Here is a 57,671-nt window from a genome sequence, read left to right on the forward strand (position 1 = left end):
CGCTTGTTTTTTCCATCAAAACGTGCAGTCACGTTATCTGAAAGTGCGGCAATTTCTGTCACAAGTTCTTTGATCTTTTCTGATTTATCTGAATCATTTAAGCTTGCAACCAATTCAATTGGACTTTCAAGGCGCTCAAGAAGCGTTTTTAATTGTGCTGAAGTATTTTGATCTAACATGACGAACGTCTCCAAAGGAGTAAATCTTTATTTGATGGAAGAATCATAGAATAAACCAATAGATAGGTAAAACAAGTTATTCTCATTTAAATGATCGGTTTATTGAATCAATATTAAAATAACGTTATAAACCTATGCAAGTCTGATAAAATTAATGGAGATAAAACTTAATTTTTCAAGAGATTAGTAGAGATTGCTAATAAATGAGTGGAATTTTTATAATCGATTTAGGTTTGAAATTTAATATAATTAGGTGGATAAAAGATGATGCTTAAAAAAGGTATATATCAACATTATAAAGGAAAGTTATATCAAGTTTTTTCTATTGCAACACATAGTGAAACACAAGAAAAGTTAGTTGTTTATCAGTGCTTGTATGGGGATTATTCGATGTGGGTAAGGCCTTTAGATATGTTTTGTGAAGCAGTGATTGTAGATGGCCAAACATTAGAGCGTTTTAAGTTAATTCAAGAATTAGGATAGGTTTGATCAATGAGTGGTTTGAATTTTTTATCTAAAATAGAAACTTTATATCAGCAATTTAAAACACATGATGCTACACAATCTGATCGTTTAAATCGGTATAGAAATATTGAGCCAGAATCAGCTGAGTTTTTAAATATTTTTATTCGAGCACAGCAGTCGCGTCATATTTTAGAAATTGGAACATCGACTGGATATTCAACTTTATGGTTGGCATATGCAGCTCAAGCAACACAAGGAAAAATTACAACCATTGAAATAGACGTTGCTAGATCTGCAATGGCACAAAAAAATGCAATTGAATTTCTACTTGATGATCATATTGATTTTATTGTGTCAGATGCACAGGAATATTTACGTCATTCTTCAGAAAAATTTGATTTAATCTTATTAGATGCAGAGCGTGATGCATATTGTGAATATTGGCGATATTTACCTCATCTTTTAAATGAAAAAGGGGGAATATTAATTGTGGATAATATAATTTCTCATCAGACTGAAGTTCAAGCATTTTTGGATTTAGTGCAATCCGATACAACATTTACAACGACAACATTACCTATAGGGGCAGGCTTATTTTTAGTTACATCTCTTTAACTAGATTATATCAAAGATAAAAGTCATCAAGTTTAATATGATGACTTTGCAATTTTTATTGAATTGACATTCGTTTGAAGTGTAAATTGTATTCTAGATATTTATGGACAAATACTGCTTTATTGCTACATCGAACTAAATTATTGTAGATGAATTCTGGAACTGGATGAAATAAATCTACAGTTCCATTGTTATAAAAAATTTTTAAATATTTAGATGTTGAATTGTATTTAAAAGATGTCACAGCAACAGTTATTTCCATAAGCAACCTCTTGGTGGTTAAAGGTTAAATCATAATTTGAGCCTAAATGGTTAGATTGGTGTTTATTATTTATGTATAGCATAACCACCTTGAGATACAAGATTTAAAAGAATGAAAATAACAATTTTTGTAGATATTGAATGATTAAAAATAGATATAAAAAAACCACGCTAAATTGCGTGGTTTTTTATATTTAAAAATCTAATCGAAATTAGATTTTACCGACTAAATCGATTGAAGGAGCAAGAGTTGCTTCGCCTTCTTTCCATTTCGCTGGACATACTTCACCTGGGTGAGCATGAACATATTGAGCAGCTTTAACTTTACGAAGAAGTTCTTGAGCATCACGACCAATACCACCAGCATTGATTTCGATGATTTGAATTTTACCTTCTGGATCAATCACGAATGTACCACGATCAGCAAGACCAGCAGCTTCGATTAATACGTCAAAGTTTTTAGAAAGAGTCCAAGTTGGATCACCAACCATTACATATTCAATTTTTTTGATTTCTTCAGAAGAATCATGCCAAGCTTTGTGTGTGAAATGTGTATCAGTAGAAACTGAATAGATTTCAACGCCTAATTTTTTGAATTCTGCATAGTTATCTGCAAGATCACCAAGCTCAGTTGGGCAAACAAAAGTAAAGTCAGCTGGATAGAAAAATACAACAGACCATTTGCCTTTAAGATCAGCTTCAGTAACTTCAATGAATTGACCGTTTTGGAATGCTTGTGCTTTGAATGGTTTAACTTCAGTATTAATTAAGCTCATCATTGTCTCCATGATTGAGGTTAGTATTTAATTTCCTTAAGAAGAGTAGCGAATTCTTCTCGATTGCTGAAACAGTATTTTTACATTACTAAAATCGGAAAAACCGAATAATAAATATCAGCAATAATTGACTTTGATTTTCTGAGTAGATCAATCAATATTTAATAAAGCCAAAAGCAGATTTATTGGTATAGCATGCCTATACATGATGACGAAGGTGTGTAAATTCAAGTGTTAAAATTAAAAAAGTTGAAAATTATCGAAAAAGGGAAGCTTTCTCTTCTGTAGAGAACAGCGTAAAATACGCTTTTGTTGTTTTGAAGAGATTTTAATCTGTGCTGAGTCATTTAAATGTAGATCAACTCGTAATGGTGCGTGACCGTCATCGTTTAAATCGACTAGCTAAAGGTAAAGATGCGAATCTACAGCAGTTCGATGAGCTTTTTAAAAAGTCAAATGACAAAGTGAAAGCTCGAGTTGAACAAATTCCAAATATTAAATTAAATCAAGATTTACCCGTTACTCAATATGCAGATCAATTAATTGCAGCCATTGAAAAGCATCAGGTGATTATTGTTGCTGGTGAAACAGGTTCAGGTAAAACAACACAATTACCACAAATTGCAATGCTTGCAGGTCGAGGATTAACGGGTTTAATTGGACATACCCAGCCTCGCAGATTGGCTGCACGAAGTGTATCCCAACGTATTGCCGAAGAAGTTGGTGAAAAGTTAGGAGATTCGATTAGTTTTAAAGTACGATTTAATGAACAAGGTTCAGAAAATTCGATTGTTCGTGTGATGACAGACGGTATTTTACTGGCTGAACTAGTAAATGACCGTTATTTAAATAAATACGATACGATTATTATTGATGAAGCACATGAACGTTCATTGAATATTGACTTTATTATGGGGTATTTGAAGCAATTACTCCCTAAACGACAAGATTTAAAAGTCATCATTACGTCCGCAACACTTGATGTAAACCGTTTTAGTCAATATTTCAATCATGCGCCTATTTTCGAAGTTGAGGGGCGTAGTTACCCAGTAGATGTGCTTTATCGACCTATTTCTGAACTTAATATCGGTGGTAGTGATGATGATGAATTTGATGATTTTGAGGAAAATTTACCTCGAGCAGTTGTTTTAGCAGTTGCAGAGTGCTTGCAAGATGCACAATCGAAAGGGCATCCAGAGCATGCAGATATTTTAATTTTTGCAAGTACCGAGCAAGAAATTCGAGAATTACAAGAAACATTAATTAAACATGGGCCAAAACATACAGAAGTACTTACGTTATATGCACGTTTAGCTTTAGCTGAACAGCAGAAAATTTTTAATCCATCGGGTGGTGGGCGACGTATTATTATTGCAACAAACGTTGCTGAAACTGCACTTACGGTGCCGAATATTCGCTACGTCATTGATAGTGGCTTTGCGCGTATTTCACGTTATAACTATCGCTCTAGGGTGCAACGTCTTCCGATTGAAGCAGTGTCTCAGGCAGCAGCCAATCAACGAAAAGGGCGTTGTGGACGTATTGCACCTGGCGTATGTATCCGATTATATAGTGAAGAGGATTTTTTAAGTCGTCCAGAATTTACTGAACCTGAAATTAAACGAACTAACTTAGCATCTGTCATTTTGCAAATGCAAAGTTTGGGCTTGGGTACACTGGAAGAGTTTGATTTTATTGAGCCACCTGATCATCGTTTAGTGAATGATGGGAGAAAGCTTTTAATTGAACTCGGTGCTATGGTTGAAAAATCTGTCATCGCTAAAGATCAATTGCGTAAAAATGTACCTAAAGAGGCATTAACTAAAATTGGTCAGCAAATGGCAAGAATGCCGATTGATCCGCGGCTTGCACGAATGATTTTGGGTGGTGCGCATTTTGGTGTTTTAAATGAAATTTTGATTATTGTTGCTGCACTTGCTGTACAAGATCCGCGAGAGCGCCCAGCGGATAAGCAAATGCAAGCAGATCAAAAACATGCCTTATTCCGTGAAGCAGACTCAGACTTCTTATTTTATTTAAAACTTTGGGATGCTATAAATAATTCTCATGAAAGTATGAGTGAGAATAGGCGTCGTACTTTTGCTCGACAACATTTTTTGAGTTGGTTGCGTTTGCGAGAATGGAAAAAAACACACGAGCAATTGGTTGATTTAGCACGTGGGTTAAAACTCTCGTTTAATGCCCAAAAGGCTAGCTATGAAAATTTGCATAGAGCTTTATTAACAGGGCTTTTATCTTTTATTGCCAATAAAACAGATGAGCGTAATGTTTTTATGGCAGTTCGGCAGCAAAAAGCACGCGTATTCCCAGCATCCACCTTGCATAAAACCAATACCTCTTGGGTGATGGCATTCGAGATGGTGGAAACATCACAAGTATATTTGAGAACTTTAGCAAAAATTGAACCAGAATGGATTTTACTGGCCGCAGGTAATTTATTAAAGCATCATTATTTTGAGCCACATTGGTCTAAAAAAACCGGTGTTGTTAATGCTTATGATCAAATTTCATTATTTGGTTTAATTATTGAGCCTAAGCAAGCAATTAATTATGAAAAAGTCGATCAGCCAGCGGCACATGAAATCTTTCTGCGAGATGCATTAACGACAGGAAATTTAGGTATTTCTCCACCATTTCTCAAGCATAACTTATTAAAACTTGAAGAAGTGGAGCGTGTGGAGGATAAACTGCGTCGTCGTGATTTGGTTGTCGATGAAGAAACGATTTATCAGTTTTATGCATCAAAAATACCACCTGAAATAGCAAGTCGACGAAGTTTTGAAGATTGGCGTGCAACAATTGAACCGAAAGATCCGCGTTATTTATTTGTGGAAGATGATGCATTGTGGTTGGATGATCGCCCAACGACACAATTATTTCCAGATTTTTTACGCAATGGTGAGCTACGTTTAGCAACAACTTATAAATTTGATCCAAGTCATGATGAAGATGGCGCGACAGTTAAAATTCCAATTCAAGCCTTGGCACAGGTCGATGAGAATATTTGGTCGTGGGGAGTGCCAGGTTGGCGTCAGGAGTTGATTGAGGCGTTATTAAAATCTTTGCCTAAAGATAAGCGTCGCAATTTGGTTCCAGTTCCAGATACGGCTAAAAAATTGCTGAAAGCTATTGATGCACAGCATTTACAAGCGCATATATTTCATTACTTGGCTTATCAGCTTCGTGGCGAGCAAATTGTAGAAAAAGATTTCTCTTTTGAGCGCGTTGAAGCCTATTTGATTCCATTAATCAAAGTACGTGATGAAAATGGGCGAGTGATTGAACAAGGACGGGATTTAGCCGAATTAAAAGCTCGTTGTCGCACAGAAACACATAGCCCAGTAAAACAATTAAAGGGAGAGTTTAAAAGCTTTCCAGCTAATTTTGTTTTTGAAGCTTCACAGAAGGTTACGGGCGTAATTGTGAAGCAGTATCAAGCTTTAGTGCCAACCCGAAAATTCTCTGACTTAGAGCAAAAAGATGAGTCAGGTGTTGTTATTCAAACATTTAATGATCAATTTGAAGCGGTAAAGCAGCACCGAAGTGGTGTAATACGTTTAGTACATATGCAATTGGGGGATTTGATACGTCAGCTTAAAAAACAGATCTCTAAGCCATTGGCATTGGCATATTCACCACTAGGCGATAAAGCAAAATTAGAACAAATGTTAATTTATGCAACATTACAAATGGCTATTTCAGAGCTTCCTGTTAATGTTCATGAGTATGATGCTTTGCTTGAACATGTTAAAAAAACGTTTTTAACGCATGGACAAAAGATTCTTCAAGAATTAAGTGATATTTTTATTCAGTGGCAGGATATTCGTCGAAAATTACTGCTTCTAGATGCATCTGTATTCAGTGTGAATATAAATGATATTGAAGATCAACTTGATTTAATGGATTTATCCGACTTTGTTTATAATAAACCGATAGATGTTTGGCTTGAGTTTTCACGTTATTTAAAAGCATTGATTCTACGTCTTGATCGATTGCCTAATAATTTACAACGTGACAATGCCGCGATAGATCAAATTGACCCTTGGATGGAAAAATTATTTAAATATAAACATGATGTACGTTTGAAAGAATTATATTTTATGGTTGAAGAGTTACGTATTTCTTTATTCTCTCAACCAATGAAGACAAAGATGCCAATTTCAACCACACGTTTGCAAAAACTATGGGAACAGCTTGGAATCAGTTAATATATAGATAAAATTAATAGGAGTTTTACATGGGCATTCGCATTACTGGTACTGGCTTGTATCACCCAAAAGATGTCATTACCAATGAAGAATTAGTTGAAAGTTTAAATGCTTATGTGGAACATTATAACCAAGAAAATGCTGAAAAAATTGCGACTGGGGCGTTAGAAGAACTCCGTGGCTCAAGTGCAGAGTTTATTGAAAAAGCATCAGGCGTGAAGCAACGCTATGTAATCGAAAAAACAGGAATATTAGATATTCATCGTTTACGTCCAAAATTACATGAACGGACAAATGATGAGCTCTCAATTCAAGCAGAATGGGGCGTAATTGCAGCAAAGCAAGCGATGGAAAATGCTGGGGTAACACCTGAAGATATCGATGTTGTAATTTTATCATGTTCTAATTTACAGCGTGCTTATCCTGCTGTGGCAATTGAAATTCAAAGTGCTTTAGGTATTCAAGGTTATGCCTATGACATGAATGTTGCTTGTTCTGCAGCAACATTTGGAATTAAGCAAGCGTATGATGCAATTAAAGCAGGAGCACGTCGTGTATTGTTAGTCAATGTTGAAATTACTTCTGCACATACAGATTTCCGTTCACGCGATTGTCATTTTATTTTTGGAGATGTTGCAACGGCATCGATTATTGAAGATACCGAAATAAAATCTGGATTTGAAGTATTGGATATCCATTTATTTACGCAATTTTCAAACAATATTCGTAATAATTTTGGATTTTTAAATTTAAGTGAAATAGAGGCAGATATCGATAATAATCGTTTCCGTCAAGATGGACGTAAGGTTTTTAAGGAAGTTTGTCCGCTTGTAGCTAAAATGATTACAGAGCAGTTGAATAAAAATGCGATTGCGCCTGAAAATATTAAACGCTATTGGTTGCATCAAGCTAATGCGAGTATGAATGAACTGATTTTAAAGTTGGTTGTTGGAAAAGAACATGCACAGCCAGAGTTGGTTCCTATTATTTTGGATGAATTTGCAAATACATCATCTGCAGGGGTAATTATTGCACTACACCGTACTGCGCATGAAGTTGAGCATGATGAATATGGTGTATTGTGTTCTTTTGGTGCTGGATATTCTGTAGGTTCAATTCTTGTTCAAAAAAAATAATAACGTTGAATGTAATATTTAAAGATATTCAATTTAAGTAAATGCAAATGATTTAAAAAGAGGTTAGATTAAATTTAACCTCTTTTTTTATGATGATTGAGATTATAATGAAAAACGTGTACAGATAATCGATTATCAATTCGATAAAGTTGCAATTTTTTTATAATTAAATAAGAAAAACATTGCTCAAATCTTTATGAATAATAAGGCTTAGGTTAAGATGGACGATCTTTTATAAAACTATTATTGAAGTATTATGCAGCCATTTGTTCTTTATAACTCAGAGCAACGTAAAAAAGTTGAATTTGTTCCACGTAAAGAAGGACATATCGACATGTATGTATGTGGTATGACTGTTTATGATTATTGTCATATTGGTCATGCGCGTGTCATGGTTGCATTTGATTATATTATTCGATTTTTACGTAGCCAAGGTTGGCAAGTGAAATATGTACGTAATATTACAGACATTGATGACAAAATTATAAAACGTGCGAATGAGAATGGTGAAAGTATTACAACACTCACCGATCGTTTTATTCAAGCAATGAATGATGATGCTGAAAATTTAGGTTGCTTAGCACCAGATGAAGCACCACGTGCCACTGAGTATATCGACCAAATGCAAAATATGATTGGTGACTTGGTGAATAAAGGTACTGCATATCCTTCAGCGAATGGCGATGTATATTTTGAAGTTGAAAAGTTTGAAAAATATGGTCGTCTTTCTGGGCGTAAACTTGATGACATGCAAGCCGGTGCCTCTGAGCGTGTAGATGTTGAAGTTGAAAAGAAACATCCATTTGATTTTGTTCTTTGGAAACATGCAAAAGAAAATGAACCTTCATGGGCATCCCCATGGGGAAATGGTCGTCCAGGTTGGCATATTGAATGTTCAGCAATGTCAACATGCTGCTTAGGAAATCACTTTGATATTCATGGTGGTGGTTCAGATTTGCTCTTTCCACATCATGAAAATGAAATTGCACAGTCAGAAGCATCAACAGGTGAACAGTATGTAAATTATTGGATGCATGTGGGTTTTATTAATGTTGATGGCGAAAAAATGTCTAAATCATTGGGTAATTTTTTCACGATTCGTGATGTGATGGAAAAGTTCCATCCTGAAGTGATTCGTTACTTTATTGTATCTTCACATTATCGTAGTCCTGTTAATTTTTCTGATGTGGCATTAAAAGAAGCAAAAACGACATTAACGCGTTTTTATCATGCATATAAAGCCTATGAAGCAATTTATGCTAGTAAAACGGTCGATACTTTAGATGAAGCACTCGTTGAGCGTTTTAATACAGCAATGCGTGATGACTTTAATACTTCAGAGGCAATAGCCGTTTTATTTGAAATTATTAAAGAGCTCAATAGAGCAGTTAAAGAAGAGAATACTGAACAATCAGCGATTTATTATTCTACTTTGCGCTATCTTACGAATATTCTTGGATTGGTTCAATATCCTGTTGATGATTTCTTAAAATCAGATATTGGTCAAAACGCTCTCGGTTTATCTGAAGCGCAAATTGAAGATTATATTCAGCAACGCCAAGATGCGAAGAAAGATAAAAATTTTGCACGTGCAGATGAAGTTCGTCAGACGCTGCTCGATCAAGGGGTGGTTTTAGAAGATACCCGTCAAGGAACGATTTGGCGCCGTGCTGATTAATTCAGCATTTGGTTGGGAATATATTGACAGTCAATTAAAAGTCTTTATAATTCCTTTCCATATTGCGGGAATAGCTCAGTTGGTAGAGCACAACCTTGCCAAGGTTGGGGTCGCGAGTTCGAGTCTCGTTTCCCGCTCCAAAATTTTAAAAAGCCTAAATCAAATGATTTAGGCTTTTTTTATGCGTATTAAAGATTTATATACACTTTTAAGATTTAAATGATCACTTATGGGTGTCGTATCTTTACTATGATTTTGATATCGTTGATACATGAGTATTTGATATAAAATAAGGCTAGCGCGAGAATAATTAGCGCCCAGTACCAATAATGAGTGATAGAAGACCAGCAGCAATCATTGGGCCAACAGGAACGCCTTTAAGTAAAGCTACACCTGCGACAGTACCAATGAGTAAGCCTGCAACAACATTCGGTTGATTTGACATTAAGTTGACCCCTCGACCACCTAACCATGCAACAAATAATCCGATTGCGATTGCGCATAATGATTTCCAGTTGAGAAATGATTTTAGAATTTCATCTCCAGGAATTTTTCCACTAGCAATGGGTGTTAGTACGCCAATAGTTAGGATAATAACCCCTAAATTTAGCCCATGTTCTTGCAATAAAGGGAAAAATTCACTTAAGGGAGTGATTCTAAAGACAATAAGTACACCAGCAGCAATGGTCACAGCTGTGTTGTGACTAAATATTCCGCAAGCAACAAGCACCAAAAGGACAATAAGGTTAAGATCAAGTTGAGACATGCGACTGATTAAATGATAACAAAGCCAATAGTGTAGTCCTTTTTATGATGGAAAGGGAGATGATACAAGCATTTATCTAGGTATTCAGGGCAGTTTTGATTAAACTGTTGGCTATTTTAAATAATGAGCGAGCAATGATGTTTTTGGAAAAAATGTTACAGTCACAAGGTTTTGGTACAAGAAAGCATTGTCAGCAATTAATTAAAAATGGGGCAGTTCAAATACAGGGTGAGGTGAAGCAAATCCCTAAAGAAAAAGTAGATGTGAATGAATTATTATTTTGTGTTTATGGTCATGAATATCAGTATCGTGAAAAAGTTTATATTGCTTTAAATAAGCCTCAAGGTTATGAATGTTCACATCAATCGACACATCATTTTAGTGTATTTGATTTATTTGATGATGTTCTTAATCAACGAGGTATTCAATGTGTTGGGCGATTAGATCAAGATACAACGGGATTATTGTTACTCACAGATGATGGTCAGTTTTTACAAGCACTCACACATCCTAAAAAGCATGTTGCTAAAGTATATCAAATGCATACTGCTGATGTCGTGAATGATGAGCAAATGGAAAAATTAAAACAAGGCGTTGAGTTGCGCAATGAAGTTGGTATTTTTGCGGCTACCGATATAACGTGTTTAGCTGATAAGCATCTTCAAATAACGATTCATCAAGGTGTATATCATCAAGTAAAAAGAATGCTTGCGGCAGTAGGTAATAAAGTTGAGCAGCTACATCGCCATCAAATTGGTGCACTACAATTACCAACACTTGCTGAAGGTGAGTGGGTGTATTTAAGACAAGAGCAAGTTGAGCAAGCAAAATATCGTGATTTAAAAGATTGAGTTCAGTGAAAACTACTTTAAAAAACAGTGATAGGTTTGAAATTGATCGTCTTTTACAAAGCCCATCGTTTCATAGAGTTGATGAGATTTAAAATTATTTTTTTGTGTTTCTAAACTAATTCTGAGTGCATTTTTATGTGCTGCAAATAAAATGGCAGTATCAATGAGTTGTTTCGCAGCGCCTTGACGGCGAAACTGAGGCGTGACATATACATCATCTAAAATATAATAGCTTGAGCAGGCAACCGTAGAAAAACCTAGATATAACAGGACAAAGCCAGTAAATATGTCATCTTTGATATGAATAAAAATAATGCTTTGCTGATTTTCAAAGCGCTGTTTTAAAAATTGGTAGGATTCAGCAATATTGGATGAGCTACCGTAGAATTGGCGATATTCATCGAACAAAACGGTGAGTTGATCTAAATCTTCAAATTTTGCACGCCTTACAATCATTATTCACTCCATGTAAAAGTGACCTTTTACATTAAGCATAAAGAAAAATTGTGTTCTAAGATGAATAGAATTGTTTAAAAATACGACAATGTTATTTTTTGTCAGCATCATTTAATAATTCATCAAGTTCTTTAAAGAAATCACTGTGCTCATCATCCAATGAGTGATCTTGATCAATCGCTTCAGATAAGTCTGAAAGATTGATAGGCTTTTGTTCTTGTTTGAGTTTACGTAATTTAATGAGTTGCTCTAAATCTATATTCTGATTTTCAATTGAAAAGGGGATAGATTTTGTTAATACAACTTGTTTAAAAAAAAGACGCACAGCTTGTGCTGGCGTAATTCCTAATTGTTTGAAAACAGCAAAAGCCTGTTTTTTTTCTTGTGAATCTAGGCGAACTTGATAGACTTCAGTTTTTCTCATGATTTTTCATAGTCAAATATATAAAGGCTTTAATGGGTATTTTAATTGAACAAAAAGTTATTTCAATAAAATAACACGATAAATCTAAATTAATGTAATGACAAAGCTATGACAATGTCAACTCTTGTTGTGATGAAAAAGACAAATACTTTTGATGAATTGGATCTTGAAACTCAATCTTCTTGGCTAAAAGTTGTAATGGTGCAGAAAAGTCATGGTCTGAGTGGTGTACTACCTTTGGGTAGAATGAATCATTCTGAATTGCAAGCCCCAAATGATTTAAATGAACGCGAAGTTGATGTTGTTTACCTGTCAGTGGTTGTAATAAATATTTCGCCCATTGATCGTTATGTTCTAGGATTGAAATACGTGTTGTACTGTTACTTATACCCTCACTCACTTGCATGGTATAGAACGGTTCACCTTTTTCCATACGTAAAGAAAGTTGTTGTGGAAATTTTAAGGCTGGATTAAAAGGGGCAATCGCATGATACGTTTTTTGTACTTTGCGCTCAGCAAATAATTGTTGGTATTGACCACGTGTTTTCGGCCGCTTTGAAAATAAAACTACACCCGCTGTTTCACGATCTAGTCGGTGTATGGGAGTGAGATGCTCATTCTGTGTTTGCTGTTTTAAACGAACCAATAATGTTTCTTGTACATATTGACCTGTTGGCGTCATCGTTAAAAAATGTGGTTTATCGACAACAATAAGTTCATCATTTTCAAATAAAATTATATGTTGAAAAGGAACGTGAATTTCATTTGAAAGAAACCGATAATAAAAGATATGAATATTGGCAGTATATAGAGATTGAGTGGTAAGTATTTGTCCAGCATCATTGAAAATGAGTTGTTCATTAAATCGTTGTGCCCATTCATGTTGACTAATATGGGTAAACTGTAAGCATAGATATTCAAAGATTGTCGTTGTTGGTTGTAAGAATATTTCGGGTAAATAAAGTTTACTTGCACTCACTCCATTGATCATAGGAGGTAAAAATTCAGATTTAATATTCATTTGTAATATGGTCAAAAAATTAAAATTTACTGAGTGAAAAAATAACTTTTACACACTGCTACATAGGTTTTCATACAGGGCAATGTTATCATATTTACACTTTTTTAGCTTGTTGAGAGTCGTCTTGCCGTGAATATGCCATATTCATTTAATTTAACGTTAGATAATGAAAATGAGACCCAAAATTTAGCACAATTTTTGGCACAGCATTTTACGACTGGAGTTATTTATTTAATTGGAGATTTAGGTGCTGGAAAAACTACATTCACGCGCTATTTATTACAAACCTTAGGTCATCAAGGCGCAGTAAAAAGTCCGACTTATACATTGGTTGAGCCTTATCATATTTTAGGAAAAGATATCTTTCATTTTGATTTATATCGACTCAATGATCCATATGAATTAGAACTGATGGGGATTCGTGATTATTTAGAGGTAGCGAACGCCTTATTTCTTTTTGAGTGGCCTTCTAAAGGAGAACGTGAGATTCCTGAAGCTGATTTGATCATTAATATAGAAAAATCTGAAGATGAACTGACTCGAAATATCACTTTAAGTTCAAGTTCTGAGGCTTTACAACGCGCTTTAGAGAGTAATTTCAAGCATGCTGAATGATTTACATAATCGCCGTATTCATACATTACATCCTGCATTAGCCAACCAAATTGCCGCAGGTGAGGTGATTGAGCGACCTGCATCAGTGGTCAAGGAGTTACTTGAAAATTCAATTGATGCAGGCGCAACAGAGCTCATTATTCGTGTGGAGCAAGGTGGTAGTACACTTATTGAGATCATTGATAATGGTCGAGGGATTCATGCTGAAGATTTACCTTTGGCAGTAATGCGTCATGCGACCAGTAAAATTCAAACATCAGAAGATTTACATGCAATTATCAGCTTAGGGTTTCGAGGGGAAGCATTAGCATCAATTGCTGCTGTTTCTAGACTGACTTTAACCAGTAGTCAAAATAATGATGGCGTGGGTTATCAAGTTGAAGTCAATGGAACAGCATTTGACCATCAGGAAATTCAAGCTGTAGCATCTCCTCAGGGAACACATATTCGTATTCAAGATTTATTTTTTAATGTGCCTGCACGTCGAAAATTTCTTAAAAAACCAGGAACAGAGTTTGGACATATTGAAGAAATTGTTCGTCGATTAGCATTAACACATTTTGATATTCGATTTGTTTTAGAACATAATCAGTCGATTAAATTAAATTTACCCATTGCAGACAGTGGTGAGCTACGCTTTCAAAGAGTTCAGCAACTACTCGGGCGCCAGTTTGTTGAAAATGCATATTGGATTGATGCAGATAGTGTGAATATGCGTTTAAGTGGATGGTTAGGCCATCCTTCTGATGCAAGATCACAGGCGGATTTACAGTATGTTTATGTAAATGGGAGAATTGTGAAAGATAAAACAATTTCTCATGCATTAAGAATGGCTTTTGATGGCATTTTACATGGTCACCAACATGCGGCATATTTGTTGTTTTTGGAAGTTGAGCCCGAAAATATAGATGTAAATGTGCATCCGACCAAACATGAAATACGTTTTTTAAATCAACGTGAAGTACATGAGTTTGTACGTCATTATGCCAAAGATACATTATCTCAATTTCAAACGGCATCTGCTGATTTAGCTTCAGCAATGAAGGGTAATCATCAGACTGAATTGAATAGTCAACAAAATAATAATCACGTTGATTCAAAGGTTATGTATCAGCCACGTTATCAGGAACAATTTAACCTTCATAACGCATCATCATCTGTCCTAGATGAATCTAGTAATGAAAAAAATAATCTATTAAGTGATTTTAATCATAATCGACCTGAACATGTGCAGTATGCAAACGCATATTCCACAGCGAAACCGTATTCTAATAGTCTTCAATTAAATAATGCATTAAAAAATTATTTAGCACCTTTACGTGAAACAACTGTGCCATCATCTTCATTGAACGGATCGGATGGTCATGTAGAGGCGAATGATTTTATTGCAAAAAAAGTGGATGAGTATCCGCTAGGTATTGCCATTGCACAGTTACATGGGATTTATATTCTTGCACAAAATACCGAAGGTCTAATTATTGTTGATATGCATGCAGCACATGAACGTATTGTTTTACAACAAATGAAATCGGCATGGGATAAGCCTGAATTTTGGACATCACAACAGTTGTTGATTCCAAAAATTATTAGTATTACGCGTATGCAGGCGATGCGGGTGGAAGAGCTTAAAGAGCAATTGGCGCGTTTGGGGCTTGAGATAAATCAATATGGTGAAGATCAGGTTATTGTACGAGGTGTTCCAGCAATTTTGCATAAGGCAGATTTCTCTGAACTTATCCCTGAATTATTAAATGATTTAGACCCAAATGATGAAGCACAAGGCTTATTGCAAAAGCGTGATCAAATTTTAGCAGGCATGGCATGTCATAGTGCAGTGCGAGCACATAGAATGTTGAGTCTCTCTGAAATGAATGCACTACTTCGACAGATGGAACAAACTGAATTCGCAAGTCAATGTAATCATGGACGACCAACTTGGCGTGCGTTTCCATTAGCTCAATTAGATAAACTTTTTGCTCGAGGAGAGTAGTTTTACATGTCAAACGAATTGCCAGTCATTAATTTGATGGGACCTACAGCAAGCGGGAAAACAGCTTTGGCATGTGAGCTATATGAACATGGTGGATTTGAACTTATCTCTGTTGATTCTGCTTTGGTTTATCGAGATATGGATATAGGTACGGCTAAACCAAGTAAAGCAGAGCAAGAGGCATATCCACATCATTTAATTGATATTATTTCTCCATTAGAAGTATATTCTGCTGCGGAGTTTGTAGAAGATGCATGTTGTTTAATTGATGAAATTCATGCTAGAGGTAAAACACCGATTTTAGTTGGTGGCACTATGCTTTATTTCAAAGCATTACTTGAAGGACTTTCAAGTAACTTACCGAGTGCAGATTATGCGATTCGTCGTGAAATTGAAGCTGAAGCAGAAAAACAGGGTTGGGAATCTGTATATGCTGAACTTTGCCGAGTGGATTTACTTGCGGGGCAAAAATTTAAAGTCAGCGACAGACAGCGTATTATTCGTGCATTAGAAGTCTATCGAATTACTGGGCAACCGATTACACAGTTACAAGCAGAACAACCTAAAAATGTACCTTATCGTTATAAATTTGAAAATTATGCATTGATACCAGATCGAGCTGAATTACATCAAAGGATTGAGCAACGATTAGAAAAGATGTGGGAAATCGGTTTTTTGAGTGAAGTAGAATCTCTTATTGAAAAATATGATTTAGATGAGAATTTTTCGTCAATGCGTGCGGTTGGTTATCGGCAAGCCTTGAATTTTCTACTTAAATGTGATAATAATCACGTAAATATGGAAGAAATGAAGGATAAAGCGTTATTTGCAACACGACAACTTGCAAAACGTCAATACACTTGGTTACGTTCTTTGAAAGAAATACATAAAATTCAAACATATTTAACCATTAAGAATGCACAAGAAGACTTGCTAAACTATTACGTTTAAAGCAAAATTTAACTACCGTCTTTTTTATAAATTTTAATTGAAAAATTAGAGACGGTTTTGCGCTGATATTTTAAATTTTTTGGAGTTATATAACATGTCTAAAGGTCAAACTTTACAAGATCCGTTTTTAAATTCACTTCGTAAAGAACGTATTCCAGTTTCTATCTTCCTCGTAAATGGTATTAAATTACAAGGTCATATTGAATCTTTTGATCAATATGTTGTTTTGTTAAAAAATACTGTAAGCCAAATGGTTTATAAGCATGCTATTTCAACTGTAGTGCCTGCACGTAATCCACGTCCAGCTGGTGCTCAAGGTAGCACTCCAGCATTCGGTACTCAGGGTGGTAGTGCTGGTGGTCAAGGTGGCTTTGGTGGTAACCAAGGTGGCTTCGGTGGTCAAGGTGGCTTTGGTGGTAATCAAGGTGGCTTCGGTGGTCAAGGTGGCTTCGGTGGTCAAGGTGGCTTCGGTGGTCAAGGTGGCTTCGGCGGCAATCAAGGTGGCTTCGGTGGTCAAGGTGGCTTTGGTGGTCAAGGTGGCTTTGATGCTGAACCTAAATTTGATGATGTTCAAGAAGATGAAAATAACAGTAATCGTTAATTGAAATAAAAAAAGCCTCTCGATTGAGAGGCTTTTTTTATTGATGAATAATATGAATATTGATTGATTTATTTAATTATTTGTTTTTGGATTTAAAGAAGGATCTTTAATATCGACATAAGCATTATTGCGTACTTCTCTTAACCAGTTATCAACTTCAGCGTCAAATTGTCTTTCACCTAAAACTTGACGCGCCATATTCTTTTGATATTCTTTGGTCATGTCTTGTTGTCTTGTGTCAACAACCTCTAGGATATGCCAGCCAAACTGTGATTGAAATGGAGTGGTATATGTTCCGATAGGTGTATTCTTCATTTGATTTTCAAATTCAGGAACCATAACACCTAAATTTACCCAGCCTAAACTTCCACCATCTCGTGCAGAACCTGGATCATTAGAAAAGGTCGAGGCAAGTACCGCAAAATCTTCACCTGCTTTTAAGCGATTATAAATGCTATCAATCATTTGTTTCGCATTGTCTTGGCTGACGACTTCTGAAGGCTGAATGAGAATGTGGCGTACATTATATTGGGGTACGAGCGCTTTTTGGTCACTTGACTTTAAATCGACAAGCTTTAAGACATGGAAATCATCACGTACTTGAATTGGCTGAGTTGTTTGTCCGATATTTAATGTGCTAACTTCTGCGACAAGTTCACTTGGAATATCTGAGAGGTTGCGATAACCTAAATCATTGCCTGTTACAAATGTTTTTGCATTTGTAAATTTCTGGCTAATATTACTGATGTCATTTGTCGTATTAAGCGCATCTTGGACTTGTTGAGCAACTTGTTTGGCATTCTCACCTGATATTTTAAGGTGCATGATATGGGCTTGATTACCAAGAGCTGCTTGACCTTGAGGGGTTTTTAAAAAGTTATTAATATCTTGATCACTAATTTGAATACGTGACATAACAATTTGTTGACGTAAATGATTAATCGCTAAATCTTCGGCAACTTGATATCTTAAAGCTTCATAAGCACCAGGATTTTGAGCATCTAATTTTTTTTGAAAAGCTTCAATAGACGGGCTACCTGCTTGTTTTGCAATTCCTAAAATTGCTTCGTTTAAAGATTTTTCATCTGCATTAATATTAAATTTTTTGACTTGTTCCAATTGAGCTTCACGAAGGATGAGCTGTTCCAGTGCTTGTTGAGCAATAAAAGCTTCAGGCGGTGTTTGCTTATTATTTTCAAAATGTTGTCTAAATTCTTCTATGCTATGTGCTAAATCGCTTCTCAGAATAACATTGTTATCAACAATAGCAACAATCTCATCTGAGCTTTGAGCTGATGCAGAAGATGCTGCAACAATGCTGAGAGCGACTATAGAGGCTTTAAAAAACTGTTGTAGTTGTTTTGTCTTCATTAACGTTTTGTCCAAGATTGATTTGCTGTACTGAATCCTAAGATACGGTTTTCTAATAAAGAAGCAAGTTTATTGTTGAAGCTACCAAGACCTTTTAAAGTAATTTCAGCCATAATTGCTTTGTTTGGTTTTACATTTGAGGCTTTAACATTATCTAAGTCATTATAATAGGAGCGACCATATACGGAAACACCCCAACAACATGATTCATAGTTCAAGCCTACAAGATAGTCACGTCCGACTTTATTTTCAATATCATATTGTGCATGCCCAATAATTCTCCAATTATTTTTGACGGGTTGAACAAATGAAACAGAAAATTGGTGATATGCACGCTGTCGATTTGGAATATCTCTTTCATAATAATAACCAGCACTATATAAAGCACCTTTTTCCGTGGTCATTAATGCATTTAAGTTGTGAAGTGCATCCTTACCATTTGCGAGCCACGCGCTGTTTGAGTTAATTGTAAAGTTCTGAGTTACTTGACTTGAGAGGCTTAACACTGGTCCTGTACGCTTTTCTGTATCAAAGCGGTCGGTGTCCCCATTTAAAGTGACTCGACGATCTTCAAAGTAGAATGTTTGACCAACACTGGCACGCAGTCTTTCTAAACCAATCTGATCAAATAAGCTATAACTTAAACCAAGTGATGCGAAATTATTGTCTTCTAAGCGGTCATGACCATAGAAACGTCGAGGACTAAACAGTTGCTCATAGCCAATCGTTGCTGCTACTGAGTCAAAGTTAGGATTACCATTTTGATTTTTATATGGTGAATAGGCATAAAATGCACGAGGGCTTAATACGTGCAGGTATTTGCCATTTTTTTCAAAATTTAATGCGGTATCTAGCGTAAATTCAGGAACAACAATTGAAACATCTTCGGAGTTTCGACTTGTGCTATTCGGATTTGCATCAAAACGATTTCGAGTATCTAAATCATAATAAGTATTCAGATTCCGTACAGAAACGCTTGGGCGAACATATGACCACGGATTGCTTAAATTGTAGCGAACCGTGAAGTCATTATAGATACGTGTTCCACTTGGTTCTGCCGTATTGGTAAAATCGCGAATATTTTTCTTGAAGTAAGCAGAATCATTATTATATTCAAACTGCAAGCCTTCAGGGTTTCCAGTCGTATAATTTAATAAGAATTGAGGCAGACGAGCATAGGGTTTATCTTTATCTGGAATCTCTTTATCAAGTGTTTGAAAATCCTCAACTTTCAAGTGAGCTCTTAAGCCAGGTAATGATTGGCTAAAATAGTTCACCCCCCAAACTCTACGTAAGTTAAGATCAGTTCGTGAGTTTGGGTTATTGTTGAGATCTGAGAAATAGTCTTTGTCAGATGCGTAATTATATTCAGCGAATGTGGAGAACTGTGAGTTAATTTGCCAAAAATGATCAAACTCTAAATGTTTTCGATCTTTTTTATTGTATTCTTTATCGGATGGCAAAATTCCACCATTGAGACGGCCATAACCAAAATTTTCGGTTAAATATCTAAACTCACCATCTAACATTGCACCACGTTTAGAAAGATACCTTGGCGTGAGTGTTAAATCATAATTGGGCGCTAAATTTAAATAAACAGGAACCCCAAGTTCAACACCACTGGTATTACTGATACCAAATGAAGGGGTTAAAACACCTGTTGTGCGACGATCATCAATTGGAAAGTTGAAATAAGGCACTGCTAAGATGGGTACATTCTTAACATATAGGCGTGTATTTTTGGTTTCACCACGTCCTGTGTCTTGGTTCAGAATAATTTCTTTGGCTTTAATTTGCCATGTTGGTGATTCATCTGGTGGACAGGTGGTATATGTCGCATCATTGAGTACAGTGATGTCTGTGGTTGAGCGAATGATTTTTTCAGCTTGACCGTGTGCATGTTGTGCTTCAGAAATATATGAACTTTTATCTAAGTCGCCGTATTGTGTTTTAAGATTATAATTTACATGATCACTTTGTGCGAGTAGGCCGCCTTGCGCCATTTGCACACGTCCTTCTGCATTTGCATAAGTTTGTGTTTGATCAATGGTCACTTTGTCTGCTTTTACCTGACGACCTGGTTGATCAATAATGACATTACCTTCTAAAATTGAATCGCCATTTGGATTATAGTGACCATAGTCTGCAGTGATTGTAGAAGTTGACTGATCAGCAGTATCTGTTTTTACTTCAGGATTAATTGGGGTGATCCATGTGCCTGAGCAAAAAGCTGAGCTTAAGGATCTTTTTTGTCGTTGTTGTGCTTCTGGTGTAGATTTATCTACATAGTATTGTTCAAAAAAAAGTTGACCAGGGTAATTTTCTTTAATTACTGTTTTTAATTGTTCATTTGTCGTTGTTGAAGCCGACTCTATAGAAGCTGCATATGTTGACATAGCGCTTCCACATAGAAGGGTTAAAACTGCAGTCGCCAAAGGGCTATATTTAAACTGTTGCTTCATGTTTCTCATTAACCAAGAGTGCTTAATCGCAATTAATTATTGTTGCATGATAGAGAAAAAGTTCATAAGTGGCTACACTTAATACTTTAAAAACTCGGCCTGTAAATAGAATTTATCGCAAATGACTACACAACGTGAACAATCTATCCAAAACTGGATAACAACTGTACTTGGTTCTGATCAGTTTGAAATTAATTTTTTAGCAGGCGATGCAAGTTTCCGTCGTTATGCGCGAATCAACCTGAATAATAAAACATTTATGCTCATGGATGCACCTCCTGATCGAGAAGATTGTGTACCTTTTGTGACGATTGATGAATTTTTTGATCAAAATAAGGTGCGAGTGCCGCATATTATTGCAAAAGATTTGGAGCAAGGTTTCTTATTGTTAGAGGATTTTGGAGATATATTGCTTTCTACTTTATTAAATCACGATACAGTAGATGCATATTATGCGCAAAGTTTCAATCAGTTAGTGCAATTGCAGAGCATTTCTGGACAAGGGCATTTTCCAGCATATAGTTATGAGAAATTAATCTCGGAAATGGAATTGTTTACACAGTGGATGCTTCCTTCTCTCAATATTCAACTGAGCACGGAACAAAGTGCTTTAATTAAGCGAACCTTTGCCATACTTGCAAATGCAGCATTGGCGCAACCTGACGTGATTGTGCATCGAGATTTTCATAGTCGTAACTTAATGAAAATTGAAGGTGAGACCGATTTAGGGGTTATCGATTTTCAAGATGCTGTGATTGGTGCAGACACTTACGACTTAATCTCTATTACACGTGATGCCTATGTACAGTGGAGTCCTGCACGTGTATATCAATGGTTCGAAGTGTTTTATCAATTACTTCCTGATGCTGCAAAAGTAGATCGTAGTTTTGAACAATTTAAAAAAGATGCGGATTTTATGGCAGTACAACGTCATATTAAAATTTTGGGTATTTTTGTTCGACTGTTCGAGCGTGATGGAAAAGCAGGCTATTTAAAAGATTTACCAAGAGTGATGTGGTATGTGCTCGAAGAAAGCCGACCTTATGAAGAACTTCAACCTTTTGTGGCATTTCTTATTTCCGTTGTTATGCCAAAATTCGAAGAAAAATATGGTGTATATGAGGTTGTTGTTGAATGAAAGCCATGATTCTTGCGGCAGGGTTGGGAAATCGGATGCGCCCTTTGACGTTGCATACGCCTAAACCGTTATTGGAAGTGGGAGGGAAGCCTCTCATTGTTTGGCATATTGAGAAACTCAAAAAATGTGGCATTACTGATATTGTGATTAATACGGCTTGGTTAAGTGATAAGTTGGTTGCTGCCTTGGGTGATGGTCATCAATTTGGTGTGAATATTCTTTGGTCTCATGAAGGTGAGGGCTTGGAAACAGCGGGTGGTATTATTAATGCACTTCCATTATTAGGTAAGGAACCATTTATCCTAATTAATGGTGATGTATGGACATCCATGGATTTTTCAATCTTATGTGACGTTCATTTGCAAGATCATTTGGCGCATTTGGTTTTGGTTGAAAACCCTGAACAACATCCTTTGGGGGATTTTACTTTATTAAATCAAAAAGCATACACATTTGATCAAAACCAGTTAGGGGAGAATTTAACTTTTAGTGGTATTTCGGTAATTCATCCTCAGTTATTCACTGATCTAGAAAATGGTAAGCGTCCATTGGCACCATTGTTAAAGCAAGCAATGCAAGATGGCAAGATTTTAGCCTCAAAATTACAAGGTGAGTGGGTTGATGTGGGGACTCCTGAGCGATTAACTACCTTGGATTTGGCGATTCATACGGGTAAATTGGCTTAAGTGTGTATTCGCTAAACACTCAATAGTGTGATACCGATGATAAATCGGTATACTTTCATCTAATTCAATCGAGACGTTAATTGTTCATGCATACGTTTTTTCAAGAACTCAAAACAGGTAGTCAGGCATTAGGTCTAGCACTTTCTGATGATACTTTAAATTTACTTTTAAAATATCAAGATGCATTGGTGCTTTGGAATAAAGCATATAACTTGACGGCTATTCGCGATCCTAAAGAAATGTTAATTAAGCATTTATTAGACAGCTTGAGTATTTTGAAAGATTTGCCACAAGGACGTTTGCTTGATATTGGTACAGGCGGAGGAATGCCTGGTATGATCATTGCTCTTTGCCAACCAGACCGCCAATGTGTTTTACTCGACTCAAATGGAAAGAAAATTCGGTTTTTAACGCAGTTCATTGCAGATTTAAAACTAGAAAATGTCATTGCGGTTCAAACACGTGTTGAAAGTGTTGAAAGTATTGAAGCATTAGGGAAATTTGATGTTATTACAAGCCGTGCATTTGCATCTTTAACAGATTTTGTTACAGCATCCGTACCATTTATGCATGAAAAGAGTATTATTGCATCAATGAAAGGATTGATACCAGAAGAAGAAGTCTTTGCTTTAAAAGATCAGTTTAGCTGTGAGGTTGTGGCGCTTAAGGTTCCACAATTAAATGAACAACGTCATTTACTTCTATTAAAACAAATTTAAGAATTAGAGATTGGGGTCACCATGGCACAAATTATTGCAATTGCGAATCAAAAAGGTGGCGTAGGAAAAACCACAACAGCAGTGAATTTAGCTGCCTCTTTAGCAGTATTAAAGAAACGTATTTTATTGATAGATATGGATTCTCAAGGCAATGCCACGATGGGGTCTGGAATACAAAAAAATGATTTATTGTATTCAATTACAGATGTATTGCTTGGAGAAGTGCCAATTCAATCTGCGATTACAAAGTCTGAAGTTGGTTATAAGATTTTAGGTTCAAATCGTGATTTAGCAGGTGTGGAGCTTGCTATTGCTGAGCAGGATGGTCGAGAGTTTATTTTACGCGAAGCGTTGAAAGAAATTGAAAAAGACTATGATTTTATTATTGTAGATTGCGCGCCGAGTTTAAGCTTAATTACAGTCAATGCTTTATCTGCCGTACATGCGGTGATTATTCCGATGCAATGTGAGTATTATGCGCTCGAAGGATTGGCAGATTTAACGCAAACAATTGATCGAATTCAACAATCTTTAAATCCTGAATTGGAGATTATGGGTGTTTTACGGACAATGTATGATCCGCGAAATGCGTTGACTCGTGATGTTTCAGAAGAGTTAGAACAATATTTTGGTAATAAACTTTATGATACGGTTGTGCCACGTAATGTACGTTTGGCAGAAGCACCGGCACATGGTTTACCCATTATTTATTTTGAAAAAAGCTCAAAGGGTGCAGTTGCATATTTAAACTTAGCAGCTGAAATATTAAAGAAAAGTAAAGTGAAAAAGGGACAGTAAGCATGACCATAAAAAAACGCGGATTAGCTAAAGGACGTGGTCTAGATGCCTTACTTGGTTCAATTCAAAAAGAGAAGCTTCAATTAGATGCTCAAGCGATAGACCATGGACAACTGAAACAAATTGATGTGAAATTATTAAAACGTGGTGAGTACCAACCACGTCGTTTTATTCATGAAGAAGCTTTAGGTGAGCTTGCTGAATCGATTAAAAAACATGGCATCATGCAACCGATTGTGATTCGCGCAGTGGATGATGAGTCGCATCCTTATGAGATAATTGCGGGTGAGCGTCGTTGGCGAGCAGCACAATTGGCAGGACTCTGTGAAATACCTGCAATTGTAAGAAATTTACCAGATCAAGTGGCCATTGCACTCGCATTAATTGAGAATATTCAAAGACAAGATTTAAATCCAATTGATCAAGCTTTGGCTTTGCAACGTTTTCATGAGGAATTTGGTTTAAGTCATCAAGAGATTGCTGATACCGTTGGAAAAGCACGAACAACAGTAAGTAATCTGCTACGGTTATTGTCACTTACCGATCCAGTCAAAGATTTGATGCAACAAGGTCAACTTGACATGGGGCATGCACGTGCAATTTTAACACTGAAAGAGAAAGATCAACTTAAAGTGGCTGAGGTTGTGGTTGCTAAAAGTTTATCTGTTCGTCAAACAGAACAATTGGTTCGTGATTTAATTTCTCCAAAACCAACAGAAAAAGAGAAACCTAAAACCTCTGCTGATATTCAAACATTAACGCAAAAATTGTCTGAGCGTTTTAGTGCTGAAGTTAAAATTGACTACAATAAGCAAGGCAAAGGTAAGCTGGTCATTCATTATCATTCATTGGATGAGTTGGATGGCATATTAAATATTTGCTTACCTGAATAATTGTGCTGACCGCTTTTATACCGTAAAGCGGTTACGATGATGTAATAGATTTATGATTTATTAAGCTTTAAATATGTGAAGTGATGACTAAACCTTTAATTCAAAGATTATAAGAGAAGTCACAAATAATAAATCATGAAAATTAATCGTTCACATATTGTAAATATTCACATAAACTTGATTACGTTTTGGTTGGTCTTTTAGTTTTTTTTCATCATTAGATCGAAATACAGCAATTCAACAAATCTCGAGTAGATATCGTGATTTAATGTTTATTATTGCAATAGTTGCCAAAGTTTATGTTCAAGATGTAATTTGTGTAATAGATGTTATAGAGCAGCTTGGTTGTGTTCGTGCTAAGTTTTTAACTTGAGGTTAATTAGTGAAGAAAGATCTTCAGGTTTATCGTCGTTTACTTAAATATTTAAAACCGTTTATCGGGTTAATGGTTATTGTAATTGTCGGCTTTTCAATTAGTGCGGCGACAGAAGTTGCTGTAGCCAAATTACTTCAAAGTATTATTGATGCAATTCAGACACAAGACAGAAGTTTTACGACGATGTTTCCGTTGTTGGTTGTCGCTTTAATGTTTTTTAGGGGATTAGGATCTTATATTGGTGGTTATTATACGGCAGTAATCTCAAGAAATTTGGTCTTTAATGTTCGACAAGAAGTATTTGCTAAAATTTTAAAATTACCTTCCCAGTATTTTTTAGATAATACCAGTGGTCACATTACTGCAAAAATTCTTTATAACGTTGACCAATTAACGAATGCAACAACAGATTCACTCAGAACAATTATTCAACAAGGTTTAATTACCATTGGCTTGTTAGGCTTTTTAATTTATACCAATTGGCGGTTAACATTATGCATTTTTATTTTTGCGCCATTAATCGGTCTTTTAATTAGAAAAGCGGCAAAACGCATGCGTAAGCTCTCTATACAAGTACAAGATACAATGGGAGATGTAAACCATGTTGTACAAGAAACAGTGAATGGTAATCTAGTTGTTAAAGGATTTTCAGGTCAAGAATTTGAGCAATATCGATTTAAAAAGCACTCTTTGGAAAACCTTAAACGTGGTTTAAAAATGGTGGCAATTTCTCAATTGAATAGTCCTGTTGTACAATTGATTATGTCTTTTGCGTTGGCTATTATTATTTGGATTGCTTTAAGACCAGAAATATTACGAGACATCAGTGCAGGTCAGTTTGTGGCTTATATTACGGCAGCAGGTATGCTCAGTAAACCCATTAAAGCCTTAACTGAAGTAAATGAAAAATTACAAAAAGGACTTGCAGCGGCACATTCTGTATTTGAATTATTAGATTTAGATGAAGAAGTGAATACAGGCGCTGAAATACCAGTCTTACAGGGTAATATTGTTTTTGACCACGCATCTTTAATTTATAAAGATGGTCATCAAGCGGTGAAAAACTTTAGTTTAGAGGTAAAAGCAGGTCAGACGATTGCACTGGTTGGTCGCTCAGGTGCGGGTAAGACATCATTAGTTAATTTGTTGGTCAGATTTCAGGAACTCAGTGCAGGCCAGATCAAATTAGATGAGTTTGATATTCAAGATATTGAGTTAAATTGTTTACGCTCTCAAATTGCAATGGTAAATCAGCAGGTTGTCTTGTTTAATCGAACTGTTCGTGAAAATATTGCATATGGGCAATTAGAGAATGCCGCTGAAGTCGATATTATTGCAGCAGCAAAGGCTGCACATGCCCATGATTTTATTATGTCTTTACCGCAAGGGTACGACACGGCATTAGGTGCACAAGGCTTAAACCTCTCAGGTGGTCAACGTCAACGTATCGCAATTGCACGCGCAATTTTGAAAAATGCACCTATTTTAATTTTAGATGAAGCAACAAGTGCTTTAGATAATGAGTCTGAATATTTTATTCAACAAGCATTTGATGCAGCAATGCAAGACCGAACTACTATCGTAATTGCGCATCGATTATCTACAATTGAAAATGCAGATTGTATTGTCGTTATGGATAAAGGTGAAATTGTTGAAATGGGAACGCATGAAGAATTAATTGTTTGCCAAGGTGCATATTATCAATTGCATAAACGTAACTTTGAGGAACATTAATTCATGTCAGTTGCACAAATGATTCAAAATGCTTGGCAAAAACAAGCGAAATGGTTAATTGTGCTCAGACCTCTTTCATTGCTTTATCGTTCAATTTCACTATTGAATAAAAAGCTTTATCGCTCAGGAATTAAGTCAGCCTATACTGCACCCATTCCAGTGATGGTTATTGGTAATATTACTGTCGGTGGGAGTGGCAAAACTCCGTTATTAATTCAACTTGTAAATTATTTGCAAAAACGTAATGTTCGTGTTGGTGTCATCAGTCGAGGTTATGGGGGTAAAGGACCATTTCCAGCCTATGTGGACTTTGATGCGACACCAAATACTGTCGGAGATGAACCTTGTTTGATTGTACAGTCTACTGGAATACCACTGGCTGTTGGTTCTAATCGTCAAAAAGATATTGAGTTGTTACTTGCAAAACATACTTTAGATTTGATTATTTGTGATGATGGATTGCAGCATTATGCACTGAATCGACAACTGGAATGGATTGTTTTAGATCAAAATCGTGGTTTGGGCAATGAAAAATTGTTACCTGAGGGGTATTTGAGAGAACCCAAAACGCGGTTGATGTCAGCGACTGTTATTGAACATGCCGCAAGACCGAACTCTTCCTTGCATATGCATTTGGCTGTTACACAGCCTTATTTATTAAATGACATGCAAACGTTGGTTTTTAATGCGAAACAAAAATTTTATGCATTGGTGGGCATTGGTTTTCCACAAAGATTTTATCAAACATTGGCGTCTATTGGTGTAAATCAATTCCAATGTCATGAATTTCCAGATCATTATGATTATGCAATTGATGATTTAGAATTTGAGGATGCAAGCCCCATTATTACCACTGAAAAAGATGCAGTGAAGCTTTTACCATTGCTTAAAGCACACCCAGATTTTCAACGGGAGATATGGGTTATTCCTGTTGAGGCAGTACTATCTGAGGCATGCTATGCCCTTTTAGATAAGCAGCTCAAGCAACTTGGTATTCAACTGAATTAGGCAATTATATGAAGCATATTGTTATTCCGGCACGGTTTTCAAGTTCAAGATTACCAGGTAAACCATTACTTGAAATTCATGGGCGTGCCATGATTTTGCGTGTGGTTGATCAAGCAAAAAAAGTAGCAGGTTTTGATGATCTTTGTGTTGCAACAGATGATGAGCGTATTGCGGAAATTTGCCATCAAGCAGATGTAGATGTTGTTTTAACATCAAAAAATCATCCATCTGGGACCGATCGATTAAGTGAAGTTGCACGTATTAAAGGCTGGGCGAGCAGCGATATTATTGTCAATGTTCAGGGGGATGAGCCTTTGTTGCCTGCCTTGTTGGTTCAACAGGTTTCACAGCTTTTAGAAGATCATCCAGAATGTTCAATGTCAACTTTATGTGAACCGATTCATGAACTTGCAGAATTTCAGCGAGACAGTATTGTAAAAGTGGTCATGTCGAAAAACAATCAAGCTTTATATTTTAGCCGAGCGACTATTCCTTATGATCGAGATGCTGCGAAACTTGCAGAACCTAGATTACATACCCAAGCATATCGCCATTTAGGGTTATATGCTTATCGCGTTAAGTTGTTGCAAGAGTATGTGACATGGGACGTGGGTGTACTTGAACAATTAGAAAGCCTTGAGCAGTTACGCATATTAGAAAATGGGCATCAAATTGCAATTGCCGTTGCTCAAGCGAACTTACCGCCAGGCGTAGATACACAAGAAGATTTGGATCGTTTAAATACGATGGATATTTCTTCATTTGAATAATTTGAGATCATCATGCAAGAAGTAGTTGCTCAAGTTTACCCATGGCAACAACAAATCTGGAATACGTTAACGACACGATTTCCTGAAATTGGACATGGGTTGCTTTTTTATGGAAAAAAGGGCTGTGGTAAAGAAGCGTTTGCGCTGCAATTTCTGACATGGGTGTTATGTGCCAATCGACATGAAAAAAATCAACCTTGCGGTGCGTGTGGGAGTTGTCAATGGTTGAAATCAGATACGCATCCTAATTATGTTTACATTAGTACGGATGATGATAATAAAAAACAAAATGCAAAAATAAAAATTGAAAAAATTCGTGATTTATTGCCTTTTGTTCAGCAAACAGTAGATGGATGGCGAGTGATTGTGATCAATCCTGCTGAGGCCTTAAATATTGCATCGTCTAATGCCTTATTAAAAACCTTGGAAGAACCTGGTGAACGGGTCATAATTATTTTGTTAGCTGAGCATTATTTAAAATTACCTGCCACGATTCGTAGTCGTTTACAGCATTTTGCTTTAGATCGAATAGACCAAACACAGTTTGATCTATTTTTACAACAACATTTACCTGATGTTGAAGAGGTTAAAAAGCAATTGTTGTTAAATTTGTCGAATCAAATGCCATTGCAAGCAATTTTACTGGCAAATGAAAAATGGCTTGAAAAGCGGCAAGATTTTTTGCAAGATTGGTTTAAGTTGGTGACACAAAAAAATATGCCACTGGCAATTGCGACGAAATGGAATAAAGAGTTAAATTTCGCTGATTTTATGCAAATGTTTGAGTACTTATTGTCTGATGTCGTATGTCTTAAAATGCTTCAAAATATAAAAAATGTAGATTTAGATTTTAAAAATTTAGCAGAATATTATTCCCTCGATACACTATTCACGATATATTCTGACTTACAACAATCAAAAATAATGATCGAACAGAACGTACAAAGTAATCTCGTATTAGATCAATTATGTATTAAATTAATGAATATAAATTAAGTTTTTTGGGGTAAATTATGCATGATGTGATTCAAATTAATATAACTGACAAAGAAACGCTTTATCATAGTTACATGCCTTATGTGATTGGTGGTGGATTATTCATTCCTTCAAAGAAGATTGTAACGATGGGGGAGGAAGTATCAGTCTCCGCAACTTTACCAGATTATGATCAAGAAATTTTACTGAAAGGTAAAGTGATTTGGATTTCGCAAAAACAAAATGGTGTTAAACCACAAGGTTTTGGTATTCAGTTATCAGGTGAAGAAGGTATTTTTTACAAAGTTGAAGCAGAAAAATTGCTTGCAGGTATTAAAGCGAGCGCTCGGAGTAGTTACACTATGTAGTGTAATGAGTGAAGTAGGATTATATTGTGTTTGTAGATACCCATTGTCATTTAACCATGTTAGATCTAACGCCCTATGACGGAAATTTAGATCTGGCTTTAGAGCAAGCGCGTATAGCTGGTGTATCTAAGTTTATGGGGATTTCAGTCAATTTAGATGATCACATTGCGTTGTCTGAAATTGCTGCTCGACATCAAGATGTTGGATATACTGTTGGTGTGCATCCATGCGAAGATCCTGATGTTATGGCAAAGGCGACAACTGACTATTTAGTTAAATTGGCTCAAGCTGATAAGGTGTGGGCTTTGGGTGAAACCGGTTTGGATTATTTTCATAGTACTGATTTTGTTCAAGAACAAAAAGCGTGTTTTGCACGTCATATTCACGCATCTCAGCAGGTAAAAAAACCAGTTGTGGTCCATACGCGTTCAGCTAAACACGATACCGTTGATATTATTCGTGCAGAAAAATCGACGCATGGCATTTTACATTGCTTTACTGAAGATTGGGAAACAGCAAAAGCAGTACTGGATTGTGGCTACTATGTTTCATTTTCTGGCATTATTTCATTTAAAAATGCACAAGATTTAAGAGATGTTGCTAAGCAAGTACCACTAGATCGTGTATTAATTGAAACAGATAGTCCATATTTGGCACCAGTACCTTATCGAGGTAAAACCAATGAACCCAAATATGTTCCATATGTGGCAAAAGCGTTAAGTGACGTATATGATAAGTCTCTAGAGGAAATGGCTTTCATTACGATGCGTAATTTTGAAAACCTCTTGCAACAAAAGTAAAATTAAATATGGATAAGCAAATAAGAGAGTTTGTAGAGTGAAGATGGATCGGCAGGCTCAGTTTAGAGCAAGAGAAACATTAATTTTCCAAGTTGCAGAGCAGCTTTTGCTTGAAAATGGTGAAGCGGGAATGACTTTGGATGCTTTGGCGGCAGAGTTGGATTTAGCTAAGGGTACACTTTATAAGCATTTTCAAAGTAAAGATGAACTTTATATATTGTTGATTATTCGTAATGAAAAGATGTTACTTGAAATGATTAAAGATGCAGAAAAAAGTTTTTCAGAACATTTAGCCTTTTTTATGTTACATCATCTTCATCATCCAGAGCGAACGGTGTTATTTCATCAAATTGAAGAACGTTTATCTACAACAGGTGTGGGAATTAATTTATTATTTAATGAACTTTATCAAGTTCGTAAAGAGCGTTTACGCCTGATTATACGAATGACAGAAATTTATTTGAATTCTATTCAAAGCACAATGAGTGTCAGAGATTATTTGGCTTCAATCTGGTCAATTACCTATGGTGCAGCAGCAATATTAAATTCAAGTTTTTATCAACGCTACTTAGGGTCTAGAGATACCCTTAGAGTTGCTTATATTGATCAAGTTTTAGCTTTGCCAAAACAGTTTATAAATAAAAGTTTAGATCAGGCGGTTTAAGAGCATTGTCATGAAGCAATCATCTCAAGACGGTTTTACCTTAGTAGAATTAATGGTGGTGATTGTAATTGTCGCGATTATTGCATCGCTTATTTTGGTTAATTTTTCAGGAATAGACCATCGTAAGGTGATGCAGGCACGTGAAATTTTAATGATAGATCTACAAAGAATTGCGCGTGAATCACAAGATCAATCTAAAATTTTGGCATTATCATTAAAACCTTCAATAGAAAGTAATACATATCAATATGAAGTACTTGAATATCAACCGCAGGGAGATGTACAAGCTACAGGTCTCACAAATTTAGATTCTAGGTGGACGAAGTATTCTGGATTTAATGCACGTGAATTACCTAAAAATGTATTAATTCAAATAAAGTCAACTCAATTTGATTTTACGAATGCTAAGAATACAGAGTTACTGAATGAGCGTGCACCTAAGCTGATTTGGTTAGGCAATGGTGAAATAAAACCTGCTATTGTTCAATTTTATTATGATCAACAGCCTGTTGGGGCTGAAATCCAAATTGATTATTTGGGTAAAATTCATGAAAACTAAAGGATTTACTTTGTTAGAGGTCATGATTGCATTAGCAATTTTTGCAATTGCAGCCTTGGCATTAACACAAGTTGCAACGCAATATAATCAATCGACTTATCAATCAGAGTTAAAAACAAAAGCTCAATTTGTTGCACTTAACGAACAGGCACAAATGGAAATTAATAAAGCATGGTTGACTGGTAGTGAATCTAAGCGAGTGTCACAGCAAGGCGTTGATTGGCAGATTGATAAAAATAGCCAACCTACGATCAGTCAAAATGTGCAGCGAATTGATATGCAAATAAGTTTATTTAATACTGAAACAGGTAAAGTTGAAAATGGTGTAACCGATTTAACTTTTTTCAATTATCGTGAGTCGAATGATCAATGATAAAAATGAAACAAGGTTTTACATTAATTGAATTATTGATTGCCATTGCGATCTTTGCTGTTTTATCGGCTTTAGGATGGAAAGTTTTTGACCATGTAGCACATGTGAAAGAGCGTAATATACAACGTGAACAAGTATTAGGTGAATTGCAAACAGCATATCAAATTTTATTAAAAGATAGTGTGCAGATAGTACCAATTAAAGCCAATGTAAACCACAATGTTGAAGCTGCGCTTGTTTTGCAAAATGGAAACTTAACATTTAGTAAATCTGGCGTTGTAGATCCGTTGCTGCAAGGGCGTCCACCCTTTGAACGCATTGAATATCGTTATGATGAGGATAATAAATCGATTACACGTTTAAGATATCAAAACCTCAATAGAAATAATAATGAAAAGCCAGAAAAGAGTGTGTTTCTAGACAATGTTGATGAGCTAAATATGACTGTGCTTGATCCTGAAGAACTCATGATTTGGCCGAAAAATGATGGTTTAGAAAACAGAAATAATGCAGGTCAACAAGTATTACCTAAGGGGCTTAAATTCGTGTTTAGTCGCAATGGAACACAATACGAATGGCTCTTTAGTTTGCTCAATACAGAACATTTGCTCAAATAGAAATGAGCGGGTGAATGGAATGGTCATCAGAATGACCCTTTTATTGGTGAAAATAATGATGCAAATACCAAATCGAGTTAATTCATGAAAAAGCAACGAGGAATTGCCTTAATTACTATTTTGGTTATGGTTGCATTGGCAACAATTTTAGCTGCAACGATTATGAAGCATCAGACCAATACTAGAGAAAATACAGATTACTTAAAACGTCAGAATCAAGCTTTATTGTATGCGAAAAGTGCAGAGTATTTTTTTCGTGAATTGTTATTAGATGATGCTAAAAATGCTGGAGAAGTTGATCATTTAAATGAATCTTGGGCAAAGCCCATGCCTGTATTTCCTGTTGAGGGTGGTTTTATCACAGGGGTTATCCAAGATGAATCTGGAAAATTTAATTTAAACAATTTATTAAAAAAAGATGGTTCTGTAAATGAGCCAGCCAAAGCATGGTTTGAAAGATTATTGGCACGTGTAGGTCTACCTGAACAATTAAGTGAAGCAGTCATTGACTGGCAAGATGAAGATGATGAGCCCATTGGTTCTATGGGAGCTGAATCAGCTTATTATTCAGGATTACCAGGTGGTATTCTTCCGGCAAATCAGAAGTTTTACGATATTGAAGAGTTAAAACAGGTTAGAGGTTTTGAAGGTGATCGTTATAAATTGATCGCGCCCTACATTACTGCACAGCCGAATGTTGATACACAAGTGAATATTAATACAGCTTCAGGATTTTTACTGGCGAGTCTTAATAGCCAATTAGATCCTGTCGCAATTCAAAATGAATTAGATAAAAGAAAGCAAAACTTACAATATTTTGAGACGGTTGATCAGCTTTGGTCTTTAGATGTTATGAGAGCAATTGATGATGACACTAAAAAAAGTGTGGCATCTTTATTGGGTGTCAAATCAACTTATTTTAAAGCGCAAATAGAAATTGTACTTAATAAGAGAAAAAGACAATTAACCAGCTATTTTATTCGAAATAATCAAGATATAAACATTAATTATAGAAGCCTTGCACCTTTTGAAACCCGTGTGCCTTCTAAATTATTAGAATAAAAAGTGTAATGTGTTTATCCAATGACATTAAACAGTAAAATTAATGTGCGTATAATAAGTTTTGCTTTATAATCGGGTATGATGATTGAGTTTGTGGATTCCATGACTGCCATATGATTATTCGTAAGTTATTTAAGTTTGAAAATGCACATATTGTGCGCAATTGTACATCTGATCGATGTAAGCGTTCAATTCATGGTCATAGTTATAAAGTTGAGTTGCTTTTGAAAGCATCTAAGTTGGATCATGGTCAAATGGTCTATGACTTTGGCTTACTTAAAGGTGTAATTAAAGACTTATATGATTCTTTTGATCATGCAATTTGTTTTTGGCAAAATGATGATCAAGAATATATAAAGGCGTGTCAGCAGTTTAGTGCACGTTGGATTTCATTGCCTGTGTCACCATCGGCAGAACAGTTTTCTCGTATTTTCTTTTATCTTGCTCAGCAAGTATTAGCCTCTACAGAAACACAAAATGGCGAAGGGGATGTTGAGGTTTATTCTGTGATTGTGCATGAAACAGATACAGGCTATGCACAAAGTTTTTTAGAAGATATTCAGAATGAACAAATGGGTATTTTAGATTTAAAGCAAATTATATTTTCTGAACAAGTTCAAAGTGAGTGGGAAAACCCACAAATGTTTGAAAGCTTAAAAAATGGGGTGAAATTTCAAAACCCTATTGTTGATTTGCAAGTAAAAGTTTAATTTTAAAGAAGGAATTAGGAACACAGGTATGTCTTTGACTGATCAGCAACTTGCTAAACTAGAAAAAGTCCAATTGGATGCAAGTTGGAAATATGGCTTAAGTGATTTTTTACTAAGTCAACAAATGGATGAGTTAAAAGCATTTTTGGTTCAAGAAAAGCAAGCCGATAAAGTTGTTTATCCGCCAAACTCTCTTATTTTTAACGCATTTAATATTACACCACTTTCTCAAGTGAAAGTGGTTATTATTGGTCAAGATCCTTATCATGGACCAAATCAAGCACATGGATTAAGCTTCTCAGTTCAACGTGGTGTTGCTGTACCACCGTCATTACGTAATATCTTTCATGAATTACAGAGCGACCTAGGCATTTCGGTGTCAAAGCATGGAGATTTAACCACTTGGGCAGAACAAGGCGTTTTGCTACTTAACAGTGTATTGACGGTGGAAGCTGGTCAACCAACTTCACATCAAAAACGTGGTTGGGAAGACTTTACAAATTGTGTGATTGATGTTCTAAATGAACAACGAGAAAATATTGTGTTTATTTTATGGGGTGCATATGCACAGCGTAAAGGACAACGCATCGATTTAAACAAACACTTAGTATTAAAAGCTGCTCACCCATCACCATTAGCGGCAAATCGCGGTGGTTTTTTTGGATGTAAAGTTTTTTCAAAAACCAATAACTATCTTAAACAACATGGCATTGAGCCTATAAACTGGCAGCTGGACGCATGACATACACTCCCATTTCTAAAATTTATCATCCAGATTTAGTTATAGAAGAAGCTAAAAATGGGTGGCGTATTGTTCGTTTAAATCGTCCGAAATCTTTACATGCGCTAGATGAGTCTATTGTGACTGCGCTGTTAGAAGTATTTCAAGATTTTTACACAGATGATACAGTTAAAGCAATTTGGTTAGATTCAACAACGCCTAAAGCATTTTGTGCTGGAGGGGATGTACGTAAACTACGTCAGTTGGTGATCAATGATGAAGTTGCGGCAGCGAATCAATTTTTTGATCAAGAATATGCACTTGACCTATTGTTACATAATTATGCTAAGCCTATTGTAGTATGGGGAGAAGGTTATGTCATGGGGGGGGGATTAGGTCTATTTATGGCTGCGCCATTTAGATTAGTGACACCTTACTCACGGTTAGCTATGCCTGAAATCAATATCGGTTTATATCCAGATGTCGGTGCGACCAGATTCCTTGCAGATCGTGGTGCAATTGGACTGTTTACTGGTTTGACTGGGTCAATCATGACCGCAGCAGGTGCATATGGAATTGGTTGGGCAACTCATATTTGTGATTCATCCAGAGAAGTCGTGCTTGAAAAGGTGATCAATATTGATTGGAATCATTATCCAGCAGGCGATTTTAGAGCTATTGATGATACTTTAAATAGTTTGCATCGACCTGTAGGACCTGGTCCTTTACAAAACTCACTAGATACAATTCAAAGTGTTTGTCGTGGTGTACGATTTGAAAATGACTATGAGTCTATTATTGGTTTAAGTGATGCTCGAAGTGATTGGTTACGCCAAGCAAGTGAGAACTTACAAAAGGGTTCACCAACAACTGCGGCATTAACATGGCTGCTCTGGCAATGGGGTAAGCAAGTCCACTCATGGAATGAAGTTTTTGAGTTAGAATTACAAATATCAGACTGGAAAATCCAACATTCAGATTTCGTTGAAGGTGTACGTGCACGTTTGGTTGATAAAGATCTTTCTCCTGAATGGCATACAGGTAAAGAAGTATCTCTTAAAGGAATTTTAGGTGGTAATCCTCCTATTACGACCATTGAGAGTTGGAACAACTTGCTCAAGCATCATGGTGTAATCAGTTAAATAATGGTTGAATTGTATTCAGATGCATATTGGATGCAGTTTGCGTTGGAGCAAGCTGCATTTGCGGCACAGCAAGAAGAAATTCCAGTAGGTGCGATTATTGTGAGTCAGAATGAAATTATTGGGGCTGGATTTAATGCACCAATCTGTTCTCATGATCCAACTGCTCATGCTGAGATACAAGCAATACGGACTGCATGTCAAAACATTCAGAACTATAGACTTCCAGAAGATGCAACCTTATATGTGACTTTAGAGCCATGTACGATGTGTGTAGGGGCATTAATTCACGCGCGGATTAAACGCGTGGTATTTGGTGCATTTGAGTCAAAAGCGGGTTCATTGGTGAGCGCAAGACAATTATTGAGTTCAGGTTATTACAATCATATATTTGAATTTTCAGAAGGTTGTTTACAAGAGCAATGTTCATTACAGTTATCTGATTTTTTTAAAATGCGACGATCGCAAAAAAAACAGCTAAAGTTGTTGAAGAAAAATTTAACTCAATCTGCAATGGTGGAAAAGAGATGAATTGTATTCAAGTACAAGAACAATTTAATATGCCAGTGGAAATAATTTTTGAATTATTGGCTAAACACGATACGTATAATCAAATTTTCGCACCAGCGCTATTTGTTCGAATTAAGGATGCAGAGGATGTATCACGACCCGATGGCATCGGTTCTATTCGGCAAATTAGTATAAAATCTTTTAAATTATTGAAAGAAAAAATTATAGCTTTAGATGTAAATAAACGTATTGAATATCAAATCATACAAAACCCTTTAGTTCAATTTCATTTGGGTGTGATTGAATTTGAAGCATTAAGTGATAAACGCACCATGGTAACCTATACAATTCAACTGAAAATGGGTGCTCCTTTTATGGCGAAGTTAATACTTAGCCAATTAAAAGTCGTACTGAAAAGTGGATTCATTAGGCTGGCAAAATCGATATAAACATGTGGAAAAATAATGACTGTTAAAATTATTACGATTGATGGTCCGAGCGGTTCTGGCAAGGGGACTTTAGCTGCAAAACTTGCTGAATATTATCAATATAATTTACTAGATTCGGGGGCATTATATCGTCTTTTAGGTTTGTCATTAAGTCAAAAAAAATTGATAGATTGTCTCGATTCCTCGCTTGATCAATGTGTGAGCATTGCAATAAGTCTAGAAATTCAATTTATAGCGGCAAAGCAGGGAATACAGGTTTATTTAGAAAATGAAAATGTGACACAAGCACTTCGGACGGAAACTACCGGTGAATTGGCTTCAAAAGTTGCATCAATTCCAGAGCTTAGGGCAGCGCTGGTTTCTCGTCAACATGCATTTGCAGTAGAACCAGGATTGGTAGCAGATGGTCGTGATATGGCAACTTCAATTTTTCCAGAAGCTCAAGCAAAAATTTACTTGACGGCATCAGCAGAGTCAAGGGCGCAGCGCCGTGTAAACCAGTTGCAGGAGATGGGTCTAGATGTTAAAATAAACGACATTTTAGCTAATATACAAGCTAGAGATAAGCGTGACATGGAACGCACTGTTGCTCCGCTTAAGCCAGCACAGGATGCTTATATTATAGATAGTTCAGAATTATCTATAAATGAAGTATTTGATTTGATGACCGCTTATATCGACCAAAAATTAGCAAAATAATTCTATTTAGCGTGAGTATAGCTTGATCAGTTTTATACGGACTATATGAACGCTTAACTAAACCGGCCTTGTCTGATCCAAGACCGCAGATTTTACTAGGTATATCATGACCGAATCTTTTGCAGCCCTCTTTGAAGAAAGCGAATTAAACCTCAACGTTGAAAAGGGTGCTGTCATCCAAGGCGTTGTCGTAAGCATTGACTCTGATTGGGTAACTGTTGACACTGGCCTTAAATCTGAAGGTGTTGTTGACCGTGCTGAATTCTTAAATGAACAACGTGAACTAGAAGTTCAAGTTGGTGATACTGTAGACGTTGTTGTTGAAGCACTTGACAACGGTATGGGTCAAACAGTTTTATCACGTGAAAAAGCAAAACGTGCTGAAACTTGGACTAAACTTGAAAAAATCTTTGAAGATGGCGAAATCGTTACTGGTGTTATTTCTGGTAAAGTTAAAGGTGGTTTCACTGTTGACATCGGTCCAGTTCGTGCGTTCCTTCCAGGTTCTTTAGTTGATACTCGTCCTATTCGTGATACTACTCACTTAGAAGGTAAAGAGTTAGAATTTAAAGTAATCAAACTTGATGCTAAACGTAACAACGTTGTAGTTTCTCGTCGTGCTGTTATGGAAGCTGAATCTTCAGCTGACCGTGAGGCTCTTCTTGCTCAACTTGAAGAAGGTCAAACAGTTACAGGTACGATCAAAAATCTTACAGATTACGGTGCATTCGTTGACCTTGGCGGTATCGATGGTCTTCTTCATATCACAGATATGGCTTGGAAACGTATCAAGCATCCATCTGAAGTGGTTGAAGTTGGTCAAGAAGTTACTGTTAAAGTACTTAAATTTGACAAAGATCGTAACCGCGTATCTTTAGGCCTTAAGCAATTAGGCGAAGATCCATGGTTAGCAATCATGAGCCGTTACCCTAAAGGTTCAATTGTTAAAGCACGTGTAACAAACTTAACTGACTACGGTTGCTTTGCTGAAATCGCTGAAGGCGTTGAAGGTTTAGTACACGTTTCAGAAATGGACCACACAAACAAAAACATCCATCCATCTAAAGTTGTTCAGATTGGTGATGAAGTTGATGTTATGGTTCTTGAAGTTGATGAAGAACGTCGTCGTATTTCTCTTGGTATCAAACAAACTCGTGCTAACCCATGGGAAGAGTTTGCTAAAAACCACGACAAGGGCGAGAAAGTTTCAGGTACGATCAAATCAATCACTGATTTCGGTATCTTCATCGGCTTACCAGGTGGTATTGATGGTTTAGTTCACTTGTCTGATATTTCTTGGAATGAGCAAGGCGAAGAAGCAATTCGTCGCTACAAGAAAGGTGATACAGTTGAAGCAGTTATCCTTTCAGTTGATGCTGAAGGTAACCGTATCAGCCTTGGTATCAAGCAAATGAACAGCGATCCATTCAATGATTTCTTAGCGGCAAATGAACGCGGTGCACTTGTAAAAGGTACTGTAACTGCAGTTGATGCTAAAGGTGCTACGATTAAGTTAGCTGATGAAGTTGAAGCGACACTTAAAGCATCTGAAATCAACCGTGATCGCGTTGAAGATGCAACTAAATTCTTAGAAGTTGGTCAAGATGTTGAAGCGAAAATCATCAACGTAGATCGTAAATCTCGCTCTATCAACTTGTCTATCAAAGCGAAAGATGAAGCTGAAGAGAAAGAAGCTGTTGCTAACTTAAAAACTGCTGCTACGCCTGGTCAAGATAATGGTCCTAAGACGATTGGTGACTTGATCAAAGCTCAAATGAACCACTAAGTTGGTATGTGTAAAACGTATTGTTAATGTAAATTAATTAATATTTTTTACATAAATACCGCAAACGGTAGCGTAGTATTAACGTATTGCGCTACCGTTTTGTATTTAAACAGGTTATTATCAGGTATAACTTCAATAAGCTTGATAATTAAAGAGGTCGTAGATGACTACAGAAGCACTTAATAAGTCTGACTTAATAGAGCGTATTTCTCTAAAAAATCCACATTTAGCGGAGCCATTAGTTGAAGAAGCTGTTAAGATAATGATTGATCAAATGATTGCATCATTGTCTGCGGATGACAGAATCGAAATTCGTGGTTTTGGAAGCTTTGCACTTCACCATCGAGAACCTCGTGTGGGGCGCAACCCTAAAACTGGTAAATCAGTTGAAGTTGCAGCAAAATCAGTTCCTCATTTTAAACCAGGGAAGGCGTTACGTGATGCAGTGAACGAATCAGTTCAAAAATAACAATTTAACGGGGTGTCTATGCGCTATATTTTAGTCATATTATTAATCGTCATATTTGGATATGCATTAGCATTAGTATTGCAAAATAGTACTGAGCTATCAGTTGATTTACTCTTTACTCAGGTGCCCGCAATGCGCCTAGGTTTATTGTTATTATTAACTTTAGCATTGGGTATTATTGTTGGTTTACTATTTGGCGTTCAAATTTTTCGAGTTTTCCAGACCAGTTGGGAAATTAAAAGACTGCGTAAAGACATTGATCACCTACGTAAAGAGCAAATTCATACTGCTCAATTAGCTGCTGCTGAAGCAGTTGCAAATGCAAAACATGAAAAAACGGTATTAGATATTGGTGTTGATGAACAAAAATCTAATCCATTGTAACTTTTAGTTCTCCCTCAAGATTTTTTGAGTTAAAACATCCTAAGGATAAGTCCTTGGGGTGTTTTCATTTATAGTAATTGCTTTGTTCAAATTCTTTTTAGTCTTATAATAATGATTATTCATCTATAAAGGGAAAGTCTCTTGAGTATCATTGTTGCACTGGATGCCAAAAGCCAAATAGACGCATTAAAAATTGCTGAGCAGCTAGATCCTGCTTTATGTCGCTTAAAAATCGGTAAAGAGTTATTTACTCATGAAGGTCCAAGTGTAGTAAAAGCCTTGCATAATAAAGGTTTTGAAATTTTTTTAGATCTAAAATTTCATGATATTCCAAATACAACTGCTCAAGCAGTTTGTGCTGCGGCTGACATGGGGGTATGGATGGTCAATGTTCATGCATCAGGTGGTCGTAAAATGATGGAGACTTGTGTAGAGCGTCTAAAGGCAGGAAATTACAATACTCAGCTTATTGCTGTGACTGTACTCACCTCTATGGGACGTGAAGATTTAGTTGATTTGGGTTTAAATGTTGAACCTTCTGAGCATGTGAAGCGATTAGCAACGTTAACCAAAGAAAGTGGACTTGATGGTGTTGTATGCTCAGCACAAGAAGCTAAGATGTTACGCACTACATTGGGTACTCATTTTTCTTTGATAACTCCTGGTATTCGACCTGAAGGTACGAGTGCTGATGATCAAAAACGAATTGTGACACCACAACAAGCAATGTTAAATGGTGCAACACATTTGGTCATTGGTCGCCCAATTACACAATCTGATAATCCATGTCAAACACTTAGAAATATTTTAGCAACATTGTAAACGTGTATTAAATCGATCAGATATATTTTGCAAATGATGCTGTAATTTTAATGTGAATGATTACAGCATCTTATATATTTAGAAAAACAGTGACTTAACACGGAAAAAATTTAAAAGATGGATAAATATTTAATCGTTGCACTTGTAGTTTTATTTTGCATAATTCTTGTTGTCTACACTCAAAAAGGAAGCACAACGGTACAACGTGCAAAAAGCTTAAAAGAGAGAGTTCAATCTGCATTCCCAACTTTTCAAGTTATTGAAAAATTCAATACCATTATAATATCAGGTAAGAATCAACGGAATGAGCAAGAGGAGTTTGTGACGATTCGTATTGATGAAAATCAACAAAAGAATATGCGTTTATATGGTCGTATGTTGATAGCAACATATCCTAAAGAACCGTCAGATCGAGAAATGAAACAAGATTTTTTATTACATTTACAACAAAATTAAACCTATCTTCTACGGCTACTGCTTCTACTACGCCCTCTAGCCATGCCTCCGAGTGCATTAAGTACAGCAAATTTTGTCATGCTGCCTGAAGCATGTGCATGGCAAATAGCAGCTGCGAGTGCATCGGCTGCATCAGCTTGAGGTTTTATACTTAGATTGAGTAACCTCATCACCATCATTTGTACTTGCTCTTTATCTGCTGCGCCATAACCAACAACAGATTGTTTAATTTGGCGTGCGGTGTATTCAGCAACTTGTAAATCCAGATTAACTAAAGCAGCAATTGCAGCACCACGTGCCTGACCTAATTTTAACGCAGAGTCAGGATTTTGTGCCATAAATACTTGTTCTACAGCAGCTTCTGTTGGACCGTGAAATTGTACAATTCGATTAATGCCTGCAAAAATTCGTTTCAGACGTTCAGGCATCTCTGTTGTTTCGGTACGAATTGTACCTGCATCGACAAAACGAAGTTTGGAACCTTCTTTTTCAATAATTCCATAACCTGTAAGTCGTGATCCAGGATCAATACCGATAATTAATGACATATTCATCCAAAGTTTTAAAATATAAATAATTATATGATTTTATTGTGATTTTGTGTGTAAAGTTTAATAAAATTTAGCTTTAATTAGAGGCTATATAAAACAATTACTTATGATTGAATTTTCGGTAATTGGTGTGGTTTTATACATTTTATGAATGAAATTATATTTTGAATGGGTAGATATATTGTTGATTGTTAGCTTATCTTAATTAACTAGCTAATGCATAACTTTCATCTATTCGTGCATAAATTTCCTCTATAGGAAGTGTACCATCCAAGTAAATAGTTACCCAATGATCTTTATTCATATGATAGCCTGGGAAATATGTTTGGTGATTGATCTTGGTTTTTAGGATATCTTTTTGCATTTTTAAATTTAAAATTTCAATTTGACTATTTCCGATAAGACCAATTTTTTCTGAATGAATAACCAGTAAAGCTGCATACCATTTATGTGTATCTTTGCGACGATATATTGCATTTTGAGGAAATTTTTGCCATAAAAATTCTAACTGGTCTTGATATTTATTATGAATATATTGAGTAATAAGCTTTGCAAACTCACTTTTAAAAATATCTTTATCAAAACATGTTTCGATTATTTGTTGAAGTAAATTTTGATATTGAGCCCGTATTTGACCAACGAATTGTCCAGTTGCTTCTGGAAATAAATGCAAAGTATAGTCTTCATGCGTTGCTGTATCTATGATACTAGTACTGATTTTCCCCTGCGTATTAACCATAATATTGATGATAAAGCTATTGTTCAAGATTGATTTATGATATTGATATTGAGTATCATCTAATAAATTAAAACCAAAAGACTTTAACTTTTCAATATTCAGTTTCAAATTATCTAATTGTGGATTTGTATACATCATTTTGTGAAATCCTAATGTGTGATCAGTATGTATTCATTGAGGAAAGACATTCATAATTTGACATATAAACTTAATATATGGCGAGTCTTATTCAGTTTTATATCACTTATAACATTTCAAAATGAAAATAATAGTGTTAAGTTCTTCTCTTATTTAGAAATGATATAAAACTGGAAATAGAATGTCAGGTATAAAATCTGCTCAATGTCACTGCGGCACAGTCAAGTTTACAGTTGAATTATCAGATGATTTTAATACCATCAGAAGATGTAATTGTTCTTTTTGTCGTATGCGTGGCGCAGTTGCTGCTTCAGCTTTGCTTTCAGGGCTTAATGTTTATGAAGGAAAAGATAAATTGACAGAATATCGATTCAATACTCGTCAAGCAACACATTATTTTTGTTCGATTTGTGGTATTTATACTTTTCATCAACGAAGATCAAATCCGAATCAATTTGGTGTGAATGTGGCATGTATTACGGATGTCTCACCATTTGATTTTACACATATTCCAGTTATGGATGGTGTTCATCATCCTAAAGATGGAGGAGGCGGAGTGGTTGGATATTTAAATTATGACGTGCTTTAAATTGAATAAATGATATAAAAAACTGTTTTACCATGCATAAATGATTTTATTGGTTTGCCTTTTTAGCGTGAAAATATAAAATGATCATTGGGTTAAGGTATTAATTAATTTATTGTGATAGATTTTTAGTCGACTAAACGTCTAATTTTAGAAACTACTTGAACATTTTTAAATTTTTATATAGTATGCATTCATCCAAGACAATTGATATCAAAGCAATTGAAAGGAAATAGGGCCTATAGCTCAGTTGGTTAGAGCAGCGGACTCATAATCCGTTGGTCCCGTGTTCGAGTCACGGTGGGCCCACCATATAAAACAACCACTTAGGTGCATTAATCCTAAGTGGTTTTTTAATATCTAAATCCATGTAAGCAATATGTAAGCACTGAATGATATTCGTGTAAGCAATAAAAAAGCTACCGACTGGTAGCTTAGATAAATTAAATTCCAACTAGATTTCGTATATCACTTAATCGCCATTTTGCACCATTGTTTGTCATAACAGGTTTTAGATCACCTTTACCTCGACTGGCCCAAACTCTAAGAGTATTTGGCTTGAGTCCGAGAATTATTGCAGCATCAACTGTATTTACAAGACTAGCACCTGATTCAATCAATTGCGTTAATCTTTCTTCTGGCTTCAATTCAATTCCCATCAACAAACCTCCTTTAAACTTTCTATAACACTTTCAGGTAGCCCAAACACTTCATTAAAAGCTTGATCAAAACCGCCGTCAGCAATGAATTGATCAATTGGGTTTTCTTGTTTGTCAGCTTGAATTTCTTCGATAATATTTTTCTGAATATCCACCACCTCACTCACAATTTCCCACTCGCCGTAATCACCTAAATATCCAGATTTTTTGATATTGGTTGTGATTATTTGACCATCATCACAGGTGACTTTCATGCGTTGAGTATCAATACGAGTTGCTTGATAAATAACGCCTTGTCTTAAATTTGGTGGTAGTCCAGAGTCACCATTAATAGTTTTAATTCGAACTTGCATCACGCCACCTGTCTTCTAAGTTGAAACTTCTTGTTCTTAATCTTTGCCATTAATAAGCAAGACTGATTGTTTTGAGGATTGGAAAATTGATGAAAGCTTTGGCTGTATCTCACAGATGGACTTTCAGAATCTGTGACAACAGAGACTTCATCAAGTGTTGCAGATAATCGCTTTCGTCAAGGTGGGCTTGCAACTGAAGCAGAAATTACAGGTAGCTTAGAGGTAGAGTTATCAGTCGGTCTATTTGATGACTTTTGGTCAGCCGTTGCCATGAATGAATGGGATGATCAAGGTGTACTGCTATTTGGTGGAGATGTTCGAAAGACATTTACCTTGGTTAAAGTATTTGAATATATCGGACAAATCTTTATTTATCGTGGTATCCGTATCGGTGAAGCCTCTTTATCCATTGCAACTACAGGAAAGATCACGGCGAACTTTGGAATGGTTGGGACTATTTTTGAAAGAAGTGCAACCAATCCTGTAATTAATCCATTGCCTGTACCTGCAGATGTCTTAATTTCAGCATTGAATGTCGGTGATTTAAAAGTAAATGGTGAAACGGTCATTGGACGGGCATGTATGCAGACGCTCGAGCTTTCCATAAACAATAACCTTGAAGCGATTCGCTGTATTGGTTCTAAACGCCTCACCGCGACCACGTACCTTGAAAAGATCGTAGATATTACAGTTAACACACAGTACATGTTCTCAGGGCTATCAGCATCGTACTTAGACTATGTTAAATCACGAGACACGATGCCATTAGAGTTTTCAATTGAAGATGAGGGTGGTGGTAATGGATATGCCTTTGAATTCCCGAAACTCAAAGTGTCAGAAGCAAATCATCCAGATGGCGGTGGTGAAGATACTATTACGCTGGATGTGAATTTCAACCATATTCGTGTATCACCAAAAATCACACGCTTGAAGCTGTAAGAGCAGAATAATACCGCCTTGATAGGCGGTTTACTTTTTTAGGATCAAAGAACCATGGCATTAAAAGTCGAAATTCAAAAGAGTGAAAATATTTCCCTTTGGAAAGAATATAAAGATGAAGAAGGTAATGTGCTTGCCGAGTTTAAAATACGTGGTCAATCTTACAAGCCCTATCGTGTGGCCTTAGAACGTGCGCAAAATCAGGTCGCGCATAAGGGTTATGATGTACCAATGGCACGTGCTGACGATAAGCTTTATCATGAGTTGTTATTAGAAGCCACAGCTTGTCATTTGATTGAAGACTGGAAAGGTGTAGTTTTCATTGAAGACGGTCAAGAGGTTGAACAAACCTATTCAGCAGAGAATGCAACCAAGCTGTTAAATATGGGTGATATTGGTGTTGCGATTTGGGGCTTTGTGATGTCACATGCTGAGAAGATTCAAAACGAAGCGGATCAGGTTAAAGCTGATATCTTGGGAAAGTCACAGCCCTCTATCAATGGCACAGCTCAGACATCGGGAAGACGGAGCACCAAAAGAAACAACTCCAAGCGTTAGGGGTAAAGATTCCTGAACCTCCTGAATATAGCTATGTGGCCAATGTGATTTTAAGTGCCTTTAATGTGATTGCTCGATCACGTACATATGAGACTGGTGTTGCCTTACCTTTAGACAGTAGCATGATTGAAGCTTACCTAAACCTTCATGATGCGCCGTGTGAAATGCATATTTTTGTTGAGAGTATTTTTGTCCTGGATAATTTGCTTTTAGACAAGGTTCACAAAAGAAGCCAATGAGTGATTGGTTTCTTTTTCTCACATTTTTTAGTATCTTGATGTGATTCTAAGAGGGTGAAGTATTATGAGAAAAATATTAGGGTTGTGTTTGGTGATGGGGTTGGGTTTGAGTGGGTGTGCTACAACATCAGGGTTGAGTGCGCAAACAGCAATAAGCGGGTTTGATGGTAAAAAGCATGTCAGAATAGCACCTCATGGAGCAGCGTGCACATCGATGATTTGTCCAGCAATAGGTGCTATTTGGATAGAGGATGCGCCAAATATGGTTGGTCTGAATTTCGAAGTGGTAAATGATATAAGAGCTATTAATTCAGCTGAATTAAATATTGATGGTGAAATAATTAAGCTTACGAATACCAATTTAACTAATTTTAATACAAATATTGGAGTTTCATCAGCAAAAGTCTATACCACGGATTTTGCAGTAATAGACAAAATTATTAATTCAAAGCGCACATGGGTGAGACTCAACACATCAAAAGGTTATGTTGAGGCCGCAATAGTAGATAGTGGTAAAGATAGTAAGGCATTTCACGCGCTCAAAAGATTTAAAAATCAAGTAGAGATAACGCAAAAAAAATAATACCTCTAATTATTTATGCGATTTTAATATCTAAAAGCACCTTATGGTGCTTTTTTATTATCTCCTAAAGCATCACCAATCAAAGAGTATTAATAAGTAGATAGCGCCCTTTAGGCGCTTTTTTTACGTCTAAAGGAAAGTGAAATGACAGAACAAAAGAGTCGTTTAGTTGTTGAGATTAGTTCAGAGCAGGCTAAGCGTAATGCTGAGTTATTAAATCAAGAGCTTGATAAATTATATGAAAAAGGTAATAAATCAAGCACTTCATCTGCTGCCCTAGGCAAAGAGTTAAAAACAACAGGCGAGTCAGCGAAATCACTAGGTGAATCCACTTCTAAAACCACCAAGAATTTAGCGCAGCAAGAATCACAGCTGAATAAGAATGGTTCTGCTGTGATGCAACTGGCGAAGTATGTGGCTGGCTATCTAACCATTAGTAAAGCAATTTCTATGGCTGATAGTTATACACAAACGGCTGCGCGTATCCGAAATGGGCTTAGTGAATCGCAGAGCTAAAGAGAAGGAGTTATTTTTAAAATGAATTGGTATCTACTATTATGAAAATATAAATACTGGATCGCAATTGTGATCCATTTTTTAAAAAGTTTAGAATTTGGTTGAAATACTATCAAATAGGAATGAGAAGCATTGTTAATTATGATGAAAAATAGTAGATATCATTAGTTTGAGATGAAAAATAGTAGATATCATGAGGAATGGATTAGGGGATGAAAAAGTATAATTTTATATTTAGCATGGTGATTATGATTTTACTTACGAGCTGTGCAAAAAAATATGATGAGATAATAGACGGTGAGCAAGATGTACAAGTATTAATTGCAGAAAGAGAGTTTCTAGTCCCCAAAAAATATATTGATAATCCATCTTTACCTGTACAGAGTCCTTTAATTTTTGATAAAAAAGGAAGCATGATTGCCTATTTTTATTGGCCAACTTTAGATGGCTTAGCAGAAAGTGATAATCAACAAAGGTTCGGTAGGTTTAATCATCAGGTGGTATCTATGCAATGGTATATTAAAAATGAGCATTATATTGATGCTCAGAGGTCTATAGAAAATATACAAAGTTATGAAAGCTATCAAAAAAAATCTAAGTTGAGTTGTCCGTTGTCAAATATGAAATGTATAGGGATCAGCTCCCCTCTATCATATGAATGGATGGGAAATTATGAAGGTATGGGCTCATTTTATATACGTTGTCCAAAGGAAGAAGAAAAATCAGAGCTTTTACTAAATCAGGTATGTAACCTTGCTGTAGATTATGATGACAAGAACATTTATATAGAAAGTTTAATTAGCAGTAATTTTATAGCAAGTGAAGATGATTTACCAAAAATATTAAATCAAATGAAAGCATTTATAGATGATTGGGAGGTTAATAATTCAAAAAACTAATGCTATTGGTAGAATATAAAACTATTACCTAGTTCCCTCCATGCGCCATTTTAATCGTGGCTCAGGTGGGACACTAGACATGTAGATGTTAATTTTGTGGCTTAGATCAAGTGCAACATTATCTGTAACATTGTAAGCAACACCAGCACCAGCTGACCATGTGAAATGAGTATCTGTAGAAGAAACAGAATCATTTATAGAGATTTCTGTCTGTGAGTTTTTTACTCCAGTGGCACCAATGCCTAAGCTTACATAAGGTGTGAATTTAGATGTATATTTAAAGTCATAATAACCATTAACCATTAACCATTAACCATTAACCATTAACCATTAACCATTAACCATTAAGGATTGGCTTCTTAGTTCATTGTCGAATAAGACAAATCCATCAGGAGCTTTGCCAGTATATACGTTATCTCCAAATCGTGCAGTCAAACTGTCTACTGTAGGTGAGAATGTATCTTTACCCTTGTAAGTGTATTCCAATTCAGCACGAGCATTAATTTTACTAAAGTCAAAACCTACTGCAGCTGAGATATTAGGGTATATAGATTTTGTCTGATCATTATTTTTAGCTTCAAGGTTTAAAACCTCTCCATCAAAAACTCTCTTATCTTCACTATTTTTGTATTTAGTATCTCTAATTCCAGCTTTTAGTGAAGTATCAATACTACTGTTTGCATTAGCTAAACCCTAAAATGATAATAAAATAGCTGATGTTAATAAAAGGTGTTTTATAATATTTTCTTGACTAAATAACTATATATTAATGTGATATTAATTAGTGAAAAAATATATTAATTTTTTTTATTAATAAGTAATTTATAAAAAATAAATTTTTTCAAATAACACAAGTATATTTTATTTGTAGGTTTATTATATTAATCATTATAGAAAATTGTTTAGAAATATTAAAATAAATTTTATCTCATTTTACGAAATATTACATGGAATGTTTATCTGTATATATGAGCTTGTGTTATAGATATTTCTGTAATTATTTAGATATTAATTAATCAACTAATTACGAAATTTATTTACTTAAACAAATGTAATAAATAATACACAATGATATTTATTTTGTAAATTCCTCGATAAATAAGGATAAATCATGAGTAATAAGTCACAAAATTTAGAATATAGTGAACTAGACGACATATATGGTTCATATGACTTAAGCCGTACTTTACCTAAAACAGAATTTCCACAAAATGAAAGTAATCCTCGGAATGTATTTAGCGCTGTTCGCGATGAATTGATGCTTGATGGAAATTCTAGACAAAATTTAGCRACATTTTGTCAGACATGGGTAGATGATGAAATTAGAGAGTTAATGGATTTATCTATCGATAAAAACATGATTGATAAAGATGAATATCCGCAAACAGCAGAAATAGAAAGTCGTTGTGTGCATATGTTAGCGGATTTATGGAACTCTCCAGACGCTTTAAATACATTAGGGTGTTCCACGATCGGATCTTCAGAAGCAGCGATGCTTGGTGGGCTTGCACTGAAGTGGCAATGGCGTAAAAAACGTGCTGCAGAAGGAAAATCAACAGACAAACCAAATTTAATTTGTGGCCCAGTTCAGATTTGTTGGCATAAATTTGCACGTTATTTTGATGTGGAATTAAGAGAAATTCCACTAGAAGGTGATCGCTTAATTATGAGTCCTGAAGAAGTATTAAAGCGTGTTGACGAAAATACAATTGGTGTCGTGCCAACTTTAGGTGTGACATTTACATGCCAATATGAGCCTGTAAAAGCGGTACATGATGCTTTAGATAAACTACAGCAAGAAACAGGTCTTGATATTCCAATTCATGTGGATGGTGCAAGTGGTGGTTTCTTAGCGCCTTTCTGTGCGCCTGATATTGAGTGGGATTTCAGTTTGCCACGTGTTAAGTCTATTAATGCATCAGGACATAAATTTGGTTTGGCACCTTTAGGTGCAGGTTGGGTGGTTTGGAGAGAAGCTAAAGATTTACCTGAAGAATTGATCTTTAATGTTAATTATCTTGGTGGAAATATGCCAACTTTTGCATTAAATTTTTCTCGCCCAGGTGGTCAGATTATTGCACAATATTATAATTTCTTACGTCTTGGTCGCGAAGGTTACGCAAAAATTCATAATGCTTGTTATCATACTGCACAGTATTTGGCGAAAGAAATTGCGCAATTAGGACCGTTTGAAATTTTATTTGATGGTGACAGTCAAAAAGGCATTCCAGCACTCGCTTGGAAATTAAAAGATAGCGAGAAAAGTAATTATTCTCTCTATGACATAGCAGATAAATTACGTAGTCGTGGTTGGCAAGTTCCTGCATATTCAATGCCTGCACATCGCGAAGATCTTGTCGTACAACGAATTTTAGTACGTCATGGGGTGAGTTTAGATTTAGCATCATTATTAATTGAAGACCTAAAACGTACACTTGAATATTTTGATAAACATCCAGTAAGTGCGCCATTAACAGATGGAGAAGGTCGTTCTTTTAACCATGCTTAATTTTTAATAGACGGGGTTGAATATAGTTTCAACCCCGTTTCCATATTAAACGTTACTGAATGTATCGGAAGAAATGTATGGCAACAGCAATAAAGAGTTCCGCACCAAAGCAACTCACATTACTTGGTTTTTTTGCTATTACTGCTTCAATGGTAATGGCAGTTTATGAATATCCTACATTTGCAACTTCAGGTTTTAGCTTAGTCTTTTTCTTATTATTAGGCGGAATTTTATGGTTTATTCCTGTTGCGTTATGTGCAGCAGAAATGGCGACCGTTGAAGGTTGGGAAGAAGGAGGGGTGTTCGCTTGGGTATCAAATACATTAGGTGAACGATGGGGGTTTGCAGCAATATCGTTTGGATACTTGCAAATCGCGATTGGCTTTATCCCTATGCTTTACTTTGTATTGGGTGCACTTTCATATATTCTAAATTGGCCAGCTTTAAATACAGATCCTATTGTGAAAACAGTAGCAGCCTTAATTATTTTATGGGCTTTGGCTTTTACCCAATTTGGTGGAACAAAATATACTGCCATAATTGCGAAAGTGGGTTTTTTTGCAGGAATTCTATTACCTGCGATTATTTTGGTATTTTTAGCTGTAAGTTATTTGATTAGTGGCGCACCGCTAGCGATAGAAATGAGTGCAGCAACATTTTTTCCAGATTTTTCTCAAATAGGAACATTAGTTGTCTTTGTTGCATTTATTTTGAGTTATATGGGCGTTGAAGCATCTGCAACTCATGTGAATGAAATGAAGAACCCGGGTAAAGATTATCCGTTAGCCATGCTTTTATTGATGATTGCGGCAATTTGTTTAAGTTCAATTGGTGGCTTATCTGTTGCTTCAGTTATACCGCATAATGAAATTAATTTGTCTTCAGGTGTGGTTGAAACGTTTCATCAATTGGTGATTCATTTTAGTCCAGCTTTAGAGTGGGCTGTTCGTATCATTGCAGCATTATTATTATTGGGTGTATTGGCAGAAATTGCCGCGTGGATTGTAGGTCCTTCACGTGGAATGTATGTTGCTGCACAAAAAGGTATTTTGCCTCAAAGCTTCGCGAAAGTGAATAAAAATGGGGTTCCAGTTAAGTTAGTTGTATCACAGCTCTTAATTACCACAGTGGGGATTATTGTACTTACCAATACAGGCGGTGGCGGTAACATGTCTTTCTTAATTGCATTGGCATTAACAGTGGTCATCTATTTGTGTAGTTATTTCATGTTATTTTTGGGCTATATTCATTTGGTTCGGAAACAACCTGAAAAGAAACGGGTATTTAACATCCCAGGTGGTAAATCTTTTAAATTGATTGTTGCATCATCAGGTCTAATTATCTCAATTATTGCTTTTGTTGTTTCATTCTTCCCACCAAGTTCACTACCAGGAGGTGCACATTCAGAAACGTATGTGACACTATTGGTCGGTTCTTTTGTTATTATTTTCCTTTTACCTTTTATTATTTATGCAGTACATAATAAACACGGTCAAAAAGGAAATGCATCTTTAGTGCATATTAAAATGCATAACGCACCAGAAGGGCACTTTTTTATTCATCCACGAGCACGTTCAACGCATCATTTTATTGTCGATGATGAATCAGAACAAAATGATCAAATAAAGAAAGAATAAAATAGAAAACAGCACATTATTTATCAAAGAGTAATGTGCTGTTCCTACAGATATAATTATCATAAAATGTTTTTCAGTCTTTATTTAGCCGTACATTTAGTTTTATATAGAGTGTGATAATTCACGGTTAAAATTCATTGATCATATAGAAATATAAATTCTGAGCCGAGCATGTATTTTATAAGAATTTATAGTGATACTAAACATTGTTAAGAATTTATATATTTAAATTTTATTCCAAAAAATGAGTAATTCTTGTCATATCGAATAGGTAGTTCAAATGATAATTTGAATACAGCCACCTGAGATGGCATTGACGTTGGAACGAAAATTAAGGAATTAAAATTATGGATAATATTCACAATACTGCTAGCACTCAGCCACGCACATCTTATGAAGAAGAATTTGTTCGTATGATGGATGATATCGATACAATGATAGAATCATCAACAAATCCTGTACATCGTAAGATCTTAGTTAATTACCGTCGACATGGTTTATTAGAAGTATCTGGCCGTTATAATGAATTACTCTCACCGAATATGACAGTTGCTGAACCGTTATATCGTGTTTTTGAAGGGAGCGGAAGCGTTATTTTAACGGGTATGGCAGAAGTTCGTGGGTTTTATGAAGCATTGACGGCAACCAATATGTTAGTCATGTGGACTGGTAAGCAAAAAATGGCAGTGAATGACTGGGGATTTGCTGGTGAAGCAGAATTTAGTCAATTTGTACCTGGTTCTTTGCTTGGTGATAACGTATTCCAATCGATGGACAATACTGGGGCAACGGCAGGTGCATCAGAATATGATGCAGATGCATTTTATTTGATTCGTCGTACCTTGGCATTTGTTTGGCACTATAACAGTGATGGCAAGATGATTGGTGAACATGTTTATGAAGATACGCAATCTAAAGTGATCACTAAAGTGGCAAATAGTGATGTGATTACGGCTGAAAGAGCACGAGAACTCTTAAGCCCTTTAATTGATAAATATGGCACTATTTCAGAGTAATGATTTAACGTAAGAGACAAAATTGGACATTATTGACAAGGTGATGATGATGTCCAATAGTGTTTAATCATTGACGATGAATATGGAGTTATGATAATCATCTCATATAAAAGACGGATTAATGACGAAAGACTATTGACGACAGGATGAGTTAATATGATTTCTAAATAATCAAAATTGATTTAAAAACCAGCTAAAGTGAATCATTAACTATGGATAGTAATGACGAAAAAATATGGCCAGTTTTAAACTCGATTATTACTTGTGAACGGTTTGAGCAAGTATCAGAGTATATTCTGCAACCACTTACTGCACTGATGCATGCAGACAGTGCAATTTATATTGAAATCATGCAACATAAGGATGGTCGATCTTCGGTATGCCGAAATTTTTCTTATGGCGAGAAGAGCAATATTATGGATCAATATATTCGTGATTTTTATCATGAAGATCCATTAATTTTTCCCGCAACGAAAATACAACACGGTATGCCATTGAATGATATTCAAAAAGTTCAACTTAAAAAAGAGCAGGGACAATTAACACAACTAGATAAAAGAACCCGTTATTATAAACAATTTATTGAAGCAAATTGCCTAGAGGATGTATTGGGAATAATATTTCCATTAGGTACAGAAGATAATCGTTTTGCTTGTATTGGTGTACATAAATATAATTCACAATCATTTTCTCGTCATTTATCCACGTTTAAATCCGAAGATTACATGACGCTTGAAAAATTAGTTCGCCCTTTAGGTGTGGCATTTAATCATATTTATCAAAAAAGTTTAGGCAGTGAATTAAAAGCTTTGGTTTCAATGCTAGAGTTTGGTTCTACCAATACACATTATATATTTTTTGATGAGCAAATGATTCCACGTAAAAATAGCAATGCTATGATTGGGCAATATTATTCACTTATTATGAATCGTATAAATTTGCAAAACCTACAAGAATCTTCTCAAAATTTACGAAGTATATTGATTGATGAAGGAATGCAGCAAGTCAGTAAGAGCCTAAGTTTAGAAGGATTTGGGCAAGTTAAGTTAATTATGTCTAAAACTCATACGGGTGAAATGCATCATCTATTAACATGGGAGCATGGATGTGCAGAATCATCTTCAGAAAATATCAATCATGGAACGTATGATCTAACAGAACTGACATATCGTGAGAAAGATGTTATTCAGCAACTGGTTATGGGTAAAAGTAATAAATTAATTGCACATGAATTACATATTAGTATTCGAACAGTTGAAAATCATCTACGCTCAGTTTATGAAAAGTTAGGTGTACATACACGTACGCAATTGATTCATGCGGTACATGGTCGTTTAAATCCTACTGCTTTGATCCAACCTCAATTATCAATGAATCAGGCTTCATATTTACTTAGCCATTAAAACCTCAAGATGCATATCCAATAGCTGATTTATTCATCATGATATTTCAGCTATTTTTTATTTTTAAATATAAGTTATGTTTTTGAATGGATATTGATGATATTTACAGAATTTAAAATTCATGATGACTTTCAGAAATGCACAGTAATTTTAAGTTTAATAGCGGGATTATTGATTTGTTTAAGTGAGAGATTTTAAAAATTATTCAATATGCTACCTAAAATTGAGTAATTTTCGTCATATCGAGGCTTATTTTTTACTGTTAATTTTAAACTTATTCGCAAGGCTGCGATTTATAAATAAGTGAAATACTTAAACAAGGAGAAGATTATGGGGCGCTTACAAGGCAAAGTAATTATTGTGACTGGCGGAGCTGCAGGTCTTGGGAAAGCAATGGCTGAACGTGTGCATCAAGAAGGTGCTCAAGTGGTAATTACTGACCTAGATATCGCAAATGGTCAGAAACTTGCTGATCATTTAGGAGCAGTATTTTTTGCTCATGATGTAACTGATGAAACACGATGGGCTCAAATTGTTGATGCAGTCGTAACGCAATTTGGAAGAATAGATGGTTTAATCAATAATGCGGGTCTTTCTGCATTAAAAGGCCCAGCAGATCCTGAAAATGCAATATGGGATGATTGGGATAAAGTTTATAAAGTGAATATGGGCGGCGTGTTTTTAGGCTGTAAATATGTAGTGAAAGAAATGGCACGTACTGGTGGAACAGGGTCGATTATTAATATGTCATCCATCGGTTCTTTAGTTCCAACCCCATTTTTAACTGCATATGGTGCAAGTAAAGCAGCTGTAGCACATTTTACTCGTTCATTAGCATTGCACTGCTGTGAAATGGGTTATGCCATTCGTAGTAATAGTATTCATCCTGGACAAGTGTATACCCCAATGTATGATGAATTAATCAACCGTGTTGCACGTGAACATAGTGTGAGTGTTGAACAAGCCACAGAACTATTCTTAGCTAAAATTCCGATGAAAAAATTTCAAGAACCAATTGATATTGCAAATGCAGCACTCTTTCTACTTTCAGATGAATCACGATATATCACAGGAAGTTCATTGGTGGTCGATGGCGGCATGACCTTAACAAATTAAAATACATTTATATTTTTACTGTTTTACAGGATGTAGACATGAAAGTAAAAAAACAGATATTGAGAACAAAAAATTGGTCAATTGCCATGTTGCTTTCGGGATTAAGTATAGCTTCTGGCACAGTTTTGGCTGAAGAATTGGCTGTTGATCCAAATGATGTTGTTGCACCACCAACAGGAACAACCATTACGGCACTTTATTCCTTAAATACTAAAAGTAGTAAGTTATATAGTGACAGTAATATGGTGTTAAATAATGTTGATTTTAAAACGAATATTGGATTGTTACGTTTAGGGCATGTGTATGATGTAGGTGGTTTTAAAATATTGCCACAGTTATTAGTGCCATTTGGTCGTATCGATTTAGCGAAAGATTTAGGCGCTCAGTCAGCGGTTAAGCATACTGGCTTTGGTGATCCCATTGTTGGTGCAACTGCTTGGTTAGTTGCCAATCCTGAATCTAAAACATGGTTTGGTATTCCTATTTATCTGTCTGTGCCAGCAGGAGATTATGATGGTTCTACGGGTCCATTTAATATTGGAGAAAACCGTTGGAAGTTAATTACACAGGCAGGAGTTGCAAAAGGATTGACCGATAAGCTTTTGGCTGAGGTGATTGGTGAAGTGTCATTTTATGGAAAAAATGATGATTTTTATGGGAGAACCATGAAACAGGAATCATCACAAAGTTTAATG

At 35.8% G+C, this 57,671-nt stretch carries 62 protein-coding genes, 2 tRNA genes and 2 pseudogenes (1 of these 66 running past the window's edge); 52 read left to right on the forward strand and 14 right to left on the reverse strand.

Annotation, left to right across the window (positions count from 1 at the left end; all coding sequences use genetic code 11):
- Window positions 1-179, reverse strand: a pseudogene (locus tag B9T31_RS08430) (alkyl hydroperoxide reductase); the annotation flags it as partial.
- Between the two features lie 264 nt (window positions 180-443).
- Between B9T31_RS08430 and B9T31_RS08435 the strand changes: the two are divergent.
- The gene (locus tag B9T31_RS08435; RefSeq protein WP_086181520.1) at window positions 444-662 is read left to right on the forward strand and encodes a DUF1653 domain-containing protein; all 219 of its coding nucleotides are present in this window, start codon (window positions 444-446) and stop codon (window positions 660-662) included.
- Window positions 663-671: 9 nt separating this feature from the next.
- Window positions 672-1,259, forward strand: a complete 588-nt coding sequence (locus B9T31_RS08440; protein WP_086181521.1) for an O-methyltransferase — start codon at window positions 672-674, stop codon at window positions 1,257-1,259.
- Between the two features lie 55 nt (window positions 1,260-1,314).
- Here B9T31_RS08440 and B9T31_RS08445 read toward each other — a convergent pair whose 3' ends face one another.
- Together B9T31_RS08445 and ahpC are read right to left on the reverse strand one after the other, a co-directional pair.
- Entirely contained in the window at window positions 1,315-1,521 is a 207-nt protein-coding gene (locus B9T31_RS08445) for a KTSC domain-containing protein (RefSeq protein WP_086181522.1), read from the reverse strand.
- Window positions 1,522-1,732: 211 nt separating this feature from the next.
- Complete coding sequence (gene ahpC, locus B9T31_RS08450; protein WP_086181523.1) at window positions 1,733-2,296, reverse strand: alkyl hydroperoxide reductase subunit C; 564 nt, start codon at window positions 2,294-2,296, stop codon at window positions 1,733-1,735.
- Window positions 2,297-2,664: 368 nt separating this feature from the next.
- On the opposite strand from ahpC, the gene hrpA reads away from it, so the two are divergent.
- The 4 genes from hrpA (at window position 2,665) to B9T31_RS08470 (ending at window position 9,479) form a co-directional block, all read left to right on the forward strand.
- Window positions 2,665-6,525 (forward strand): ATP-dependent RNA helicase HrpA, encoded by a 3,861-nt coding sequence (gene hrpA, locus B9T31_RS08455; protein WP_416202532.1) that lies wholly within the window; start codon window positions 2,665-2,667, stop codon window positions 6,523-6,525.
- Between the two features lie 29 nt (window positions 6,526-6,554).
- Window positions 6,555-7,661, forward strand: coding sequence for a beta-ketoacyl-ACP synthase III (locus B9T31_RS08460; protein ID WP_086181525.1), 1,107 nt, complete (start codon window positions 6,555-6,557; stop codon window positions 7,659-7,661).
- Between the two features lie 256 nt (window positions 7,662-7,917).
- Window positions 7,918-9,339: a cysteine--tRNA ligase gene (gene cysS, locus B9T31_RS08465; protein ID WP_086181526.1), complete on the forward strand. Its 1,422-nt coding sequence runs from the start codon at window positions 7,918-7,920 to the stop codon at window positions 9,337-9,339.
- A gap of 64 nt (window positions 9,340-9,403) precedes the next feature.
- Window positions 9,404-9,479: transfer RNA gene (locus B9T31_RS08470), tRNA-Gly, on the forward strand.
- A gap of 170 nt (window positions 9,480-9,649) precedes the next feature.
- Here B9T31_RS08470 and B9T31_RS08475 read toward each other — a convergent pair.
- Window positions 9,650-10,105: a DUF441 domain-containing protein gene (locus B9T31_RS08475; RefSeq protein WP_086181527.1), complete on the reverse strand. Its 456-nt coding sequence runs from the start codon at window positions 10,103-10,105 to the stop codon at window positions 9,650-9,652.
- Between the two features lie 137 nt (window positions 10,106-10,242).
- Between B9T31_RS08475 and B9T31_RS08480 the strand changes: the two genes are divergently transcribed.
- Window positions 10,243-10,956 (forward strand): pseudouridine synthase, encoded by a 714-nt coding sequence (locus B9T31_RS08480; protein WP_086181710.1) that lies wholly within the window; start codon window positions 10,243-10,245, stop codon window positions 10,954-10,956.
- A gap of 12 nt (window positions 10,957-10,968) precedes the next feature.
- On the opposite strand, the gene B9T31_RS08485 is transcribed toward B9T31_RS08480, so the two are convergent.
- The 3 genes from B9T31_RS08485 to B9T31_RS08495 form a co-directional block, all read right to left on the reverse strand.
- Window positions 10,969-11,412 carry a GNAT family N-acetyltransferase gene (locus B9T31_RS08485; protein WP_086181528.1) on the reverse strand — a complete coding sequence of 148 codons (444 nt, stop codon included), beginning with the start codon at window positions 11,410-11,412 and terminating at the stop codon, window positions 10,969-10,971.
- A 91-nt stretch (window positions 11,413-11,503) separates the two neighbouring features.
- Window positions 11,504-11,836: a type II toxin-antitoxin system RelB/DinJ family antitoxin gene (locus B9T31_RS08490; protein WP_086181529.1), complete on the reverse strand. Its 333-nt coding sequence runs from the start codon at window positions 11,834-11,836 to the stop codon at window positions 11,504-11,506.
- A 106-nt stretch (window positions 11,837-11,942) separates the two neighbouring features.
- Complete coding sequence (locus tag B9T31_RS08495; RefSeq protein WP_086181530.1) at window positions 11,943-12,857, reverse strand: pseudouridine synthase; 915 nt, start codon at window positions 12,855-12,857, stop codon at window positions 11,943-11,945.
- Between the two features lie 135 nt (window positions 12,858-12,992).
- Here B9T31_RS08495 and tsaE point away from each other — a divergent pair, with 135 nt between their 5' ends.
- The 4 genes from tsaE to hfq all read left to right on the forward strand — a co-directional run bounded on the left by tsaE (window position 12,993) and on the right by hfq (window position 17,014).
- The gene (gene tsaE, locus B9T31_RS08500) at window positions 12,993-13,472 is read left to right on the forward strand and encodes a tRNA (adenosine(37)-N6)-threonylcarbamoyltransferase complex ATPase subunit type 1 TsaE (RefSeq protein ID WP_086181531.1); all 480 of its coding nucleotides are present in this window, start codon (window positions 12,993-12,995) and stop codon (window positions 13,470-13,472) included.
- Complete coding sequence (gene mutL, locus B9T31_RS08505) at window positions 13,462-15,462, forward strand: DNA mismatch repair endonuclease MutL (protein WP_086181532.1); 2,001 nt, start codon at window positions 13,462-13,464, stop codon at window positions 15,460-15,462. Before tsaE ends, mutL begins: the two co-directional genes overlap by 11 nt.
- A 6-nt stretch (window positions 15,463-15,468) precedes the next feature.
- Window positions 15,469-16,413, forward strand: a complete 945-nt coding sequence (miaA, locus tag B9T31_RS08510; protein WP_086181533.1) for a tRNA (adenosine(37)-N6)-dimethylallyltransferase MiaA — start codon at window positions 15,469-15,471, stop codon at window positions 16,411-16,413.
- Window positions 16,414-16,507: 94 nt separating this feature from the next.
- Window positions 16,508-17,014 (forward strand): RNA chaperone Hfq, encoded by a 507-nt coding sequence (gene hfq / locus B9T31_RS08515; RefSeq protein ID WP_086181534.1) that lies wholly within the window; start codon window positions 16,508-16,510, stop codon window positions 17,012-17,014.
- 72 nt (window positions 17,015-17,086) lie between these two features.
- Here the strand turns inward: hfq and B9T31_RS08520 are convergent, their stop codons facing one another.
- Window positions 17,087-18,385: a peptidylprolyl isomerase gene (locus tag B9T31_RS08520; protein WP_086181535.1), complete on the reverse strand. Its 1,299-nt coding sequence runs from the start codon at window positions 18,383-18,385 to the stop codon at window positions 17,087-17,089.
- Window positions 18,385-20,847, reverse strand: coding sequence for an LPS-assembly protein LptD (locus B9T31_RS08525; RefSeq protein ID WP_086181536.1), 2,463 nt, complete (start codon window positions 20,845-20,847; stop codon window positions 18,385-18,387). Before B9T31_RS08525 ends, B9T31_RS08520 begins: the two co-directional genes overlap by 1 nt.
- A gap of 121 nt (window positions 20,848-20,968) precedes the next feature.
- Between B9T31_RS08525 and B9T31_RS08530 the strand changes: the two genes are divergently transcribed.
- The 27 genes from B9T31_RS08530 (at window position 20,969) to B9T31_RS08660 (ending at window position 42,535) form a co-directional block, all read left to right on the forward strand.
- Window positions 20,969-21,985 (forward strand): aminoglycoside phosphotransferase family protein, encoded by a 1,017-nt coding sequence (locus B9T31_RS08530; RefSeq protein WP_086181537.1) that lies wholly within the window; start codon window positions 20,969-20,971, stop codon window positions 21,983-21,985.
- Window positions 21,982-22,671, forward strand: a complete 690-nt coding sequence (gene murU, locus B9T31_RS08535) for an N-acetylmuramate alpha-1-phosphate uridylyltransferase MurU (protein ID WP_086181538.1) — start codon at window positions 21,982-21,984, stop codon at window positions 22,669-22,671. Before B9T31_RS08530 ends, murU begins: the two co-directional genes overlap by 4 nt.
- Before the next feature lie 86 nt (window positions 22,672-22,757).
- Window positions 22,758-23,390 carry a 16S rRNA (guanine(527)-N(7))-methyltransferase RsmG gene (gene rsmG, locus B9T31_RS08540; RefSeq protein ID WP_086181539.1) on the forward strand — a complete coding sequence of 211 codons (633 nt, stop codon included), beginning with the start codon at window positions 22,758-22,760 and terminating at the stop codon, window positions 23,388-23,390.
- A gap of 21 nt (window positions 23,391-23,411) precedes the next feature.
- Window positions 23,412-24,188, forward strand: a complete 777-nt coding sequence (locus B9T31_RS08545) for a ParA family protein (RefSeq protein ID WP_086181540.1) — start codon at window positions 23,412-23,414, stop codon at window positions 24,186-24,188.
- 2 nt (window positions 24,189-24,190) lie between these two features.
- Window positions 24,191-25,081: a ParB/RepB/Spo0J family partition protein gene (locus B9T31_RS08550; protein ID WP_086181541.1), complete on the forward strand. Its 891-nt coding sequence runs from the start codon at window positions 24,191-24,193 to the stop codon at window positions 25,079-25,081.
- Window positions 25,082-25,463: 382 nt separating this feature from the next.
- Window positions 25,464-27,191, forward strand: coding sequence for a lipid A export permease/ATP-binding protein MsbA (msbA, locus tag B9T31_RS08555; protein WP_086181542.1), 1,728 nt, complete (start codon window positions 25,464-25,466; stop codon window positions 27,189-27,191).
- Between the two features lie 3 nt (window positions 27,192-27,194).
- Window positions 27,195-28,199 carry a tetraacyldisaccharide 4'-kinase gene (gene lpxK / locus B9T31_RS08560; RefSeq protein WP_086181543.1) on the forward strand — a complete coding sequence of 335 codons (1,005 nt, stop codon included), beginning with the start codon at window positions 27,195-27,197 and terminating at the stop codon, window positions 28,197-28,199.
- 8 nt (window positions 28,200-28,207) lie between these two features.
- The gene (gene kdsB, locus B9T31_RS08565) at window positions 28,208-28,969 is read left to right on the forward strand and encodes a 3-deoxy-manno-octulosonate cytidylyltransferase (RefSeq protein ID WP_086181544.1); all 762 of its coding nucleotides are present in this window, start codon (window positions 28,208-28,210) and stop codon (window positions 28,967-28,969) included.
- A 12-nt stretch (window positions 28,970-28,981) separates the two neighbouring features.
- Window positions 28,982-29,965 (forward strand): DNA polymerase III subunit delta', encoded by a 984-nt coding sequence (locus B9T31_RS08570; protein WP_416202528.1) that lies wholly within the window; start codon window positions 28,982-28,984, stop codon window positions 29,963-29,965.
- Window positions 29,966-29,982: 17 nt separating this feature from the next.
- Window positions 29,983-30,312 (forward strand): PilZ domain-containing protein, encoded by a 330-nt coding sequence (locus B9T31_RS08575; protein ID WP_086181546.1) that lies wholly within the window; start codon window positions 29,983-29,985, stop codon window positions 30,310-30,312.
- A gap of 26 nt (window positions 30,313-30,338) precedes the next feature.
- Complete coding sequence (locus B9T31_RS08580) at window positions 30,339-31,112, forward strand: TatD family hydrolase (RefSeq protein WP_086181547.1); 774 nt, start codon at window positions 30,339-30,341, stop codon at window positions 31,110-31,112.
- A gap of 43 nt (window positions 31,113-31,155) precedes the next feature.
- Complete coding sequence (locus B9T31_RS08585; RefSeq protein WP_086181548.1) at window positions 31,156-31,776, forward strand: TetR/AcrR family transcriptional regulator; 621 nt, start codon at window positions 31,156-31,158, stop codon at window positions 31,774-31,776.
- A gap of 10 nt (window positions 31,777-31,786) precedes the next feature.
- A complete protein-coding gene (locus B9T31_RS08590) occupies window positions 31,787-32,335 on the forward strand; it encodes a prepilin-type N-terminal cleavage/methylation domain-containing protein (protein WP_086181549.1) in 549 nt (182 codons plus the stop codon).
- Window positions 32,325-32,708, forward strand: coding sequence for a type II secretion system minor pseudopilin GspI (gspI, locus tag B9T31_RS08595; RefSeq protein WP_086181550.1), 384 nt, complete (start codon window positions 32,325-32,327; stop codon window positions 32,706-32,708). The genes B9T31_RS08590 and gspI overlap by 11 nt, the downstream gene beginning before the upstream one ends.
- The gene (gene gspJ / locus B9T31_RS08600; RefSeq protein ID WP_416202529.1) at window positions 32,705-33,325 is read left to right on the forward strand and encodes a type II secretion system minor pseudopilin GspJ; all 621 of its coding nucleotides are present in this window, start codon (window positions 32,705-32,707) and stop codon (window positions 33,323-33,325) included. Before gspI ends, gspJ begins: the two co-directional genes overlap by 4 nt.
- A gap of 84 nt (window positions 33,326-33,409) precedes the next feature.
- Complete coding sequence (gene gspK / locus B9T31_RS08605; RefSeq protein WP_086181552.1) at window positions 33,410-34,387, forward strand: type II secretion system minor pseudopilin GspK; 978 nt, start codon at window positions 33,410-33,412, stop codon at window positions 34,385-34,387.
- Between the two features lie 113 nt (window positions 34,388-34,500).
- The gene (locus tag B9T31_RS08610) at window positions 34,501-35,097 is read left to right on the forward strand and encodes a 6-pyruvoyl trahydropterin synthase family protein (RefSeq protein WP_086181553.1); all 597 of its coding nucleotides are present in this window, start codon (window positions 34,501-34,503) and stop codon (window positions 35,095-35,097) included.
- 28 nt (window positions 35,098-35,125) lie between these two features.
- Complete coding sequence (gene ung / locus B9T31_RS08615; protein ID WP_086181554.1) at window positions 35,126-35,839, forward strand: uracil-DNA glycosylase; 714 nt, start codon at window positions 35,126-35,128, stop codon at window positions 35,837-35,839.
- Complete coding sequence (locus B9T31_RS08620; protein WP_086181555.1) at window positions 35,836-36,960, forward strand: enoyl-CoA hydratase/isomerase family protein; 1,125 nt, start codon at window positions 35,836-35,838, stop codon at window positions 36,958-36,960. The genes ung and B9T31_RS08620 overlap by 4 nt, the downstream gene beginning before the upstream one ends.
- A gap of 3 nt (window positions 36,961-36,963) precedes the next feature.
- Window positions 36,964-37,491, forward strand: coding sequence for a tRNA adenosine(34) deaminase TadA (gene tadA, locus B9T31_RS08625; RefSeq protein ID WP_086181556.1), 528 nt, complete (start codon window positions 36,964-36,966; stop codon window positions 37,489-37,491).
- Window positions 37,488-37,919, forward strand: coding sequence for an SRPBCC family protein (locus B9T31_RS08630; RefSeq protein WP_086181557.1), 432 nt, complete (start codon window positions 37,488-37,490; stop codon window positions 37,917-37,919). Before tadA ends, B9T31_RS08630 begins: the two co-directional genes overlap by 4 nt.
- A 15-nt stretch (window positions 37,920-37,934) precedes the next feature.
- Window positions 37,935-38,618, forward strand: coding sequence for a (d)CMP kinase (gene cmk / locus B9T31_RS08635; protein ID WP_086181558.1), 684 nt, complete (start codon window positions 37,935-37,937; stop codon window positions 38,616-38,618).
- A 106-nt stretch (window positions 38,619-38,724) separates the two neighbouring features.
- Window positions 38,725-40,404 (forward strand): 30S ribosomal protein S1, encoded by a 1,680-nt coding sequence (rpsA, locus tag B9T31_RS08640; RefSeq protein WP_086181559.1) that lies wholly within the window; start codon window positions 38,725-38,727, stop codon window positions 40,402-40,404.
- Between the two features lie 163 nt (window positions 40,405-40,567).
- On the forward strand, window positions 40,568-40,873 hold the full coding sequence (locus tag B9T31_RS08645; protein WP_086181560.1) for an integration host factor subunit beta: 306 nt from the start codon (window positions 40,568-40,570) through the stop codon (window positions 40,871-40,873).
- Between the two features lie 18 nt (window positions 40,874-40,891).
- Entirely contained in the window at window positions 40,892-41,257 is a 366-nt protein-coding gene (locus B9T31_RS08650; protein ID WP_086181561.1) for a lipopolysaccharide assembly protein LapA domain-containing protein, read from the forward strand.
- A 141-nt stretch (window positions 41,258-41,398) separates the two neighbouring features.
- Window positions 41,399-42,079 carry an orotidine-5'-phosphate decarboxylase gene (pyrF, locus tag B9T31_RS08655; RefSeq protein ID WP_086181562.1) on the forward strand — a complete coding sequence of 227 codons (681 nt, stop codon included), beginning with the start codon at window positions 41,399-41,401 and terminating at the stop codon, window positions 42,077-42,079.
- A gap of 117 nt (window positions 42,080-42,196) precedes the next feature.
- Window positions 42,197-42,535: a hypothetical protein gene (locus tag B9T31_RS08660; RefSeq protein WP_086181563.1), complete on the forward strand. Its 339-nt coding sequence runs from the start codon at window positions 42,197-42,199 to the stop codon at window positions 42,533-42,535.
- Window positions 42,536-42,537: 2 nt separating this feature from the next.
- Here the strand turns inward: B9T31_RS08660 and ruvC are convergent, their stop codons facing one another.
- Both ruvC and B9T31_RS08670 read right to left on the reverse strand, forming a co-directional pair.
- Entirely contained in the window at window positions 42,538-43,083 is a 546-nt protein-coding gene (gene ruvC, locus B9T31_RS08665; RefSeq protein ID WP_086181564.1) for a crossover junction endodeoxyribonuclease RuvC, read from the reverse strand.
- Window positions 43,084-43,291: 208 nt separating this feature from the next.
- Window positions 43,292-43,963 (reverse strand): MmcQ/YjbR family DNA-binding protein, encoded by a 672-nt coding sequence (locus B9T31_RS08670; RefSeq protein ID WP_086181565.1) that lies wholly within the window; start codon window positions 43,961-43,963, stop codon window positions 43,292-43,294.
- A gap of 181 nt (window positions 43,964-44,144) precedes the next feature.
- Between B9T31_RS08670 and B9T31_RS08675 the strand changes: the two genes are divergently transcribed.
- Together B9T31_RS08675 and B9T31_RS08680 are read left to right on the forward strand one after the other, a co-directional pair.
- Window positions 44,145-44,552 carry a GFA family protein gene (locus B9T31_RS08675; RefSeq protein WP_086181566.1) on the forward strand — a complete coding sequence of 136 codons (408 nt, stop codon included), beginning with the start codon at window positions 44,145-44,147 and terminating at the stop codon, window positions 44,550-44,552.
- A 232-nt stretch (window positions 44,553-44,784) separates the two neighbouring features.
- A tRNA-Ile gene (locus B9T31_RS08680) sits at window positions 44,785-44,861 on the forward strand.
- Window positions 44,862-44,992: 131 nt separating this feature from the next.
- Here B9T31_RS08680 and B9T31_RS08685 read toward each other — a convergent pair.
- Window positions 44,993-45,208 (reverse strand): hypothetical protein, encoded by a 216-nt coding sequence (locus B9T31_RS08685; protein WP_228146014.1) that lies wholly within the window; start codon window positions 45,206-45,208, stop codon window positions 44,993-44,995.
- A complete protein-coding gene (locus B9T31_RS18025; protein WP_228146015.1) occupies window positions 45,208-45,561 on the reverse strand; it encodes a hypothetical protein in 354 nt (117 codons plus the stop codon). Before B9T31_RS18025 ends, B9T31_RS08685 begins: the two co-directional genes overlap by 1 nt.
- Before the next feature lie 108 nt (window positions 45,562-45,669).
- Here B9T31_RS18025 and B9T31_RS08695 point away from each other — a divergent pair.
- The 6 genes and pseudogenes from B9T31_RS08695 to B9T31_RS08720 form a co-directional block, all read left to right on the forward strand.
- Window positions 45,670-46,500, forward strand: a pseudogene (locus B9T31_RS08695) (phage tail tube protein); the annotation flags it as partial.
- Between the two features lie 54 nt (window positions 46,501-46,554).
- Complete coding sequence (locus B9T31_RS08700; protein ID WP_086181569.1) at window positions 46,555-47,058, forward strand: hypothetical protein; 504 nt, start codon at window positions 46,555-46,557, stop codon at window positions 47,056-47,058.
- Window positions 47,059-47,093: 35 nt separating this feature from the next.
- The gene (locus tag B9T31_RS08705; protein WP_228146016.1) at window positions 47,094-47,297 is read left to right on the forward strand and encodes a hypothetical protein; all 204 of its coding nucleotides are present in this window, start codon (window positions 47,094-47,096) and stop codon (window positions 47,295-47,297) included.
- Between the two features lie 64 nt (window positions 47,298-47,361).
- Window positions 47,362-47,880 carry a hypothetical protein gene (locus tag B9T31_RS08710; RefSeq protein ID WP_086181571.1) on the forward strand — a complete coding sequence of 173 codons (519 nt, stop codon included), beginning with the start codon at window positions 47,362-47,364 and terminating at the stop codon, window positions 47,878-47,880.
- Window positions 47,881-48,024: 144 nt separating this feature from the next.
- Window positions 48,025-48,396: a hypothetical protein gene (locus B9T31_RS08715; protein WP_086181572.1), complete on the forward strand. Its 372-nt coding sequence runs from the start codon at window positions 48,025-48,027 to the stop codon at window positions 48,394-48,396.
- Window positions 48,397-48,608: 212 nt separating this feature from the next.
- Entirely contained in the window at window positions 48,609-49,295 is a 687-nt protein-coding gene (locus tag B9T31_RS08720; protein ID WP_086181573.1) for a hypothetical protein, read from the forward strand.
- A 24-nt stretch (window positions 49,296-49,319) separates the two neighbouring features.
- Here the strand turns inward: B9T31_RS08720 and B9T31_RS08725 are convergent, their stop codons facing one another.
- Entirely contained in the window at window positions 49,320-49,598 is a 279-nt protein-coding gene (locus B9T31_RS08725; RefSeq protein ID WP_086181574.1) for an outer membrane protein, read from the reverse strand.
- A gap of 808 nt (window positions 49,599-50,406) precedes the next feature.
- On the opposite strand from B9T31_RS08725, the gene B9T31_RS08730 reads away from it, so the two are divergent.
- The 6 genes from B9T31_RS08730 to B9T31_RS08755 all read left to right on the forward strand — a co-directional run.
- Complete coding sequence (locus B9T31_RS08730) at window positions 50,407-51,804, forward strand: glutamate decarboxylase (RefSeq protein ID WP_086181575.1); 1,398 nt, start codon at window positions 50,407-50,409, stop codon at window positions 51,802-51,804.
- Between the two features lie 77 nt (window positions 51,805-51,881).
- The gene (gadC, locus tag B9T31_RS08735) at window positions 51,882-53,441 is read left to right on the forward strand and encodes a glutamate:gamma-aminobutyrate antiporter (protein WP_086181576.1); all 1,560 of its coding nucleotides are present in this window, start codon (window positions 51,882-51,884) and stop codon (window positions 53,439-53,441) included.
- A 347-nt stretch (window positions 53,442-53,788) separates the two neighbouring features.
- Window positions 53,789-54,457: a hypothetical protein gene (locus B9T31_RS08740; RefSeq protein WP_086181577.1), complete on the forward strand. Its 669-nt coding sequence runs from the start codon at window positions 53,789-53,791 to the stop codon at window positions 54,455-54,457.
- A 212-nt stretch (window positions 54,458-54,669) separates the two neighbouring features.
- Complete coding sequence (locus tag B9T31_RS17920) at window positions 54,670-55,860, forward strand: response regulator transcription factor (protein WP_086181578.1); 1,191 nt, start codon at window positions 54,670-54,672, stop codon at window positions 55,858-55,860.
- A 330-nt stretch (window positions 55,861-56,190) separates the two neighbouring features.
- Entirely contained in the window at window positions 56,191-56,976 is a 786-nt protein-coding gene (locus B9T31_RS08750; protein WP_086181579.1) for an SDR family NAD(P)-dependent oxidoreductase, read from the forward strand.
- A 38-nt stretch (window positions 56,977-57,014) separates the two neighbouring features.
- Window positions 57,015-57,671, forward strand: the 5' portion of a protein-coding gene (locus tag B9T31_RS08755) for a transporter (RefSeq protein ID WP_086181580.1). 252 nt of this gene lie beyond the right edge of the window; only the first 657 of its 909 coding nucleotides appear in the window; it begins with the start codon at window positions 57,015-57,017; its stop codon lies beyond the right edge, outside the window.

It is taken from the genome of Acinetobacter sp. ANC 4558, from assembly GCF_002135375.1.
In the GTDB taxonomy this organism is placed as follows: domain Bacteria; phylum Pseudomonadota; class Gammaproteobacteria; order Pseudomonadales; family Moraxellaceae; genus Acinetobacter.

Coding starts and splice junctions, on each gene's coding strand:
- B9T31_RS08435 (WP_086181520.1), top strand. CDS start 444: ATGATGCTTAAAAAAGGTATATATCAACATTATAAAGGAAAGTTATAT.
- B9T31_RS08440 (WP_086181521.1), top strand. CDS start 672: ATGAGTGGTTTGAATTTTTTATCTAAAATAGAAACTTTATATCAGCAA.
- B9T31_RS08445 (WP_086181522.1), bottom strand. CDS start 1,521: ATGGAAATAACTGTTGCTGTGACATCTTTTAAATACAATTCAACATCT.
- ahpC (WP_086181523.1), bottom strand. CDS start 2,296: ATGAGCTTAATTAATACTGAAGTTAAACCATTCAAAGCACAAGCATTC.
- hrpA (WP_416202532.1), top strand. CDS start 2,665: ATGGTGCGTGACCGTCATCGTTTAAATCGACTAGCTAAAGGTAAAGAT.
- B9T31_RS08460 (WP_086181525.1), top strand. CDS start 6,555: ATGGGCATTCGCATTACTGGTACTGGCTTGTATCACCCAAAAGATGTC.
- cysS (WP_086181526.1), top strand. CDS start 7,918: ATGCAGCCATTTGTTCTTTATAACTCAGAGCAACGTAAAAAAGTTGAA.
- B9T31_RS08475 (WP_086181527.1), bottom strand. CDS start 10,105: ATGTCTCAACTTGATCTTAACCTTATTGTCCTTTTGGTGCTTGTTGCT.
- B9T31_RS08480 (WP_086181710.1), top strand. CDS start 10,243: ATGTTTTTGGAAAAAATGTTACAGTCACAAGGTTTTGGTACAAGAAAG.
- B9T31_RS08485 (WP_086181528.1), bottom strand. CDS start 11,412: ATGATTGTAAGGCGTGCAAAATTTGAAGATTTAGATCAACTCACCGTT.
- B9T31_RS08490 (WP_086181529.1), bottom strand. CDS start 11,836: ATGAGAAAAACTGAAGTCTATCAAGTTCGCCTAGATTCACAAGAAAAA.
- B9T31_RS08495 (WP_086181530.1), bottom strand. CDS start 12,857: ATGAATATTAAATCTGAATTTTTACCTCCTATGATCAATGGAGTGAGT.
- tsaE (WP_086181531.1), top strand. CDS start 12,993: ATGCCATATTCATTTAATTTAACGTTAGATAATGAAAATGAGACCCAA.
- mutL (WP_086181532.1), top strand. CDS start 13,462: ATGCTGAATGATTTACATAATCGCCGTATTCATACATTACATCCTGCA.
- miaA (WP_086181533.1), top strand. CDS start 15,469: ATGTCAAACGAATTGCCAGTCATTAATTTGATGGGACCTACAGCAAGC.
- hfq (WP_086181534.1), top strand. CDS start 16,508: ATGTCTAAAGGTCAAACTTTACAAGATCCGTTTTTAAATTCACTTCGT.
- B9T31_RS08520 (WP_086181535.1), bottom strand. CDS start 18,385: ATGAAGACAAAACAACTACAACAGTTTTTTAAAGCCTCTATAGTCGCT.
- B9T31_RS08525 (WP_086181536.1), bottom strand. CDS start 20,847: ATGAAGCAACAGTTTAAATATAGCCCTTTGGCGACTGCAGTTTTAACC.
- B9T31_RS08530 (WP_086181537.1), top strand. CDS start 20,969: ATGACTACACAACGTGAACAATCTATCCAAAACTGGATAACAACTGTA.
- murU (WP_086181538.1), top strand. CDS start 21,982: ATGAAAGCCATGATTCTTGCGGCAGGGTTGGGAAATCGGATGCGCCCT.
- rsmG (WP_086181539.1), top strand. CDS start 22,758: ATGCATACGTTTTTTCAAGAACTCAAAACAGGTAGTCAGGCATTAGGT.
- B9T31_RS08545 (WP_086181540.1), top strand. CDS start 23,412: ATGGCACAAATTATTGCAATTGCGAATCAAAAAGGTGGCGTAGGAAAA.
- B9T31_RS08550 (WP_086181541.1), top strand. CDS start 24,191: ATGACCATAAAAAAACGCGGATTAGCTAAAGGACGTGGTCTAGATGCC.
- lpxK (WP_086181543.1), top strand. CDS start 27,195: ATGTCAGTTGCACAAATGATTCAAAATGCTTGGCAAAAACAAGCGAAA.
- kdsB (WP_086181544.1), top strand. CDS start 28,208: ATGAAGCATATTGTTATTCCGGCACGGTTTTCAAGTTCAAGATTACCA.
- B9T31_RS08570 (WP_416202528.1), top strand. CDS start 28,982: ATGCAAGAAGTAGTTGCTCAAGTTTACCCATGGCAACAACAAATCTGG.
- B9T31_RS08575 (WP_086181546.1), top strand. CDS start 29,983: ATGCATGATGTGATTCAAATTAATATAACTGACAAAGAAACGCTTTAT.
- B9T31_RS08585 (WP_086181548.1), top strand. CDS start 31,156: ATGGATCGGCAGGCTCAGTTTAGAGCAAGAGAAACATTAATTTTCCAA.
- B9T31_RS08590 (WP_086181549.1), top strand. CDS start 31,787: ATGAAGCAATCATCTCAAGACGGTTTTACCTTAGTAGAATTAATGGTG.
- gspI (WP_086181550.1), top strand. CDS start 32,325: ATGAAAACTAAAGGATTTACTTTGTTAGAGGTCATGATTGCATTAGCA.
- gspJ (WP_416202529.1), top strand. CDS start 32,705: ATGATAAAAATGAAACAAGGTTTTACATTAATTGAATTATTGATTGCC.
- gspK (WP_086181552.1), top strand. CDS start 33,410: ATGAAAAAGCAACGAGGAATTGCCTTAATTACTATTTTGGTTATGGTT.
- B9T31_RS08610 (WP_086181553.1), top strand. CDS start 34,501: ATGATTATTCGTAAGTTATTTAAGTTTGAAAATGCACATATTGTGCGC.
- ung (WP_086181554.1), top strand. CDS start 35,126: ATGTCTTTGACTGATCAGCAACTTGCTAAACTAGAAAAAGTCCAATTG.
- B9T31_RS08620 (WP_086181555.1), top strand. CDS start 35,836: ATGACATACACTCCCATTTCTAAAATTTATCATCCAGATTTAGTTATA.
- tadA (WP_086181556.1), top strand. CDS start 36,964: ATGGTTGAATTGTATTCAGATGCATATTGGATGCAGTTTGCGTTGGAG.
- B9T31_RS08630 (WP_086181557.1), top strand. CDS start 37,488: ATGAATTGTATTCAAGTACAAGAACAATTTAATATGCCAGTGGAAATA.
- cmk (WP_086181558.1), top strand. CDS start 37,935: ATGACTGTTAAAATTATTACGATTGATGGTCCGAGCGGTTCTGGCAAG.
- rpsA (WP_086181559.1), top strand. CDS start 38,725: ATGACCGAATCTTTTGCAGCCCTCTTTGAAGAAAGCGAATTAAACCTC.
- B9T31_RS08645 (WP_086181560.1), top strand. CDS start 40,568: ATGACTACAGAAGCACTTAATAAGTCTGACTTAATAGAGCGTATTTCT.
- B9T31_RS08650 (WP_086181561.1), top strand. CDS start 40,892: ATGCGCTATATTTTAGTCATATTATTAATCGTCATATTTGGATATGCA.
- B9T31_RS08660 (WP_086181563.1), top strand. CDS start 42,197: ATGGATAAATATTTAATCGTTGCACTTGTAGTTTTATTTTGCATAATT.
- ruvC (WP_086181564.1), bottom strand. CDS start 43,083: ATGTCATTAATTATCGGTATTGATCCTGGATCACGACTTACAGGTTAT.
- B9T31_RS08670 (WP_086181565.1), bottom strand. CDS start 43,963: ATGATGTATACAAATCCACAATTAGATAATTTGAAACTGAATATTGAA.
- B9T31_RS08675 (WP_086181566.1), top strand. CDS start 44,145: ATGTCAGGTATAAAATCTGCTCAATGTCACTGCGGCACAGTCAAGTTT.
- B9T31_RS08685 (WP_228146014.1), bottom strand. CDS start 45,208: ATGGGAATTGAATTGAAGCCAGAAGAAAGATTAACGCAATTGATTGAA.
- B9T31_RS18025 (WP_228146015.1), bottom strand. CDS start 45,561: ATGCAAGTTCGAATTAAAACTATTAATGGTGACTCTGGACTACCACCA.
- B9T31_RS08700 (WP_086181569.1), top strand. CDS start 46,555: ATGGCATTAAAAGTCGAAATTCAAAAGAGTGAAAATATTTCCCTTTGG.
- B9T31_RS08710 (WP_086181571.1), top strand. CDS start 47,362: ATGAGAAAAATATTAGGGTTGTGTTTGGTGATGGGGTTGGGTTTGAGT.
- B9T31_RS08715 (WP_086181572.1), top strand. CDS start 48,025: ATGACAGAACAAAAGAGTCGTTTAGTTGTTGAGATTAGTTCAGAGCAG.
- B9T31_RS08720 (WP_086181573.1), top strand. CDS start 48,609: ATGAAAAAGTATAATTTTATATTTAGCATGGTGATTATGATTTTACTT.
- B9T31_RS08725 (WP_086181574.1), bottom strand. CDS start 49,598: ATGGTTAATGGTTATTATGACTTTAAATATACATCTAAATTCACACCT.
- gadC (WP_086181576.1), top strand. CDS start 51,882: ATGGCAACAGCAATAAAGAGTTCCGCACCAAAGCAACTCACATTACTT.
- B9T31_RS08740 (WP_086181577.1), top strand. CDS start 53,789: ATGGATAATATTCACAATACTGCTAGCACTCAGCCACGCACATCTTAT.
- B9T31_RS17920 (WP_086181578.1), top strand. CDS start 54,670: ATGGATAGTAATGACGAAAAAATATGGCCAGTTTTAAACTCGATTATT.
- B9T31_RS08750 (WP_086181579.1), top strand. CDS start 56,191: ATGGGGCGCTTACAAGGCAAAGTAATTATTGTGACTGGCGGAGCTGCA.